General features: G+C 41.7%; 55 protein-coding genes, 6 tRNA genes and 3 rRNA genes (2 of these 64 running past the window's edge). 41 read left to right on the top strand and 23 right to left on the bottom strand.

From position 1 onward, the window contains the following. From rplO to MST17_RS02305, 10 genes are all read left to right on the top strand, one after another. Window positions 1–424 carry the 3' portion of a 50S ribosomal protein L15 gene (gene rplO / locus MST17_RS02260; RefSeq protein ID WP_078189271.1) on the top strand. Its footprint begins 17 nt before the window's first position, so only the last 424 of its 441 coding nucleotides appear in the window; its start codon lies off the left edge, out of view; it ends in the stop codon at window positions 422–424. A gap of 45 nt (window positions 425–469) precedes the next feature. Continuing rightward, on the top strand, window positions 470–1,789 hold the full coding sequence (gene secY, locus MST17_RS02265; protein WP_171263746.1) for a preprotein translocase subunit SecY: 1,320 nt from the start codon (window positions 470–472) through the stop codon (window positions 1,787–1,789). Window positions 1,790–1,809: 20 nt separating this feature from the next. Next, a complete protein-coding gene (rpmJ, locus tag MST17_RS02270) occupies window positions 1,810–1,926 on the top strand; it encodes a 50S ribosomal protein L36 (RefSeq protein WP_000867907.1) in 117 nt (38 codons plus the stop codon). Between the two features lie 107 nt (window positions 1,927–2,033). After that, window positions 2,034–2,390, top strand: a complete 357-nt coding sequence (rpsM, locus tag MST17_RS02275; RefSeq protein WP_078189269.1) for a 30S ribosomal protein S13 — start codon at window positions 2,034–2,036, stop codon at window positions 2,388–2,390. Between the two features lie 19 nt (window positions 2,391–2,409). Next, the gene (gene rpsK / locus MST17_RS02280; protein ID WP_001040166.1) at window positions 2,410–2,796 is read left to right on the top strand and encodes a 30S ribosomal protein S11; all 387 of its coding nucleotides are present in this window, start codon (window positions 2,410–2,412) and stop codon (window positions 2,794–2,796) included. Between the two features lie 12 nt (window positions 2,797–2,808). Next, on the top strand, window positions 2,809–3,435 hold the full coding sequence (gene rpsD / locus MST17_RS02285; RefSeq protein ID WP_078192454.1) for a 30S ribosomal protein S4: 627 nt from the start codon (window positions 2,809–2,811) through the stop codon (window positions 3,433–3,435). A 17-nt stretch (window positions 3,436–3,452) separates the two neighbouring features. After that, window positions 3,453–4,460 carry a DNA-directed RNA polymerase subunit alpha gene (locus MST17_RS02290; RefSeq protein ID WP_004650465.1) on the top strand — a complete coding sequence of 336 codons (1,008 nt, stop codon included), beginning with the start codon at window positions 3,453–3,455 and terminating at the stop codon, window positions 4,458–4,460. Between the two features lie 18 nt (window positions 4,461–4,478). After that, the gene (gene rplQ, locus MST17_RS02295) at window positions 4,479–4,844 is read left to right on the top strand and encodes a 50S ribosomal protein L17 (protein ID WP_005012953.1); all 366 of its coding nucleotides are present in this window, start codon (window positions 4,479–4,481) and stop codon (window positions 4,842–4,844) included. A 216-nt stretch (window positions 4,845–5,060) separates the two neighbouring features. Continuing rightward, window positions 5,061–6,551, top strand: a complete 1,491-nt coding sequence (locus MST17_RS02300) for an NAD(P)/FAD-dependent oxidoreductase (protein ID WP_180026054.1) — start codon at window positions 5,061–5,063, stop codon at window positions 6,549–6,551. A 134-nt stretch (window positions 6,552–6,685) separates the two neighbouring features. Next, window positions 6,686–7,483, top strand: a complete 798-nt coding sequence (locus MST17_RS02305; protein WP_257246880.1) for an alpha/beta fold hydrolase — start codon at window positions 6,686–6,688, stop codon at window positions 7,481–7,483. Window positions 7,484–7,527: 44 nt separating this feature from the next. Here the strand turns inward: MST17_RS02305 and MST17_RS02310 are convergent, their stop codons facing one another. Further along, the gene (locus tag MST17_RS02310) at window positions 7,528–8,700 is read right to left on the bottom strand and encodes an acyl-CoA dehydrogenase family protein (RefSeq protein ID WP_180026053.1); all 1,173 of its coding nucleotides are present in this window, start codon (window positions 8,698–8,700) and stop codon (window positions 7,528–7,530) included. A gap of 182 nt (window positions 8,701–8,882) precedes the next feature. Here MST17_RS02310 and MST17_RS02315 point away from each other — a divergent pair, with 182 nt between their 5' ends. The 5 genes from MST17_RS02315 to MST17_RS02335 all read left to right on the top strand — a co-directional run bounded on the left by MST17_RS02315 (window position 8,883) and on the right by MST17_RS02335 (window position 14,196). Continuing rightward, window positions 8,883–9,140, top strand: coding sequence for a succinate dehydrogenase assembly factor 2 (locus MST17_RS02315; protein WP_078189264.1), 258 nt, complete (start codon window positions 8,883–8,885; stop codon window positions 9,138–9,140). Then, a complete protein-coding gene (locus MST17_RS02320; protein WP_078189263.1) occupies window positions 9,133–9,519 on the top strand; it encodes a hypothetical protein in 387 nt (128 codons plus the stop codon). The genes MST17_RS02315 and MST17_RS02320 overlap by 8 nt, the downstream gene beginning before the upstream one ends. A 520-nt stretch (window positions 9,520–10,039) precedes the next feature. Next, window positions 10,040–11,104: a hypothetical protein gene (locus MST17_RS02325; protein WP_168379121.1), complete on the top strand. Its 1,065-nt coding sequence runs from the start codon at window positions 10,040–10,042 to the stop codon at window positions 11,102–11,104. A gap of 43 nt (window positions 11,105–11,147) precedes the next feature. Next, entirely contained in the window at window positions 11,148–11,720 is a 573-nt protein-coding gene (gene rrtA / locus MST17_RS02330; protein WP_168379122.1) for a rhombosortase, read from the top strand. Window positions 11,721–11,910: 190 nt separating this feature from the next. Then, window positions 11,911–14,196, top strand: a complete 2,286-nt coding sequence (locus tag MST17_RS02335; protein ID WP_180026052.1) for a TRAP transporter large permease subunit — start codon at window positions 11,911–11,913, stop codon at window positions 14,194–14,196. A gap of 87 nt (window positions 14,197–14,283) precedes the next feature. Here the strand turns inward: MST17_RS02335 and MST17_RS02340 are convergent, their stop codons facing one another. From MST17_RS02340 to rnr, 5 genes are all read right to left on the bottom strand, one after another. Next, window positions 14,284–15,159 carry a DMT family transporter gene (locus tag MST17_RS02340; protein WP_180008432.1) on the bottom strand — a complete coding sequence of 292 codons (876 nt, stop codon included), beginning with the start codon at window positions 15,157–15,159 and terminating at the stop codon, window positions 14,284–14,286. A 66-nt stretch (window positions 15,160–15,225) separates the two neighbouring features. Further along, a complete protein-coding gene (locus tag MST17_RS02345; protein WP_180026051.1) occupies window positions 15,226–15,663 on the bottom strand; it encodes a hypothetical protein in 438 nt (145 codons plus the stop codon). 16 nt (window positions 15,664–15,679) lie between these two features. Beyond that, complete coding sequence (locus MST17_RS02350; protein ID WP_171256675.1) at window positions 15,680–15,889, bottom strand: YheV family putative zinc ribbon protein; 210 nt, start codon at window positions 15,887–15,889, stop codon at window positions 15,680–15,682. A 40-nt stretch (window positions 15,890–15,929) separates the two neighbouring features. Then, entirely contained in the window at window positions 15,930–17,969 is a 2,040-nt protein-coding gene (locus MST17_RS02355; protein WP_180026050.1) for a M3 family metallopeptidase, read from the bottom strand. 160 nt (window positions 17,970–18,129) lie between these two features. Further along, window positions 18,130–20,547, bottom strand: a complete 2,418-nt coding sequence (rnr, locus tag MST17_RS02360) for a ribonuclease R (RefSeq protein WP_180021624.1) — start codon at window positions 20,545–20,547, stop codon at window positions 18,130–18,132. Between the two features lie 268 nt (window positions 20,548–20,815). Here rnr and MST17_RS02365 point away from each other — a divergent pair. From MST17_RS02365 to MST17_RS02380, 4 genes are all read left to right on the top strand, one after another. Then, window positions 20,816–20,905 (top strand) — tRNA-Ser (locus tag MST17_RS02365). A 15-nt stretch (window positions 20,906–20,920) separates the two neighbouring features. Further along, window positions 20,921–20,997: transfer RNA gene (locus tag MST17_RS02370), tRNA-Arg, on the top strand. A gap of 45 nt (window positions 20,998–21,042) precedes the next feature. Next, window positions 21,043–21,119, top strand: a tRNA-Arg gene (locus MST17_RS02375). 502 nt (window positions 21,120–21,621) lie between these two features. Beyond that, window positions 21,622–21,698 (top strand) — tRNA-Arg (locus MST17_RS02380). 92 nt (window positions 21,699–21,790) lie between these two features. Here the strand turns inward: MST17_RS02380 and MST17_RS02385 are convergent. Beyond that, window positions 21,791–23,074 carry an SRPBCC family protein gene (locus MST17_RS02385; protein WP_257223979.1) on the bottom strand — a complete coding sequence of 428 codons (1,284 nt, stop codon included), beginning with the start codon at window positions 23,072–23,074 and terminating at the stop codon, window positions 21,791–21,793. Window positions 23,075–23,258: 184 nt separating this feature from the next. Between MST17_RS02385 and MST17_RS02390 the strand changes: the two genes are divergently transcribed. Further along, window positions 23,259–23,756 (top strand): YcxB family protein, encoded by a 498-nt coding sequence (locus MST17_RS02390; protein ID WP_180026048.1) that lies wholly within the window; start codon window positions 23,259–23,261, stop codon window positions 23,754–23,756. A 32-nt stretch (window positions 23,757–23,788) separates the two neighbouring features. Continuing rightward, a complete protein-coding gene (locus tag MST17_RS02395) occupies window positions 23,789–24,430 on the top strand; it encodes a fumarylacetoacetate hydrolase family protein (protein ID WP_180026047.1) in 642 nt (213 codons plus the stop codon). Between the two features lie 79 nt (window positions 24,431–24,509). Here MST17_RS02395 and MST17_RS02400 read toward each other — a convergent pair whose 3' ends face one another. Next, on the bottom strand, window positions 24,510–25,259 hold the full coding sequence (locus MST17_RS02400) for a tetratricopeptide repeat protein (RefSeq protein WP_180026046.1): 750 nt from the start codon (window positions 25,257–25,259) through the stop codon (window positions 24,510–24,512). A gap of 95 nt (window positions 25,260–25,354) precedes the next feature. Beyond that, entirely contained in the window at window positions 25,355–26,170 is an 816-nt protein-coding gene (locus MST17_RS02405) for a helix-turn-helix domain-containing protein (protein WP_180026045.1), read from the bottom strand. Between the two features lie 103 nt (window positions 26,171–26,273). On the opposite strand from MST17_RS02405, the gene MST17_RS02410 reads away from it, so the two are divergent. Next, on the top strand, window positions 26,274–27,203 hold the full coding sequence (locus MST17_RS02410) for a DMT family transporter (protein WP_180026044.1): 930 nt from the start codon (window positions 26,274–26,276) through the stop codon (window positions 27,201–27,203). A 54-nt stretch (window positions 27,204–27,257) separates the two neighbouring features. On the opposite strand, the gene MST17_RS02415 is transcribed toward MST17_RS02410, so the two are convergent. Continuing rightward, window positions 27,258–28,505 carry a YihY family inner membrane protein gene (locus MST17_RS02415; protein ID WP_078192438.1) on the bottom strand — a complete coding sequence of 416 codons (1,248 nt, stop codon included), beginning with the start codon at window positions 28,503–28,505 and terminating at the stop codon, window positions 27,258–27,260. Window positions 28,506–28,617: 112 nt separating this feature from the next. Here MST17_RS02415 and wrbA point away from each other — a divergent pair, with 112 nt between their 5' ends. Next, window positions 28,618–29,211 (top strand): NAD(P)H:quinone oxidoreductase, encoded by a 594-nt coding sequence (wrbA, locus tag MST17_RS02420; RefSeq protein WP_180026043.1) that lies wholly within the window; start codon window positions 28,618–28,620, stop codon window positions 29,209–29,211. A 349-nt stretch (window positions 29,212–29,560) separates the two neighbouring features. Continuing rightward, entirely contained in the window at window positions 29,561–29,716 is a 156-nt protein-coding gene (locus tag MST17_RS02425; RefSeq protein ID WP_180026042.1) for a hypothetical protein, read from the top strand. Window positions 29,717–29,825: 109 nt separating this feature from the next. Here MST17_RS02425 and MST17_RS02430 read toward each other — a convergent pair whose 3' ends face one another. The 4 genes from MST17_RS02430 to MST17_RS02445 all read right to left on the bottom strand — a co-directional run bounded on the left by MST17_RS02430 (window position 29,826) and on the right by MST17_RS02445 (window position 32,715). Then, window positions 29,826–30,224, bottom strand: coding sequence for a hypothetical protein (locus tag MST17_RS02430; protein ID WP_180026120.1), 399 nt, complete (start codon window positions 30,222–30,224; stop codon window positions 29,826–29,828). 269 nt (window positions 30,225–30,493) lie between these two features. Continuing rightward, window positions 30,494–31,069, bottom strand: coding sequence for a xanthine phosphoribosyltransferase (locus tag MST17_RS02435; protein WP_180010539.1), 576 nt, complete (start codon window positions 31,067–31,069; stop codon window positions 30,494–30,496). Window positions 31,070–31,159: 90 nt separating this feature from the next. After that, window positions 31,160–31,873, bottom strand: coding sequence for a DUF3108 domain-containing protein (locus MST17_RS02440; protein ID WP_180010540.1), 714 nt, complete (start codon window positions 31,871–31,873; stop codon window positions 31,160–31,162). Between the two features lie 158 nt (window positions 31,874–32,031). Beyond that, window positions 32,032–32,715, bottom strand: a complete 684-nt coding sequence (locus MST17_RS02445) for a hypothetical protein (RefSeq protein ID WP_111885941.1) — start codon at window positions 32,713–32,715, stop codon at window positions 32,032–32,034. 258 nt (window positions 32,716–32,973) lie between these two features. On the opposite strand from MST17_RS02445, the gene MST17_RS02450 reads away from it, so the two are divergent. After that, window positions 32,974–33,831 (top strand): energy transducer TonB, encoded by an 858-nt coding sequence (locus tag MST17_RS02450; RefSeq protein ID WP_213033255.1) that lies wholly within the window; start codon window positions 32,974–32,976, stop codon window positions 33,829–33,831. Window positions 33,832–33,834: 3 nt separating this feature from the next. On the opposite strand, the gene MST17_RS02455 is transcribed toward MST17_RS02450, so the two are convergent. From MST17_RS02455 to miaB, 4 genes are all read right to left on the bottom strand, one after another. Beyond that, window positions 33,835–34,125, bottom strand: coding sequence for an antibiotic biosynthesis monooxygenase (locus tag MST17_RS02455; protein ID WP_180026041.1), 291 nt, complete (start codon window positions 34,123–34,125; stop codon window positions 33,835–33,837). Between the two features lie 63 nt (window positions 34,126–34,188). Further along, the gene (ybeY, locus tag MST17_RS02460) at window positions 34,189–34,671 is read right to left on the bottom strand and encodes an rRNA maturation RNase YbeY (protein WP_078192431.1); all 483 of its coding nucleotides are present in this window, start codon (window positions 34,669–34,671) and stop codon (window positions 34,189–34,191) included. A 9-nt stretch (window positions 34,672–34,680) separates the two neighbouring features. Then, window positions 34,681–35,772, bottom strand: a complete 1,092-nt coding sequence (locus MST17_RS02465; protein ID WP_111885944.1) for a PhoH family protein — start codon at window positions 35,770–35,772, stop codon at window positions 34,681–34,683. Between the two features lie 38 nt (window positions 35,773–35,810). Further along, entirely contained in the window at window positions 35,811–37,268 is a 1,458-nt protein-coding gene (gene miaB / locus MST17_RS02470; protein ID WP_180026040.1) for a tRNA (N6-isopentenyl adenosine(37)-C2)-methylthiotransferase MiaB, read from the bottom strand. Window positions 37,269–37,576: 308 nt separating this feature from the next. On the opposite strand from miaB, the gene MST17_RS02475 reads away from it, so the two are divergent. The 5 genes from MST17_RS02475 (at window position 37,577) to MST17_RS02495 (ending at window position 42,230) form a co-directional block, all read left to right on the top strand. Next, a complete protein-coding gene (locus MST17_RS02475) occupies window positions 37,577–39,553 on the top strand; it encodes a lytic transglycosylase domain-containing protein (protein ID WP_180026039.1) in 1,977 nt (658 codons plus the stop codon). 126 nt (window positions 39,554–39,679) lie between these two features. Further along, on the top strand, window positions 39,680–40,261 hold the full coding sequence (locus MST17_RS02480; protein WP_171262588.1) for a ribonuclease I: 582 nt from the start codon (window positions 39,680–39,682) through the stop codon (window positions 40,259–40,261). Window positions 40,262–40,431: 170 nt separating this feature from the next. Next, window positions 40,432–41,418: a malate dehydrogenase gene (locus tag MST17_RS02485; protein WP_180026038.1), complete on the top strand. Its 987-nt coding sequence runs from the start codon at window positions 40,432–40,434 to the stop codon at window positions 41,416–41,418. 188 nt (window positions 41,419–41,606) lie between these two features. Next, complete coding sequence (locus MST17_RS02490) at window positions 41,607–41,867, top strand: DUF2789 family protein (protein WP_180003486.1); 261 nt, start codon at window positions 41,607–41,609, stop codon at window positions 41,865–41,867. Window positions 41,868–41,972: 105 nt separating this feature from the next. Further along, window positions 41,973–42,230, top strand: coding sequence for a DUF2789 family protein (locus MST17_RS02495; RefSeq protein WP_078189234.1), 258 nt, complete (start codon window positions 41,973–41,975; stop codon window positions 42,228–42,230). Between the two features lie 49 nt (window positions 42,231–42,279). Here the strand turns inward: MST17_RS02495 and MST17_RS02500 are convergent, their stop codons facing one another. Both MST17_RS02500 and MST17_RS02505 read right to left on the bottom strand, forming a co-directional pair. Then, window positions 42,280–42,807: a hypothetical protein gene (locus MST17_RS02500; RefSeq protein ID WP_180026037.1), complete on the bottom strand. Its 528-nt coding sequence runs from the start codon at window positions 42,805–42,807 to the stop codon at window positions 42,280–42,282. Between the two features lie 71 nt (window positions 42,808–42,878). Further along, on the bottom strand, window positions 42,879–43,481 hold the full coding sequence (locus MST17_RS02505; RefSeq protein ID WP_180026036.1) for a 2OG-Fe(II) oxygenase: 603 nt from the start codon (window positions 43,479–43,481) through the stop codon (window positions 42,879–42,881). Between the two features lie 114 nt (window positions 43,482–43,595). Between MST17_RS02505 and MST17_RS02510 the strand changes: the two genes are divergently transcribed. The 8 genes from MST17_RS02510 to rrf all read left to right on the top strand — a co-directional run bounded on the left by MST17_RS02510 (window position 43,596) and on the right by rrf (window position 52,355). Beyond that, window positions 43,596–44,453, top strand: a complete 858-nt coding sequence (locus MST17_RS02510) for a 23S rRNA (adenine(2030)-N(6))-methyltransferase RlmJ (RefSeq protein WP_078189232.1) — start codon at window positions 43,596–43,598, stop codon at window positions 44,451–44,453. Window positions 44,454–44,494: 41 nt separating this feature from the next. Further along, window positions 44,495–45,319: a CDP-diacylglycerol--serine O-phosphatidyltransferase gene (gene pssA, locus MST17_RS02515; RefSeq protein ID WP_180010549.1), complete on the top strand. Its 825-nt coding sequence runs from the start codon at window positions 44,495–44,497 to the stop codon at window positions 45,317–45,319. 36 nt (window positions 45,320–45,355) lie between these two features. Beyond that, window positions 45,356–46,432: a DUF6670 family protein gene (locus tag MST17_RS02520; protein ID WP_180026035.1), complete on the top strand. Its 1,077-nt coding sequence runs from the start codon at window positions 45,356–45,358 to the stop codon at window positions 46,430–46,432. A gap of 439 nt (window positions 46,433–46,871) precedes the next feature. Continuing rightward, window positions 46,872–48,410 (top strand): 16S ribosomal RNA (locus MST17_RS02525). Between the two features lie 61 nt (window positions 48,411–48,471). Further along, window positions 48,472–48,548: transfer RNA gene (locus MST17_RS02530), tRNA-Ile, on the top strand. 69 nt (window positions 48,549–48,617) lie between these two features. Then, window positions 48,618–48,693: transfer RNA gene (locus MST17_RS02535), tRNA-Ala, on the top strand. A 457-nt stretch (window positions 48,694–49,150) separates the two neighbouring features. Further along, window positions 49,151–52,044, top strand: a 23S ribosomal RNA gene (locus MST17_RS02540). A gap of 196 nt (window positions 52,045–52,240) precedes the next feature. Continuing rightward, window positions 52,241–52,355, top strand: a 5S ribosomal RNA gene (rrf, locus tag MST17_RS02545). The 16S, 23S and 5S rRNA genes sit together here with 2 tRNA genes alongside, the layout of an rRNA operon. 122 nt (window positions 52,356–52,477) lie before the next feature. Here rrf and MST17_RS02550 read toward each other — a convergent pair. Then, the gene (locus tag MST17_RS02550; RefSeq protein ID WP_180026777.1) at window positions 52,478–53,851 is read right to left on the bottom strand and encodes a dihydrolipoyl dehydrogenase; all 1,374 of its coding nucleotides are present in this window, start codon (window positions 53,849–53,851) and stop codon (window positions 52,478–52,480) included. Between the two features lie 140 nt (window positions 53,852–53,991). Between MST17_RS02550 and MST17_RS02555 the strand changes: the two genes are divergently transcribed. Next, window positions 53,992–55,686, top strand: coding sequence for a hypothetical protein (locus MST17_RS02555; protein WP_180026776.1), 1,695 nt, complete (start codon window positions 53,992–53,994; stop codon window positions 55,684–55,686). Window positions 55,687–55,831: 145 nt separating this feature from the next. Here the strand turns inward: MST17_RS02555 and MST17_RS02560 are convergent, their stop codons facing one another. Together MST17_RS02560 and MST17_RS02565 are read right to left on the bottom strand one after the other, a co-directional pair. Then, entirely contained in the window at window positions 55,832–56,254 is a 423-nt protein-coding gene (locus MST17_RS02560) for a beta-lactamase hydrolase domain-containing protein (protein ID WP_180026775.1), read from the bottom strand. Beyond that, window positions 56,247–56,582 (bottom strand): TIGR01244 family sulfur transferase, encoded by a 336-nt coding sequence (locus MST17_RS02565; protein WP_078191321.1) that lies wholly within the window; start codon window positions 56,580–56,582, stop codon window positions 56,247–56,249. The genes MST17_RS02560 and MST17_RS02565 overlap by 8 nt, the downstream gene beginning before the upstream one ends. Window positions 56,583–56,706: 124 nt before the next feature. Here MST17_RS02565 and MST17_RS02570 point away from each other — a divergent pair, with 124 nt between their 5' ends. Together MST17_RS02570 and trxC are read left to right on the top strand one after the other, a co-directional pair. Then, window positions 56,707–57,603 carry an alpha/beta hydrolase gene (locus MST17_RS02570; protein ID WP_180026774.1) on the top strand — a complete coding sequence of 299 codons (897 nt, stop codon included), beginning with the start codon at window positions 56,707–56,709 and terminating at the stop codon, window positions 57,601–57,603. Next, window positions 57,604–57,671 carry the beginning of a thioredoxin TrxC gene (trxC, locus tag MST17_RS02575; RefSeq protein WP_180026773.1) on the top strand. 364 nt of this gene lie beyond the right edge of the window, so only the first 68 of its 432 coding nucleotides appear in the window; it begins with the start codon at window positions 57,604–57,606; its stop codon lies beyond the right edge, outside the window.

A 57,671-nucleotide genomic window follows, 5' to 3' on the forward strand; every position in this document is an offset into this window, starting at 1 on the left:
TACAATTGCACCTGCAGAAGGTGCTAAGCGTGACAACCTTCGTTTAGGCCGTGGTATCGGTTCTGGCGTTGGTAAGACTGGTGGCCGTGGTGTCAAAGGTCAAAACTCACGTAAGAGCGGTGGTACACGTCCTGGTTTCGAAGGTGGTCAAACTGCGTTATACCGTCGTTTACCTAAATTCGGTTTCACTAGCCAAATGGCTTTGAAAACTGCTGAAGTACGTTTATCAGAACTTGCTAAAGTTGAAGGCGACATCGTGTCTCTTGAAACTTTAAAAGCTGCTAACGTTGTACGTAAAGATATGTTGCGTGCACGCATCGTACTTTCTGGTGAAATTACTCGTGCATTCACTGTTCAAGGTGTTGCATTGACTAAAGGCGCTAAAGCTGCTGTTGAAGCTGCTGGCGGTAAAGTCGAGGAGTAATCCCCAGTGTCTATGACTCCTAGTTCGACAGGTCATGTTAACATGATGAAAGGCCAACCTTTTCATGTGAAATATCGTGAAATTATTCGCCGTATGATGTTCCTCATCGGGGCGTTGTTGGTTTTTCGACTGGGAGCACATATTCCAGTACCGGGCATTAACAATGCCGCACTAGAGAATCTGTTTAATGCAAACCAAGGTACGATCCTTGGTTTGTTTAACATGTTCTCAGGTGGTGCATTAGAGCGTATGTCAATTCTTGCTCTTGGGATTATGCCGTATATCTCTGCATCGATTATTGTGCAGTTAATGTCTACGGTTGTTCCTTCGCTGGAAGCTTTAAAGAAAGAAGGCGAACAAGGTAAGCGTAAGATCAATCAATATACGCGACAAGGCACATTGTTTCTTGCACTTGTGCAAGCTGTTGGGATGTGTGCAGGTCTGATTAGTCAAAATATTACTTTGACTAGTGGACTTGCTTTTTACGTTCCTGCTGTAACTTCTTTAGTTGCAGGTACAATGTTCCTGATGTGGTTAGGTGAGCAAATTACAGAGCGTGGAGTAGGGAATGGTATTTCCATGATCATCTTCGCTGGTATTGTTGCTGGTTTGCCGAACTTGGTTCTGCAATCTTTAACCTCAGTAGATAATGGCCAATCAAGTTTAATTGGTCTTGCAATTTTTGCATTGCTGTCTGTTGCAGTGTTAGCAGCAATTGTGTTTATTGAGAAGGCGCAGCGTCGTATTCCGGTAAACTATGCTCAAAAACAACAAGGTCGTCGTGTATTTACTGCCCAGCAAACACATTTGCCATTAAAAATTAATATGGCGGGTGTGATTCCTGCAATTTTTGCTAGTTCATTGCTATTGTTCCCAGCGAGCTTAGGGCAATGGGTAGGCAGCGCAGATCCAAATGCTGGCGTGATTAAACGTGGCCTACAAGATTTGGCACTCGTATTGTCGCCGGGTCAACCGATGTATTTGGTGCTATTTGGCGCATTAATTATCTTCTTCTGTTACTTCTATACTGCGCTAGTATTTAGCCCGAAAGAAGTGTCAGAGAATTTAAAACGTAGTGGTGCTTATGTACCGGGTATTCGTCCTGGTGAGCAAACTGCACGCTATTTAGATCATATTTTGAATCGTTTGACTTTTATTGGCGCGGTTTATATCACAATCATCTGTTTAATGCCGATGATTCTACAAAGTTCATTTGGTATTCCATTTAGCTTAGGTGGTACGTCTTTACTGATCGTAGTGGTGGTGGTGATGGACTTTATGGCTCAGCTTCAAGCTCATCTCACATCGCATCAATATGACAATCAATCGTTAATGCGTAAAACGACTGCTCATCCGAAAGGATAAGCGCACTTAGAGGTTTCATTATGAAAGTTCAAGCTTCTGTAAAGAAAATTTGTGGTAGCTGTAAAGTTATCCGTCGTAATGGGGTTATTCGCGTAATTTGCAGCGCAGAACCTCGTCATAAGCAGCGTCAAGGTTAATCTGATCAAGACCTGTTGATTTCAGTAGGCTAATTAGGTTATTATCCGCCCCTCAAAGATTTTGTCGGGCGGTTGATTATCTTAACTGCCTTTTTGGAGAAAATTGAATGGCTCGTATTGCCGGTGTAAACATTCCGGATAACAAGCATGCTGTTATCTCTCTAACGTACATTTTTGGTATTGGTCGCCACACTGCAAAAGCTATCTTAGCTGCTGCTGGTATTGCACCAACAACTAAAATTCGTGAATTAGATGACGCTCAGCTTGATGCGATTCGTGCAGAAGTTACTAAGGTTCCTACCGAAGGTGATTTACGTCGCGAAATTTCCATGAACATTAAACGTTTAATGGATTTAGGCTGCTACCGCGGTCTTCGTCATCGTCGCAGCTTGCCTGTCCGTGGTCAACGCACCAAAACTAACGCACGTACCCGTAAAGGTCCGCGCAAACCTATTAAGAAATAAGATTTCTGGAAGCTAAAAGATGGCTAAAGATACTCGCACACGCAAGAAGGTCACTCGTACCGTCTCTGAAGGTGTTGCACACATTCACGCTTCTTTTAATAACACCATTGTGACTATTACCGATCGTCAAGGTAATGCACTGGCTTGGGCTACCTCTGGTGGACAAGGCTTCCGTGGATCACGTAAATCAACTCCGTTTGCTGCTCAGGTAGCTGCTGAGGTTGCTGGTAAAGCTGCTTTAGATTACGGTTTGAAAAACTTGGACGTCCTTGTAAAAGGTCCTGGTCCAGGTCGTGAATCTGCGGTTCGTGCTTTAGGTGCAGTGGGTTATAAAATTAACAGCATTACCGATGTGACGCCAATCCCGCACAACGGTTGCCGTCCACCTAAAAAACGTCGCGTGTAAGGAGAAACATTCATGGCTCGTTATATTGGTCCAAAATGCAAACTCTCTCGCCGCGAAGGGACAGACCTGCAATTAAAATCTGGCGTTAAACCATTTGACGTCAAAACAAAAAAAGCTGCTAAAGCACCTGGCCAACATGGTGGCGCTCGTGGTGGCAAACAATCTGAGTACTCACTACAATTACGTGAAAAACAAAAAGTACGTCGTATGTACGGTGTTTTAGAGCGTCAATTTAGTAACTACTACAAAGAAGCTGCTCGTGTTAAAGGCGCAACAGGTGAAAACTTGTTGAAACTTCTTGAAAGCCGTCTAGATAACGTTGTTTATCGCATGGGTTTTGGTTCTACACGTGCAGAAGCTCGTCAGCTTGTATCTCACCGTTCAATCACTTTAAATGGTCGTCGTGTTAACATCGCGTCTATCCAAGTTAAAGCTGGTGACGTTGTTGCGGTTCACGAAGGTGCTAAACAACAATTGCGTATTAAAAACGCAGTTGAGTTAGCGACTCAACGTGGCATTCCATCTTGGATTGAAATTGATCATTCTAAATTGGAAGGTACATTCAAAGCTGCACCAGATCGCTCTGATTTACCTGCTGAAATCAACGAAAGCTTGATTGTAGAATTGTATTCTAAATAATCCTTGAGGTAGCAATAATGACGCGTACTGCAAATGAGTTTCTAACTCCGCAAGCGATTAAGGTCGAAGCGGCAAGCGGGACCTCGGCAAAAGTTATTCTAGAACCATTAGAGCGTGGCTTTGGTCATACTCTTGGTAATGCTTTACGTCGTATCCTTTTGTCTTCTTTACCTGGCGCAGCCGTGGTTGAAGTAGAGATTGAAGGTGTCGAGCACGAGTACAGTACTTTGGAAGGCTTGCAGCAGGACATCGTCGAGCTCTTGCTGAACCTAAAAGGATTGTCTATTAAGCTGTTCGATCAAAATGAAGCTTATCTGACATTGGAAAAACAAGGTCCTGGCGACGTTACAGCCGCTGACCTTCGTTTACCACACAATGTTGAAGTGGTTAACCCTGAACATTTGATCGGTACTTTAAGTGCTTCTGGCTCATTAAAAATGCGCCTGAAAGTTTCTCAAGGTCGTGGTTATGAGACTTCTGATTCACGCTTCCCTGAGGGCGAAACTCGCCCAGTGGGTCGTTTGCAATTAGATGCTTCTTACAGCCCAATCAAACGTGTGTCTTACACAGTGGAAAACGCTCGTGTAGAACAACGTACTGATCTTGATAAACTGATCATTGATCTTGAAACCAACGGTACTGTTGATCCTGAAGAAGCAATCCGCAAAGCGGCAACAATCTTGCAACAACAAATTGCAATTTTTGTTGATCTTCAGAAAGATCAAGCACCAGTTGCTCAAGAGCCTCGTGAAGAAGTTGATCCGATTTTGCTTCGTCCAGTAGATGATCTAGAGCTTACTGTTCGTTCTGCTAACTGTTTGAAAGCAGAAAATATTTACTACATTGGCGATCTTGTTCAACGTACTGAAGTTGAGTTGCTTAAAACTCCTAACTTAGGTAAAAAATCGTTGACTGAGATTAAAGATGTTCTGGCATCGAAAGGCTTGCAATTGGGCATGCGTTTAGAGAACTGGCCACCGGCTAGCCTCCGCATGGACGATCGCTTTGCTTATCGTAGCCGTTAATTAAGTAGGACTATCACCATGCGTCATCGTAATAGTGGTGTGAAATTAGGCCGTACAAGCAGTCATCGTAAAGCGATGTTCCAAAACATGGCTAATTCTTTGTTCGAACACGAGTTAATTAAAACTACTGTTCCTAAAGCAAAAGAATTACGTCGTGTTGCTGAGCCTTTAATCACTTTAGCTAAAGTCGATTCTGTAGCAAACCGTCGTTTAGCGTTTGCTCGTACTCGTTCAGCTGCAACTGTTGGTAAATTATTTACCGTTCTTGGCCCTCGTTACAAAGAGCGTAACGGCGGTTATCTACGTGTTCTTAAAGCGGGCTTCCGTGCAGGTGATGCTGCACCGATGGCTTACGTTGAGCTAGTAGATCGCGAAGTTAACTAATTTCGTGAAGAGCAGCGTACGTTGTTCTAAAAAAGGTCGGTTTTTAACCGACCTTTTTTAATGCCTGCAGTTTTATGTTGGCTGTATATTGTTAGACAATAATTCAATTTGTCCTTAAAAGATAAAAATAAATCGCCTTTTGCTTAAACTTGACATTGTGCATTGTCAAAAATGTGATTTAATAAATATAAATCTAAGATAGGTTAAAAGAACAACATGGAAAAACAAGTTGATATTCTCATTGTAGGTGCAGGGATCTCCGGTGTAGGTTTGGCTGCGCATCTTTCAAAAAAATGTCCAAATCGTTCATTTGAAATTATTGAACGTCGTGAAAGTTTCGGTGGTACATGGGATCTTTTTAAATATCCGGGTATTCGTTCTGATTCGGACATGTCAACTTTTGGCTTTAATTTTAAGCCGTGGAAAAAATCTAGTGTGCTTGCTGATGGGTCTTCGATTAAAGGCTACCTTTCTGAAGTGATTGACGAATATAAAATCAAAGAAAAAATTCATTTTCAACATCGTGTTGTGAGTGCAAATTACGACTCACAAACTCGTAAATGGTCTGTTGTTATTGAAGATGCGAAGAAGAAACAACAAACTTGGGTTGCAAATTTCGTCTTTGGCTGTACAGGTTATTATAATTATGACCAAGGGTTCCAACCTGAGTTTAAAGGGCAGGAAAACTTTAAAGGTACCTTCATTCATCCACAACATTGGCCTGAAAATTTTAATTATGCAGGCAAAAAAGTGGTGATTATTGGCAGTGGAGCAACAGCGATTACATTGGTACCAGCTATGGCAAAAGGCGGTGTTGGGCATGTGACCATGCTACAGCGTTCTCCAACCTATATTGCCTCAGTACCTTCTATTGACATCATTTATGACAAGATGCGTAAAGTATTGCCTGAAGATGTTGCTTATAAACTGACCCGTGCACGAAATATCGGTGTCCAACGGGCTGTTTATGCTGTTGCACAAAAGCAACCTAAATTACTCCGTAAATTTTTATTAAAATCAATTGAGTTGCAGTTGAAAGGTAAAGTAGATATGAAGCACTTTACCCCAGATTACAATCCTTGGGATCAGCGCCTTTGTGTGGTGCCAGATGGTGATTTGTTTAAAATTTTACGCGATGGCCGTGCATCTGTTGAAACCGATCAAATTGAAAGTTTTACTGAAAATGGCATTCAATTGAAATCAGGTAAACATCTTGATGCAGATGTAGTAATTTCTGCTACAGGTCTCAACATTCAAATTTTAGGCGGCATTAGTGCCACAATCGATGGACAGCCACTGAATACCTCAAAACATATGTTATATCGTGGTGTTATGGTCAGTGATGTACCCAATATGGCGATGATTATTGGCTATATTAATGCTTCATGGACTTTAAAAGTCGATATTGCTTCTGAATACATCTGTAAATTGATTAACTATATGGATCAAAATGGTTATAACCAAGTGATTCCACAAGGCGATGCGACCGAGTTGTTAGAAGATACCGTAATGGGAAGTTTGACTTCAGGCTATATTGCACGTGCAGCAGATGTGATGCCAAAACAGGGTAAACATGCACCGTGGAAAGTCAGCAATAACTATTTGGCAGATCGTAAAGAATTAAAGCATGCTTCATTTGAAGATGGAGTGCTGAAATTTGAAAAAAAGTCAGATCAAGTGGCGGCTAAACCCAGATTAGTTTCTTAAGGCAGTTATAGAAAAAGGAGCATCATGCTCCTTTTTTTTTGCTTTAGATGAGTGACTTTAGGGTTTTATTTGATGCGCTTTATTTGTTGAAAAATATATCATGTTGAAAATAAGGAAAAGCACACAGGGTTAATGTGAATATTCAAGAACATTCAGAATTTATAAAATTAAATGATTATGAGCTATATACCAAAGCTTGGCAGCCCGAAACAGCAGATAAAGATGTAACTTTGGCCCCGATTATATTGATGCATGATTCACTGGGGAGTGTGGATTTGTGGCGTGATTTTCCTGCGCAATTGGCTTCTGTGTCTGGCAGAAAGGTCATTGCTTATGATCGATTGGGTTTTGGTCGTTCGTCAGCAAACCCTGATGTATTAAGTACGGATTTTGTCTATGCCGAAGCACAGCAGGGCTTTAAGGTGCTACTTCAACATTATTCTATTCAACAGTTTATCGTGATGGGGCATAGTGTTGGCGGAGGAATGTCTGTTGTGATTGCCAGTGAATATACTGAACAATGTCGAGGTCTGATTACTATATCAGCACAGTATGAAGTGGAAGAACTCACATTATCGGGTATACGTGAAGCTAAAACAGGGTTTGCGCAGCCTGGACAGCTTGAACGCTTGGCTAAATACCATGGGGATAAAGCCCAATGGGTTTTGGATGCTTGGACTGAAACTTGGCTCTCACCGAGTTTTCGTCAATGGAACCTCGAGCATTATGTTGGAAAAGTACAGTGTCCAAGCTTGATCATTCATGGAGAACTGGATGAATACGGGACGACAGCACAAGCTCAGAAACTTTTTTCGGGTATACAAGGCGATACCGAGCTAGAGATTTTGGAAGGGCTTCATCACATGCCGCACAAAGAGCAACCTGCTTTGGTCACTGCACTGATCTGTGATTTTGTGAATGATTTAAGTTGATATCGAAAGAATGAAAAAAGCCCATCAGATGATGGGCTTTGTTGTTATAAAGAGCGGGAAATCAGCTCTTTCATAATTTCATTGGTACCGGCATAAATACGATTGGCTCGATTGTCAATATAAGCCCGTGCAATTGGATATTCAAGCATATAGCCATAGCCACCATGCAACTGCAGACATTCATCCACAACTTTGGAAAACATTTCTGAAATTTTGTATTTAGCAGCGGCTGCAGCGTCAATACCGAGCTGTTCCTCAAGTTGTAGTTCCATACAGCGATCTAGATAAGCTCTACAAAAATCGATCTCAGTACATAGTTCTGCCAATTTAAAACGGGTGTTTTGGAAACTAGATACGGTCTTGCCAAATGCCTTACGCTCTTTGGTGTATTGAACAGTGTGCGCAAAGGCTGCTTCTGCACCGGCTTGGCAAATAATCGCGACCAACATACGTTCCCAAGCCAATTCCTTCATCAGCATCATAAAGCCCATACCTTGCATGCCAAGTAAGTTGCTTTTAGGGACGCGGACATTGTCAAAGAACAGTTCACAGGTATCCTGACCTTTCATGCCAATTTTATTTAAAGGTTTGCCTTTGCTAAAACCGACGCGATCTGCCTCGACGATAATTAGCGATAAATTAGCTGAACCTTTTTCACTATTACCTGTCTTGCAGACCACAATTGCCATGTCACATAAATAGCCATTGGTGATAAAGATTTTTGACCCATTAATAATATAGTCATCGCCATCTTCTGTAGCGGTTGTGCGTACCGCTTGTAGGTCTGAACCTGTGCCTGGTTCGGTCATTGCAATGGCAGTCACGGTTTCGCCAGAAGCCATTTTCGGCAGCCAATGCAGCTTTTGTTCTTCATTGCCAAAGTTATGAATATAATTGGCCACAATGTCGGAATGCAGTGAAAAGCCAGTAGAGGAGTCCATAGCATAGGCCTGCTCTTCAATCAGAATCATGCTATAGAGTCGGTCTACACCATAGCCACCGTAAGCTTCGGGCATGGTCGGGCAAAGTAAGCCCATGGCACCGGCTTTATTCCATAAGTCACGGTCAACGTGTTGCTGATTTTCGTATTTTTCGATATTAGGTATGACTTCTTTTTCATAAAATTTTCGTACTGTTTCACGAAATGCATCATGTTCTGCATTAAATAATTGACGTGGCAGCATGTTGTTGAGTGGGCGAATCGCTCCAGATTGCATTTTGAATATCCTATTCATTTTTATGGCTTTGTCTTCAACTTATAAGATGCAGCGTGTGACTGCAATGTGCAGAACATTCAAAAGCAAGAATTGCGATGAAGCATTCGATCAATCTTTGAAAACACTCCACTTCAATGGGGTGGATGAGTTACACTAGACGGGTTCAACGATTGGGGAAGACAATGACTGATGAAATCAGCTTAGAAGAGCGTAAAGTGATCTACCGCGCACGTCGTGGTTTAAAAGAGATTGATGTTTATTTTGATCCCTACGTCAAAAATTACTATTTACAAGCCGATGCAGCTGAAAAAGACATGTTTGCAGAACTCGTTGCTGCAGAAGATCCAGATTTGTTGGATTGGTTTATGGAAGTTAGTGAACCGCCACGTCCTGAATTAAAAACGTTTATTCAAAAATTAAAACATTACGTTCATGGATAATCGGCAATTCAAACTGAAACGCAGTTTTTTATCGCATGCGTTTCAGTTTTTTATTTTTGCGGTATTGATGACGCTGCTTTATCAGTTACTAACACCCATGCTTTGGGGGATATTTTTCCTCATCGGGCTAGTGGTTTATGTTCTGTTTTTCCGTAAGCATTTACACGTCACCAGTCTAGATTATTTGGATGGAACTGATTGGTCTTTGCAACGACTGAACCGCCCGGTGCAACGCGTTCAAATTAGCCATATTTTGGATCATCAAATGTATATCGTGGTGTATTTTATGCATGCGCGTGCAAAACCGGTGATTATTTGGCGCGATCAATTGTCATTGAAACAGTGGAAATCACTCAAAGTATTGGCCAAAATGATCTAATTGTTAGACAGCCTGTATTTTTAAAATTCTATAAAATGAAAATATTTCATTATCTTATATTGCAGGTAAAATAATCTTGTCTGACAGGATTGGATTTTATTGGCAAAATATTTAAATTGTCTGACAATTTTAAGCTGTGCGGTGATTCTCTGCCTATATATTAGCCTTACCAACAGCCGTTAAAGGAAATCATCATGATGATGCCAACTTGGATGTTTCTGGTAATAGCGATTGTGTTAGCAATTGTTATAGGACGACTAGGAACAGTGCTGAAGGAACAGTTAACTCAAAAATAAGCAGTCAAACGCTTTCACAGTTAATAAGTAGCATGTGCCGAACCGTCGCTATGCTACTTTTTTTTTGCCTAAAATTTAGTCTTTCTAAAAAATCAGTCAATTGCATTCAGCGTGATTCATGGCACAGTGTGTCGTTCAAATTAGAGCAAATACTCTTTTATTCATTTTTTGCTTCTGATATGTTTGTCGTGATGGACATAAACACAATTATAGAGGACAGGAAAATGTCGAGCGTCCAAAAAATATGCCAGGGTGTGGCAGTTGTAGCAATAACAAGTACATTATTCGCGGGTTGTTCACAGGTTGTAAAAACCGGTGCTAATGTTGCACTCGGATTTACCGAAAAACATATTGTGCCACCAATTTTAGCCATGGAAGATGCTGAAATGGTGTGTAATTCAGGTAATTCATTAACCCCAGCCATTATGGCCACCAAAGATATGGGCGCAGACCCAACACGTGTGGCTGTGTTGATGTATTCAGCAGCAGGGATTTGTGCAGAACAAAAAGCCTTGGATGCAGAGTTACGTTATTTACGTGCATCTAAAGCTAACCAAGTAACCGAAGCACAGGATGCCCGTGTTGAGCAAAAGCGTTGGGCGGCACTTGCGGCACAGCGTCAATATACCGGCTATCAATTATTTCAAGATCGTTTTGAAAAGAAGTATAAGAAAAGTCTAGGTGAAGGCTGTCCAAAAATGAACAGCGACATTGACCAAACAGTGTATATGTTGGGAATGTTAAGTGGCTTACAGGCCATGACCAATGATATTAACTCAGGTGGGGCGGTAAACGTTCCTAAAGACATTGCTGCGATTGTTGAACGCGGTATGGTGTGTCTGAATAATGAAAAATTCTGGGGCGCACCAAATGCAACCCGCGCTGTGATCTGGACTTTACTGCCGGGTGCTGGAGATGGAAAACCTGATCCATACCAAACCTTAAAACAATCCGCGCAAATTGGTGAGCAAAAAGGCGTGAGACTATCTCATGCGTTATATGCCGTTGCTGCACAGGCCAGTGGCGATGATGCGAAAATCCGTGATGCCTTACGTACCTTTGCACAAGCGCGTAGTGATGAAAAACCTGTTAACCCACAATTTAAACTCATCGATAGTATGGCTGAAAGCATGGTGAAAGGGATTTCAGATCGTTATTGGACTGAACATACAGGCGTTCGTACGGCTGATGATGGTATGGAACATTTCTGGGATGAAAGTGCCAATAGTTCTGAACTCGATGATTTGTTTAGTGGTGATATTGAAACCAGTGGCACAGCTGCAAATTAATCTTTGCAATAGCGTTTAAAAGTGAGGTACAGGAGGAGCGAAAATGAAACTACAATTTTTAATACCGAAAATTGTCTTTCTTGCCGTATTCGTTTCGATCTGTGCCTCGCTACAGGTATTTAAAGATTATTTTATCTATTGGCAAGATGACTTATTTCATGATTTTTGGCGCTTATGGACCGCACATTGGGTTCACGTCGGTTGGATTCATTTTGTTTTAAATATATTGGCCTTTATTTGCTTACCGTTTATTTTCCCACGAGTTTCGACATGGCATTTTGTTGCCATTTTATTGATTTTATCTCCTTTAATCAGTCTAAGTTTCTATTTTTTCTTACCCGATATTGAAGCCTATGCCGGATTATCTGGTGTCTTGCATGGTGCCTATGTCGCGGTCGCTTGTGTGCATTTGATGTATCGACGGGAGCGAAATTTTGCAGCCTTTGTATTGTTGCTGATTTTGGCAAAATTGGTGTGGGAAAATACCGTGGGCAATACGGGAACGGCTGAATTAATTGGAAGCCCCATTTTAGTCGAAGCACATTTATTGGGGGTGATTTGGGGCATTATCATCGCCTTGTTCTATCTTGTTGGCAATTATTTCTGGGATCGTTAGCTCACTTTAGGTGATTGGGTTGACAAAAAAAACCGAAAAGAAAATACATATTGTCATTTTAATGTTTTGAGTATTGATGCAAATTTAAACGTAATAATAAAACAGTTAGGTCAGGGAAAGGAACTTCTCGAACCGATAAGGAAGAGGGTGCTTAGTCTAGCTAGGCTCCAAAATAAAAATAGGAAGACTCATGCAAAATGATGCACAAAACAGATCCAGCATCGTTGGTCTGTTACGTTATGTCTGGACAGAATGGATTTCGACTCTAGTCGTATTGATCTTGCTTCTGCTTACACTAATTATCGGTACAGGGGAGATGATCCATGGGCAGTTGCTCCGTATGGGAGAGCGACTGTATGGTGACCCTGCAACAGGTATGCAGTACTCTTTTTTAAGGGCTGAGCCTGCCAAGCCTGAATGTGACCGTAACCCGAATGTCGATGCGTTGGTGAAAACTCAAATGCAAGCCAATGCAGCAGATGAGTTTGCTGATTTTTTTGGTACGGCATCTGAGAATGACGTTCGTTCGTCTATTTTAGCGAGTGTGCAGCAGTGTGAAGAAAAGTATCAATTTTATGATAAAGCCATGCAACATATGGAGAAGCATCCGAGTATTCGCGCCTATCGTAATTTTGAAACAAGCTTCTTCGGTATCTTTAAATTTGGTACTGAAAATCGCGCCATTTTGTTGATTTTTATGGTGGTTATAGCTGCGATTAGTGCGACATTGAAAATTCATCATATTGGTCTACGCGGTCCTGCAACCAAGAAGGATTATCGTGTTTATAGCCTGATGATGAGCTTCGGTAATGGACTGTTAACCTACTCAAGTATCAGCCAATTCAATTCAGTGAAAAATTCGGGAGTTCCAATGACCACCGAAACTGAACTGATTTATTGGATGTGGATGACGCTGTTCTCAATCCTGACATTGATCAGTGTTTTGCAATTGTTTAGTCCGCCAAAAGATGCCAAAGAGGGCGGTAGTCTTAGTTTCGCGTTCCTAAGCGTGCCTTTATATGCGTATATGGCGTTGATTACAGGTATCGCCTTTATCTTCTTTATGGACTACCCGATGGGGCAAGGCATCTATTTAGGGCAATTGGTCGAGTTTTCAAGTATTTTCCTGAATCTAGCGTTATTCATTTGGGCGGGTATGTTGTTGAAGCAAACCCGTGTCGTAGATTTATTCTTGAATATTTTACGCCCATGGAACTTAGCTCCTGAGACTTTAACATGGCTGATTTTAATCGCAGCAGCATTGCCTACAGCCTATACTGGCGCATCGGGGATCTTTGTCATTGCGGCAGGCGCGATTATTTATAAGGAAGTGTGGAACGCTGGCGGACGCCGTCAATTTGCCTTGGCTGCAACAGCAATGTCCGGTTCGCTTGGGGTGGTTTTACGTCCATGCTTATTGATTGTGGTTGTTGCATCGCTAAATAAAGAAGTGACCACGGATCTGCTTTATCAATATGGTATTTATACGTTCTTGCTGACATCTACGATGTTTTTAATTGTGTCGTTATTTTTTGCAGAACATAAGTTCCGTATTGCTCAAGCCAATGTGGCAGCGCCGCAGTCAGGACGTGCCTTCTTAGCCGTTATTCCTTATATTGTGATTTTCGTGCTGATCTGGATGTTCTATAAATATTTATTGAATACAGATTTAAATGAATTTACTGCACCAGTCATGATGCCTGTTATTCTGCTGATGATCGTTTTAGTGGATAAATTACGTCATCAGCCAGCACCATTGTCAGCAGTTGGGCATTGGGATGAAACACTAACAGCAAATTATAGTGCGAATGCTGAACCTGCTTTAGCCGGCGCACAGGTTGCACATGCAGAATACCGTGAAGGATTACATGGCAATAGCACAGATGATGGGCAGGCTGCGAATCATACAGTGGCTCAATCCAGCTCTATGCAGATTCTACGTCAAGTTGGTTTTTGGAAGTCGATGCATATTTCGACCAGTGAAACCGTTGGACATATCGGTGCTTTGGTTATTTTGATGGCGCTTTCGGTAAGCGTTGGTGGATTGCTAGAGCGTACTGAAGTCATGAGTTTATTCCCAACTGATATCAGCAGTACTTTTTTGGTTATCACATTGATTGTCGGATTGATGGTCTTTGTGGGTATGATTATGGATCCGTTTGGCGCAGTCATTTTAATTTCTGCAACTATTGCTCCTGTAGCCTATCAATACGGTATTCATCCTGTGCATTTTTGGATGATTACACTCATTGGTTTTGAGCTAGGTTATGTTACGCCTCCAGTTGCATTGAACCACCTCTTGGCCCGACAGTCGATAGGGGATGCTGAAGTCAATGAAGCGGATGCTGAAGTTCGTCACTTGTCGTTTTATTACCGTTATGAACGTTGGATTTTGCCGCTGATTGTGCTGTTCCCTGCAATGTTGATTATTGCGTATCTGCCGTATTTCTTTAAGCTGTTTGGTTGGTATCAATAAATTAATTTTGAAGCATTAAAAAAGCACCTTCGGGTGCTTTTTTATTGAATAAGGGGCTGTGCATTTGATGGTAAATGGTTTGAATCTTTATGACTTTTTAAACTTATTTTGTAGGATTGGACTACAGAGCAAAATCGCTAAAAATATAAAAGCAAAGCCGAATAGGCTGTAAATGTCTGGCAGTTCCTGCCAAAGAACAAAGCCCCAAATACCTGCAAAAATAATCGTGATATAGTTCACGGGGCCAATTTGACCTGCGGGTGCGAGCTTATAGGCATTGGACATAAAAATTTGACTGATATTGGCCAAAAGTCCCGCTGTAATCAGAAAAGCTAACTCTTTTAAACTATAGGGACGCCAGAGCCAAAACATTGGGATCATGGAAATAAGTGTGCCAAAAAAGCAGAAATAAAACACAATGCGTTCAGGCGGTTCTGTTGCTGTAAGCGCACGGACAGTGACAAATGCCATGGCTGCCAAGAAGCTTGCGCTCAGTCCGATGAGTGATAACTGATTGAACATTCCTGCATCGGGCTTTGCGACGAAGAGCACGCCGATTAAACCAATGACTGCGGCAATGAGCATACTCAGGGTCATTTTTTCTTTTAAAAATAACCATGCAATTAAGGGGATAAAGATCGGTGAGGAATAGGTGAAGACCATGGCATTGGAGAGTTTTAAGTGTGCAATGGCATAAAAAAAGCCATACATTGCCACCAAGCCTACGATTGAACGCCATGTATGCATCCACAGTTTTTCAGTTCTAAAAAATGTGCTCCCTTTTTGCAGGATCAAAGGGAGAAAGATCAATAAGCCAACCGCATTTCGAAAAAATACGATGGTGGCATTATCTACCGTGTGAGATGCGTAGCGTATACAAACCCCCATGATGGAAAAAAGCAGCGCTGACAGCATGAGAAAGCCAATTGCTTTGGGGATATTCTGTGGTGTAGTAGTGGACATAACAAAAAGGCTAGAAAATCTGATGATATTCTAGCCTATAAGTACGCATGGTGTAGCAGAAGTCAGTTATTTTGCTTGTTGCGCTAACTGTGCTTCGAGTAATTTAATTTGTTCTTCTTTCAGTTTAATCAGCTCATCTGCATCTGAATGTTGCTGTTTTAAACTTTGCTCCTGATCATTCAATTGTTGTTGAATGTCATCTAATTTGGCAATTTCTTCTTTGGCTAAAGAGGCATTTTCAGGCACAGCTGCATCTAAAATGTCTTCTTCGACCAATTTAATGGTGTCAGTCTCTGCGGCAGGGACTGATGCTTCAGTCTCAGATTGGACAGGGGTTGCAACAGGCGGTTTAGCCGGTGCAGCGACCAGTTCTTCTTGAAGTGCAGATTTATCTGCTGTACTGCTGCTTAACCATTGATATGCAAAAAAGATAGCAATCAATAACGTTAAGCCCCCAATGATTCCAACTAACAATTTTGGATTATGTCTTTGATCTTCTGTCATTGCTTGACCTTAATTTTTATTTAGGCTGACGTGGCTTAAATTGGATCACACCGATATCGTCTGGCACGGCGGGTTGTTCAGGTTGATCGACATGAGTCGGTCGATTTTCACTGTAACCACAATCAATGCATTCGATCCATTCGTCTTCGCCAGAGGTCAGCATGACAACCCGGTCCATCGCTTGGCATTTTGGACATTTTGCACCTGCAATGAAGCGTCGTTTAATGGTCATCATACTTACCTTGAATCTAACTAAGGTCCCTAGTTTAAGCGTTTTTAGATGCGTTCGTCCAACCTTGATGACGCAGCAAAGCATCTATTTTTGGCTCGCGTCCGCGGAAATTGATAAATGCGTCAAGTGCCGTATCTTTTCCGCCAACTGCTAGAATAAATTGTCTAAACGACTTGCCAGTCGAAGTATTAAAAATTCCTTCATTTTCGAATCGGTCGAAGGCATCACTTGCCAAAACCTCTGCCCATTTGTATGAATAATAACCAGCAGCGTAACCACCTGCAAAGATATGACTGAAACCATGTTGGAAACGGTTGTACGAAGTAGTGGGTGCAACTGCATATTTTTGACGAATATCATCTAGGGTGTGTTGGATGCCTGCAGCGTCCAAAGCAGGGTTGGCCTTATGGATATTTAAGTCAAACATGGCAAATTCAATTTGACGTAACGTTTGCATCCCTGACTGGAAGAAACGCGCATCTTGTAGTGCTTTTAACAGATCGGCTGGTAAAGTTTGTTTTGATTCGATATGTTCACTGAGTAAATCTAAACTTTCTTGATCCCAAGTCCAAAATTCCATGAATTGACTTGGTAGCTCTACTGCATCCCACGCCACGCCATGTGTACCAGCCACAGCAATATTATCGACTTCAGTGAGCATGTGATGTAAGCCATGACCAAATTCGTGGAACAACGTCGTTACTTCATCATGGGTAAGTAAAGCAGCTTGCTCACCGACAGGTGGGGTAAAGTTGCAGACCATGTAGCAAATTGGTTTTTGCAGACCATTTTCAGTTTGCATGCGTGAACGGAAGCCGCTCATCCATGCACCGCCACGTTTACCGCTTCGTGCATACAGGTCAAAGTAAAAACCGCCAATCACGCTGCCTTGATCTTCAAGTTCAAAATAACGTGCATCAGGATGCCAAACAGGCGCTTCACGCTCGATTACATTGATGCCATAGAGACGATTTACAATGCTGAACAAGCCTTGAATAATCTTAGGTGCAGGGAAGTAGGGCTTCAGGTCTTCTTGTGACAAATTAAACTGTTGAACTTTGAGTTTTTCTGAGTAGAAAGTGGCATCCCACGGTTGTAACTCAGTGATACCGTCTTGCGCTGCAATGGCTTTCAGTTCAGCGATTTCTTTCTCTGCTGGTTCACGCGCATGTTCTGCCAATTCAATCAGGAACTGATCTACAGTCGCTACATCGGGTGCCATTTTGCTTGCCAAGGACAATTCGGCGTAGTTGTTAAAACCAAGCAGGCTTGCCATTTCCTGACGTAGCTTCAAGATTTCTTCCATGACCGCTGTATTATCAAATTCAGCAGAGTCTGCCTGATCAGAAGCACGTGTGGTATAGGCTTTATAGAGCGCTTCACGCACTTCGCGGTCTTCTGCATAGGTCATAATGGCAATATAAGACGGGAAGTCGAGTGTGGCTACAGCCTGTTCGAGTTCGCGTTGCTGACCATATTGTTTCAGAAGTTCAATACTGCCTTGAGGTAGTCCTTTGAGCTGCGCTTCAGTTAAAGGTTTGAAGTAGGCTTGGGTGGCATCCAATACGTGATTGGAAAAGTCTGATGATAACTGTGAAAGTCGTGCAGATATTTCTGCATAGCGTTTTTTCGGTTCACCTTCTAAGGCTACGCCTGAAAGTTTAAAATCTCGTAACGCAAGTTTAATCGCGCTTTGCTGTGCTGCAGGAAGCGTGTCGAAAACACTGTTGTCATGTACATGCTGATACGTTTGATACAACACTGTATGTTGACCTAGCTGCGTATAGTACTCACTCAGGACGGGTAGTAAAGATTGGTAAAGTTCACGAGTTTCAGCATTATTCATCACGGCATTTAGATGCGACAGCACGCCCCAAGCTTCACTCATATTATTTTCAAGGTCATCGACCTGTTCTAACGTATTTAGTTGTTTTTGTACCGAATCTGGAACAACTGTCAGTTCATTTAGAAATTGTTGACCGTGTTGAATCGCATTTTGAATTTTTTCTTTGAGTTGATCTAAGGTAATTTGATCAAATTGAGGAACGGGCAAAGTTGCCTTTTCTAAAGTCATATTTTCTACTTCATATAAATCCTGAGTTATTTATAGATGTAGGGTTTGTTGCGGGTTAAATCAAGACTAAATCAGGAATTATTCATCTTCTGCAGAGGTCGAGAAGTCTTCACTGACCTGAAGAATCAAAAAGAGCGCCGAAGCGCTCTTGATTTAAACCTTAATCCGCAGATGATTTTGCATTGGATTTTTTCTTTTTCGGTTTTGATTTTTTCTTCACTTTATCTTTAGCCTTCGCTTCAGATTTGCTTGCAGATTTTTTAGCAGGCTTTTTACCGAATGAACTGGGCTTAGATTTCGATTTTTTGCGTCGTATGGGCTGTTCTCCATCTTCAGCAGCGTTGGTTTTACGTTCTGAAAAGACTTCTTCTTTGGCTGTAGGTTTTGCAACACGAGGGGCACGCGCGCGAATAGCACGACCTGCATGGCTCAATTGTTGAATCAATTCAAAGTCGATTTTGCGCTCTTCTAGATTCACACCAGCGACTTTAATTTTCACTTCATCGCCGAGACTGAAAACTTGACCTCGAGATTGACCAATTAAGCTCTGACTCGGTTGGTCATAGACAAAGAAGTCATCACCCAATTGGCTGACGTGGATCATGCCATCAACATATAAGTCTTTGAGCGTTACAAACAGGCCAAATTCAGCAGTTGCACTGATGGTACCGACAAACTCTTCACCCAAATGCTGCTGCATGTAATGGCACTTCAACCATGTAGTGACAGAACGTGAAGCTTCATCCGCACGGCGTTCGGTCGCAGAGAAGTGTTCACCTGCATCATCCAGCGAAGCACCAGAAATTGGGTAAGGCTTTTTCTTTAATTGTGCTTTGATGGCACGGTGAAGTAACAAGTCTGGATAACGACGGATTGGAGATGTGAAATGCGTATACGCTTCATAAGCCAAGCCAAAGTGACCTGCATTGTTCGCGCCATAATAAGCTTGCATCATTGAACGGAGTAAAACGGCATGAATACTTGGAGCATCAATACGGTCTTTGGTGGCATCGATTACGGCTTGATAGTCAGCTTGAGTCGGCTGTTCAGGGAATGGCAGCCCCAATAACTTCACAAAATCACGAACCTTTTGAATACGTGAAAACTCAGGTGGCTCATGCACACGGTACAGCATTGGAATTTCATTTTTTAATGCATATTCTGCCGCTGCGACGTTTGCCAACAACATGCATTCTTCAATTAGCTTATGTGCATCATTACGGCTGCGCGGTAGGATTTCGTTAATACCGCCTAGCTCATCAAAGGTCATATAAGTTTCAACGGTTTCAAATTCCATCGCGTGGCGTTCAGCACGTAAGCCTTTCAACACTTGATACAATTGGAATAAGGTATTGACCGATTTACGTACATCACGGTCTTCAGGAATGGCTTGACTATTACCCTCAAAATATTCGGCCACTTGAGTATAGGTCAAACGAGCTTTTGAATGCATTACACCCGGATAGAACTCAAACTTAGTGACACGACCCGCGCGAGATAAGTTTAAATCACAGACCATACATAAACGGTCTACGTGTGGGTTCAAAGAACATAAACCATTCGACAGCGCCTCAGGCAACATCGGCAATACAAAATGAGGGAAGTACACCGATGTACCGCGCTCTTGAGCTTCGTCATCGAGCGGTTTACCCGGACGTACATAATGGCTGACATCGGCAATTGCCACGACAACACGATAACCACCACCCGGACGTTTTTCCGCATACACGGCATCATCGAAGTCGCGGGCATCTTCACCATCAATGGTGACAAGCGCTAAATCACGTAAGTCGACACGATCTTCACGATCTTGTTCTGATGGCTCTTTAAAGCTGTTGGCTTCTTGTTGTACCGCTTCAGGGAATTCGTAAGGTAAACCAAACTCTAAAATGGTTTGCGGAATAATAATTTCAGTGTCTGCTTTATCTGCCATCGACTGAACAATATGACCTGTCGCAAATTCTTCTTTGGTTGGGTAGCTGTCAATCGCAATACGCACAGAGTCGCCGAGTTTGACTTTGGCATGCTCGATTAATTCTTTTTCTAAAGTAATCGGTTGGTGTGCATTGGGATTTGCCGGTTGAATAAAATATTCACCTTCATATTCAGACACTTTACCAATAATTTCTTTGACACGATGCTGTAGAACTTCAGTAATAAAGCCCCATGCCTTGCCTTTACGGTCTACCGATGTTTGGCGGACTTTAACACGGTCACCATTAAACACCTGACGCAACTCACGTTCAGGAAGTAAAAGGTCATCTTCACCGCTAATATTGGCTGTGCCTAAACCTTTTGAGTTGATATAAACCGTTGCTTCATGAGTCGGTTGCTCAGCTGCAAGCTGGAACTTAAATCCATCTTTCATCAACTGACCATCTCGAACCATCGCAATCAGACGATGACTCAGTGCATCAATACTTTTTTGATCGGCAATTTCAAAATGTTCTACAAGATCGGCATGCGACATTGCAGTTTTCAGTTGTTCAATCGTCTCTTGAATTAGAGTACGGCTTGGAATTGGATTGTCATAACGTTCGGCTTCAGCTTTTGCTTCAGGGTCGACCCAGTTTTTCATATGTATTTGGCTTCAAATCAGAAGATTAGGATTAGCATAAGTCATGCAAGCAGATACTGCACGCAATTGATTGCAATAAAGTGTTTTATGCCGATATTTTATAATGTTTAAAGCTGAAATGTAGGGGACAGCAGTGTGTGCTGAACTAATTTTGCACTAATTTTTTGAAAATCGTTTAAAAAATATCTAATTGAGTAAAAAAATGAAAAAAATATAACGACTGTGCTTGCAGTCGTATCATGATCTTTGTATTATGGCGGCACGTTACGGTGAGATGGGTGAGTGGCTGAAACCACATCCCTGCTAAGGATGCATACGGGCAACTGTATCGAGGGTTCGAATCCCTCTCTCACCGCCACGATTTACTTATGTCGCGCTCATAGCTCAGCTGGATAGAGCACTTGGCTACGAACTAAGGGGTCGGGAGTTCGAATCTCTCTGAGCGCACCAATAAGTAAATCTGAAAACGTAGTCTTTTAAGACGACACAAGTTACGCGCTCATAGCTCAGCTGGATAGAGCACTTGGCTACGAACTAAGGGGTCGGGAGTTCGAATCTCTCTGAGCGCACCAACTTGAACAAATTACCGCACATGTTGTGGTTTTTTTGTGCCTGTGATTTATCGTTTTGATGCAGCCTGTCTTTTGTCTTTTGTCTTTTGTCTTTTGTCTTTTGTCTTTTGTCTTTTGTCTCTTACTTAGATTGTATAAAGCGTTGTATTTTATAAGACGACCCATCAGTAAATTTGATTTTGCTTTTTTCAGCAGATAAACCCTCATTTCAGATGTTCATGGCGATGCATTTTTTAAAGCTAAGATAAAGAAAAGTTGGTGAGTTAAAGCCGCGATTCAATGATGGCGATATACTTGTTATCTATCTTGAGCATTTATACGTGAGTATTGCTAAGTTTAAATTCCAAACTTGTGATGCAAAAGTCATTAAAAAAGTAAATCTAGCTGATTTTTAGCGTGTTTAAAGGGTAATTGTTTATTTGCTGTGCGTTTGGTTAAATTTATATGAAAAAGCTCTTAACAAAAAATAAAAATCACGTATAATGAGCCTCATCAAGACGTCGCGCTCATAGCTCAGCTGGATAGAGCACTTGGCTACGAACTAAGGGGTCGGGAGTTCGAATCTCTCTGAGCGCACCAACTTGATCAAGATTGAAAAACCGCACATGTTGCGGTTTTTTTGTGTCTGAAATATAGCTAAAAACAATAAATTCAGTTCATCAATCAAGGTTCTAACTTAGCTTTTGTTTAACTTTGAGTGCAAAGACCGTATTTCCGCCTAAAGCCGGTAACATGTCGTGATACGGCATACTGCGCATAGCACGAAGTAAAAACGGTGCTTTGTCATCAATCTTCACCGCACTGGTCAATTGTAATAACGACCCTTGTTGTAAGGGGCGAATATGCATTGCACCTCGGACAAACTTTAAGTCCCCACCTGTTGCGGTATATTGATTTTGCAGTAAGTCGGGATAGTTAAAACGCATCTTAAAATCAAAGGGAATATTGATCACACCTAAACCCACCGAAATTTTATAGTCGGCATCCATGAGGTGCGGATTAATTTTCTGCACTTGCATATGTTTGACTTGTCTTGGAAATAAGTGCTTGAACGAAGACACATTAATCCAGCGCTGTAAGCTCGAAGGCTCTTGTGCATAATATTGAAAACTGGTGCTAAAGCGCATGAATTCATAATTTTGCCCAAAGGGAACGCGCTGCGCTGTCAAAATAAAGGACACAGGTTCTTTCGAGCTTTGACTTAATTGGGTGATTTTGTCGAGTTGAGAGGCATTCAATTTGAGTTCAGGCAATTGATTTGCAGCGAGAGTTTCACTACTAAAGGCTTTAAATCGGCGCTGTAATGATTCGAGTAAAAAACCATTGGCTCCCGCAGGAATCCCTAATTTGGCATCGGGTAAGGCATTTAATATTTTGCTAAACAAAAAACCTTTGGGCTGATTTAAATCGCCCCATTGGGTCACACTAATCAAGGTGTGTTGTGCATCAATCTCAAACCATTCAATTTTCCCTGCACCAAAGGGCACTGGTGCTTCTAGAACCAAACTATTAATGCTGTTGTGCTGAATTTGGTGCTGCATCACCACAGTTTCTTTAAAGTTTAAAACCGGAATCGGCGTCGGGATGTGGATGCGATATTCAACTTGGCTGGTTGAACCTTGCTGTTGCAAAACCTCAGCAGATTTTAGCGTGGGAAATAAGCCGGCGTAGTTTGGATAATTACTGAGTAATCTGGCGACATTTTTACTGTTGGTTGGGACAACCACTGCGGCACTTTGAAATTTACCAACGACTTTTTGTCCTGCTTTCATCGTGGGTAGACTAATTTGCTGTGAAGGATGTGCAAAAATCACGATGTGATCACCGGCAAGATTTGCCAAGGCTTTGGCATTGCCATTAAATAAGTCCAAACTACTAGGGATCTGGGGTTGCCATTGAACGAATTTGGCCCAACTGGTCGATATACTCAGTCCACTCAGAAACACTAGCATCATGATTATTTTTGTTATCTGCATGTCACATCCTGCGTATGCAATCTTTTATTTGTTGCTGTTTTTAACGTATTTCTAGAGGGAAGGGAAGTAGTGATGTGTTACAACCGATCATTAAAAAGCATGAAGCAAGTTTGAATTGTGGTGTAGTATTTAGCGCAATTCATTTTTAAATATTCATACGCTTATGTCTGAAAATCTACCTGCATTATCGCTGCGCTATTTTTTAAATCTAGAAGAATCACAGGATGGTTTTGCACTAGCTACTTTTGGCAAAAAGCAATTTACGCGTTTTTTAACGCCAGCCATTAGCCTTGGGATTATCATCTGGGGTTTTTACTTAGGTGTAAATGGTGTCGGTGCCTACTATGTTGGGCTGGGTGCTTTCTTTTTACTTCTTCAAGGTATCATGCGTTATTGGTTTTTACCGATGATGTTTAAACGCCAGTTTGTAAAATACCAATTAGGAAAAAGTGAACAAGGTATTGATTTATTTCAAGACTATGCAGAAATTCATGCCAATGGTCGTAAGAATATCTTCCATTATGTTGAAGTGGCCAATTTTGCTGAAGGCAAATTGACCTATATGCTTGAGCTGAAAAATAAAACCGTGATTATTGTGCCGAAAAGTGCATTTAAAGATACTGCGGACCAAGCGATTTTTAGCAATACTTTTCAGCACTAAGACAATCTATTCATAACAAAAGAGGGAGTAGTATGCAGTCACGTCCATCTAAAATTGTTTGCGTCGGTCGTAGTTATGCAGATCATGCCAAAGAATTAGGCAATGCAATTCCTGACCGTCCTGTGCTTTTTATGAAGCCGCCAAGTGCATTAACCGCATTAGAGCAAGGCATCACATGGAATCCTGCATGGGGCAGTTGCCACTATGAATGCGAATTAAGTTTACGTATTGATCGCCCTTTATCGGCTGAAACTGATCCTCTCAAAGCCTTAGAAGCAGTTGGAGCTGTGACTTTGGGCCTAGATCTGACTTTGCGTGATCTACAAGATTACTTAAAGAAAAAAGGTCAGCCTTGGGAGCGTGCCAAAGCTTATGATGGTTCTTGCATCCTTGCGGATTGGGTCGATGTCCAAGAGGTGGTTCAAGATTGGAAAGATGTGCATTATACCTTGCATGTCAATGATGAATTGCGTCAGAACGGTGATACTGCATTGCTGATTTTTGATGTGGGTACTTTGTTGGCCGATATTAGCCAAGTGTTTAGTCTTGAGGCGGGTGATGTGGTCATGACGGGTACGCCTGCAGGTGTCGCGGCACTACAGTCAGGTGAGCAGTTGAAAATGACCCTAAAAGGCAAAAATCAGGACTATGTCTGGACAACCTTTGTCAAATAATCTGTGAACGACATACAAAAAGGCTGCTTAATGCAGCCTTTTTTGATTGATCTATTCAGTACTGCTTGATGGTGGTGGCTCATTGGGTTGTAAATAAAGGACCAGTGTCTTTCCATGTTTCATAGGTGTCTGCCATATGCTGTGAGTCGGTGTCTCCCAATGCACCAGCTTTGGCATACCATTGTCGCGCTTTTTCACCATCTCGAATATCATAATGATAATAATGTGCCATTTTCATCGCCGCGTCAGCATCTTGCCCTTGTTCTGCGGTGTAGCTTAAATATTCAGCTGCTTTGTCGGGTGTAGACGAAGGATGTTCAGAAAAATAATGTTGATTTCCCAAGACTTTGATTGCTTCGACATTCTTTTGTTTGGCAGCTTTTTCATACCAAATTTGCGCTTGGTGCTTATCTTGAATTAAGCCTTTTCCCGTGTCGTACATCCAACCAACGGTATATTCAGCAGCAGGATCATGAGTCTTTTTTGCAAGGTCTAGCACCCAGTGTGCAAGGAAAATATTGCCATCTTGCTGCATCTTTCGAATCACTTGATCTGCATGCGGGTTTCCTTGGTAGGCTTGAGTCATCAACCATGCGAATGCGTCCGTAGTGCCTTGATCCGCAGTAGCTTTGTACCAATGTACACTTTGTTCGATATTTTGTTCTGTGCCCGTTCCAGTGAGGTATAAATCACCCACTTTCATTTGCGCAGTCGCATCACCACTTTGAGCTATTTTGAGTGCAGATTTAAATTCACGCTGTTCTTTGGAACTACAAGCCGTTAAAAATACGGCAGATAAACACAGCGCTAAAATGGTTTTTTTATTCATTTGAAATGGAATTATTATCATTTTCGTAGATTTTTTGATCTTAACGGATTGTTGAATCACTTTATAGAGACCCTTATAGCTAAATTTAAACACATTTAGGGTTTTAAAGCGGATTTCCTAAACTGATCTGGGGTGCAAAGCATCCATTTTTTAAACATATTTATAAACGCCGAGGCATTGGCATAACCAAGTTCTAAAGCAATATTTTCGACGGTTTGACCTGCGTTGAGCATGGACATGGCTTTCATGACTTTGAGACGTTGTCGCCATTCATGCAGGGACATCCCAAGTTCTTTTTGACAATAACGCGCCAGAGTACGTTCCGTCATATTTATCCGCTTTGCCAATTGCTCAAGCGTGCTCTGATCTGCAGGATGTTGATGTAAATAATCAAGCAGCTGTTTGAGGGCAGGGTGTTCCGAATGCGGTAAATAGCTACTGACCAATTTGGCTTGATGCAGTTGATCTAAGATCACATGGAGTAAGCGTTGATACTCGGCCGTATTTTCCATGAGATCGGCTTGTTGATGCAACAGACGCAAATGGCTGAATATCGCTGTAACTAAAGGTGAGCTGAGTAAAATCCCCGGTTGTTTCGGCAAGTGGGTGCATAGAGATTCATGTACATATAAGGTGCCATGTGAAACTGCAGTACGATTTAAACCACTATGTTCTAAGTGTGGGGGAAGCCAAATGCCATAAGGTGGTGGGGTAATATAGTCTATCTGGTTGATGTTCACTTCCATTACGCCATTAAAGGCATAGACAAACTCGCCCCAAGCATGTCCATGAACGGGATAAACAGACAGTGCAGGATCGTCACGAAAACTGATCCACAGTGCTGCTTGAATTTCATCGTTGGTGGGAAGTTGTTGCAACTGCGTATGATCTGCACGAGCTTTATGACGCATGAGAAATTTTGCCTGAATAAGAAGATCACTTGTCTATTTTGAAGTATATATTTTATTTCTGACAGTTCTATAGTGTTGCTTATCGTATTGTCGAGTAAATAGTGTGGAACAGCGTAAGGCGCTAGATGCAAAAGCTTCTGGCCTGATGATTATTTTGTGCATGATTTTAGGGATTCAGCAGGTCATTTTGAAATTGGCCGCGGTTGATATTGCGCCGATCATGCAAATTGCCATTCGATCGGGTTTGGCTGCGCTGTTGGTCTTTCCACTGATTCGTCTCAAGCCGGGAACACATTTATATACACGCGAATACTTGCTGCCGGGTATTTGGTTGGCGTTTTTATTTTCAGCCGAATTTATTTTAGTGGCAGAATCCCTGCGCTATACCTCTGCATCACATACCGTTGTCTTGCTCTATACCGCACCGATTTTTGTGGCATTAGGTTTACATTGGAAGTTGCCTGAAGAAAAACTCACAGCGATCCAATGGGTCGGTATTTTTATTGCCTTTTCAGGAATAGTACTGTCGTTTATGGGACGTGAAAGTAGTACTACAGTCAACACTCAAGCCCTGTTGGGTGATGCGATGGCATTACTTGCTGGGGTGATGTGGGCCTTGACCACCATTTCATTAAGACTCACCAAACTCTCTGATGCACCTCCGACTCAGACCTTGTTTTATCAGTTGGTTGGTGGTTGTGTATTTTTATTACCCGTGGCGTGGCTGACAGGACAAATGACTGTACATTGGACGGTGTTGTCCATCAGCAGTATGATTTTTCATGTGCTCATTATTTCATTTTTTAGCCTGATGCTTTGGTTTTGGCTGTTAAGTAAATATCTGGCCAATGGTCTGGGCGTTTTTTCATTCCTTACCCCAATCTTTGGACTGGTCTTTGGCGTATTGATCTTAAACGAAACGATTGAACTGAACTTTATTTTGGGAACGGCCTTAGTAATGGTTGGAGTGATGACGGTAACCTTGCATCGGTGGTTGTCTAAATTGATGGGACATCAGTGCACAGCGATCTAATATCATGTATAAATTAAAAGGGAGAACTGCAGTTCTCCCTTTTAATTTATACGGTTATTTTTCTTCAAAAATAGTCGCAAGCGGTATCGAGAGTTTGGCCGCGAGATAATCATCCGATTCGACCAGTTGCGGCCCAATTTTTTCCATCCAAACATCATCTGGATCGACGCGACCTAAATCTTGCCGTTTAGGGAGCGGATAGGGCAGCTTACTGTAAAAACTCCAAAAGTCCACTTGGGTTAAATTACGAACTAAAACATAATGATCATCATCTGTACGTTTAATCAGGTGTTGCTCTTCAAACAATAAAATATAGCTTGGCAGGCGGCCGATTTCATCACGCCCTAAAACCTCAAGCGCTTCTTTTTCTGTCACGCTCTGACCGAGTTTTTGCTTTTTATAAAATAATTCAAGCAAATCCATCAACATAATAACAGGATGACGTTTTTGGTCGTTGCCCGAATTGAAAGCGGTCAGTGCATAACTAATTTCTACCCCAATCAGTACGATATTCCATGAAAGGAATATCCAAAGCAGGAAAATTGGCACTGCAGCAAAAGCACCGTAAACGATTTGATAACTGGTGAAATTTGACATGACAAAACCAAAGAGGTTTTTGAGTAATTCAAATACCACGGCACTAAAGACACCCGCGATCAGCGCCGCCTTAATCGGCACACTGCGGTTGGGAATCGTCCAATACAGAATGAAAAAACCTAAAATGGTCAATGAAAAAGACAAGATCCACAGCAGAAAAGCCCCATCCAGTTCATAGCCGGCAAAATTATTGCTGAGGACATTCATAGAGGCCAAGGTAGATGACACAACAAATGCGCTACCCAATAAGATTGGGCCTAATGAGATAATAGTCCAATAGCGCATAAAGCCAATAATGCCGCCACGTGTCTCACGCACCCGCCAAATTCGGTTAAATACTGTCTCAATGCTGGTCAGCATCATAACTGTGGTAATGAATAAAAACAGTACACCAATAACAGTCAGGTTACTGGATTTATCGGTGAATGCATTCAGTGCTTTATCAAAAGCAATTGTCGTTTTCGGTAGGAAATTACTATAAATCAATTGTTGAAGCTGTTGACGAGCAGGTTCTAAAGCTTTAATTGAGGAGATGATGACCAAGAATACGGTCAACATGGGTACCACTGCAAACAAGGTGGTATAGGTTAATGATCCTGCTTGTTCACGGCAGCGATCGGCTTCAAAACGTCGAATGACAAATAAAACAAACTGAAACCATTTCTTGTCGTAAAAGGGAAGTTTTTTTAAAAATGCTTCGATCATTCGTTCAAGTCTCGAGTTATTTTAGTCATGTTTATGCAATTTTCATCACTTAGCTTAACCAAAAAATAGGAAAAATACCGTATAGTTTTCTTTTTTCATTGAATTTATAAAAATGACGCAAGCTTATGTACTGGTGTTGTATTACAGCAAATATGGTTCAACACGTGAGATGGCACATTTAATTGCCAATGGAATTGAAGCGTCTGGAATGGCAGTAAAAATACGAACCGTTCCAAATTTATCTACTGTGGTGACTGACGTGCAGCCCAGTATTCCTGCCGAAGGCGATATTTACTGTAGCTTAGATGACTTAGCGCATTGCTCAGGTTTAGCCCTTGGTTCGCCAACACGTTTTGGTAATATGGCGTCGGAAATGAAATATTTCTGGGATCAAACCACAGCGCTTTGGCTCAATGGCGCATTACATGGCAAACCTGCCTGTGTGTTTACCAGTTCAGGTTCAATGCATGGGGGACAGGAAAGTACTTTGCTGACCATGCTGCCGCCTTTGTTTCATCACGGAATGATGGTTATGGGTTTAACTAATGCCCATCCTGCATTATCGAATACCAAAACGGGTGGTACACCTTATGGTGCAAGCCATGTCAGTGGTCCACGCCATGATCAGTCATTGAGTCAAGATGAGCGTAACTTGTGTGAAGAGCTGGGTAAACGCCTAGGCGAAGTCGTCAAAAAGTTGATTTGATACTTACTTGCTCTAGGAAGTTGCGCTAACTTTGTAGCGAACGGGCAAGAAAAGGTTTAAATATTGCACTTTTCTTGCTTTATTTACGTGTGACGTCTTTTTATTTATGACGTTGTATACCGCCCAAAATATAAAAATAAATCTGTCGAACTATTCCTGAAATATTAAAAATAAATAATATCAATAATATATTGAAATTTTTTAAATACAGCCTGCTCAGTGATGGCCTTGAGTCGAATATTGCTGTCTCGTTGGGCGCGTTATTTTTATTTTTTGATTACATGATTTGTATTTAAATTTCTTCTTTAGGGGGGGTGATGTCTATTGTTAATTTTCTAATGACTTTCCTGTGTTCCGTATTGGCTGCATCTTCCTTGTGTACGGCAATGCCAGTTTATACAGTATGGATTTCCCGCAAGAGAAAAAAGCTGAAGAAAAAGAATTTTTGGCGAAACAAGATCAAGTCAAAGCAGAATCAAAATCTTTAACTGATGCTTCAAAATAATTGATTCGCCATGGTTTTCGAATAGCATTTCAATAGACTAGAAATACATATTAGAAAAACAATAACCTATAAAAAAAGAGCGCTGATGCGCTCTTTTTTTATATCCAATTTAGTCTTGATCCGAAGTCTTTGCAGCGTCTTCAGGCTGTTGCTCAACTTCAAAGCGCTGTTTGCAGTCTAAACATTGGTAGTCGAGAAAAATATTTTGATCGACGATCACGCCGGCTTTTTTACCAAAACGGTGTCCTAGAAAACCGCCTGTAATGCCGACGCTAATTGCACCAACAAAAGTACCGATGGTTCCGCCCATAATCACGCCAAGTGGGCCTGCAGTCACACCACCAATCGCAGCACCAATAGATGCGCCAGATGCCGCACCACCGACAGTCCCTGCAGCAGTTCCTGCACCACTGAGTAAAACCCCACCAATTTTTTGTAAGTTTTGTTCATGGTTACGCTTTTCAATATGGGTTGATCCACATCTTGGACATTTAACTGTCGGTTCCATGTTTTGATCTTCTGTATTCATAACTTTCCGTAGCCTTAAAAAATAAAGTGGCCGAATTTATGGTGCAGCATAATGTAATTTGACAGATGAGTAGTTGACCCATTTGATCAAATGCAACGATTTTCCTGAATTTTATCGAGTTTTGCGCACAGATGTTTTGTCTGCTTGTAACCAAGGCGTTAAAAAGTACGCTCTACGTCACCTTAATCGTAAGTTTTTAGCAAAAAAAAGAACACCTGATGTGTTCTTTTTTTCTTTTGAACGCAAACTTAGTCACGAACAAATTCAACTGTACCATTCGCCAGTGATTTCACACGTGCCAATGATTCAACGCGATAGCCTTTTTCAAGCAAAATATCACGACCAGGTTGGAATGATTTTTCAATCACGATACCGATACCCAATACTTCAGCACTTGCTTGATGAATAAGATCTGCAAGACCTAAAGCCGCTTGACCATTGGCCAAGAAGTCATCAATCACTAAAACTTTATCTTCAGCATTGATGTGCTTTTTAGAAATCGCGATAGTGCTTTCAGTTTGTTTCGTAAAAGAAAACACTTTTGAGCGATACAAATCATCTTTTAAGGTTAAAGATTGATATTTACGTGCAAAAATCACAGGAACACCAAGTTCAAGACCAGCCATTACTGCAGGTGCAATACCTGATGCTTCAATCGTAATGATTTTTGTGATGCTAGCATCTTTAAAAAGACGGGCAAATTCTTGACCAATTTGCTGCATCATCACAGGGTCAATTTGGTGGTTCAGGAAAGAATCGACTTTCAGAACTTCTTCAGAGAGAACGATACCTTCAGCTAAGATTTTCTGTTCCAGAGCGTGCACGGGAGAATCCTCGAGGGGCAGGTGCTTTTTAAAGCAAAAGCGTATTTTAAAAAGCACCGTGAAAAATGCAAGCGAAATTGATCAAATCAATTAATTTGTTGCACCTTTATAGCCCGTTAACAATAAACCGTAAGAGGTTTTATTGTCTTGGTGGGAAACTTTGACAGGTAGGTAATCTAGTTTTGGTGCTAACCAGAAAGTCGTTTGACGGCCTGGTTTATCATGACGCATCACGACTTTCACGGTGTCAAAAGTTCCATAAGTGGTTTTCACTTTTTCAGTGCCTTGTTTCACGAACTTACGAGCTTCAACCTCTTTGGCATCGGCAATGTAGTAATTCGATTTCAAACCACCATTTTTTAAATCTTCACGAATTTGCAATTCAGCATTGAGTTCATCTAACACACCTGATTTCCACGCAAATGAACGCGCTTTATCATCTTTTTTGGTATTAATGGTTTTTGCGCCAGCATTAAAATTAATATTCATGGTGTTGTTGTGCACCAAAATTTTGCTGCTGCGGCTAAAGCTGTTCGAGTGAATTTGGCTGCCATTTAAACTAAAACGACTGGTTTCAGTTGCAGAGGCCATCGCACCAGCTTTTGCTGCGAAAACATACGTCCAGTTATTCCCAGATTGTTTTAGGGTACGTGTTGCAGAACCCAAGTTTTTGCCGTTGTAATTAAACTGGTAGCTTGCTTGGAATGGACTCATGGCAAATGACTGACTTGAGAAACCAGTCAAAAGCAGTGTAGTCGATACCCCAGCAACAAGACCTAAATTTTTCAAAACTGAATGTGCCATAAGTATGGTTTTCCTATTCAATAGAAGTGCGGTGGGCTAAACCACCTGATATGTTTATTATGCGGCTGGATTGTGGAGAATCACGTCACAAATCCGTGCCTAATGTATATATTGTGTAGCGTTTTTATAGGTTCAAGATGCCTAAGTACAGGATAAGTCTAGCTTTCCTTTTGCTTTATAGGCGTGACTTCATCGTCTTTTAAATTTGAATCATCCCAGTCTTCCATCCGTTCTTGCGACATTTTGGTGAACAATGCTGTTAAATTAACATTACCAATCACCACCAATTCGGCCTCACGTAAAACAGCATGGTTGACATGGACTTTGCCCAGTGTGTCGATAATCGATCGACTTTTACCGAGCCAGCGATTCAGGTCTAAATACAGTAAATCATCTTTAACTTTGATCACATTGAGCTTTTCCAAAATCATACCCAATGGATCTTGGTTGAGTACTTTTTGATAGAACCATAACGCCATGCGCACGCCCATCTTATACAGAACATTTGGATACTTTGCTTCAATCACTTGTGTATCACTAATTTGTTCAAATACGATCAATTGGGTTTGTTTGTTGAGTTCCATTTGTACCAGTTTTAAATCAACAGAGAGTGTTATGATCAGCCCGTTATAATCCAATGTGGCATACAGTCGAAGCCAGTCATCATGCAGGTCAGCATGCAAGTCTTTGAGCATTTTCACATTATCGGTGACAAAGCGCTGAAATGTCGCATTTAAAAACACTTGAGACATTGGGAATTCACGCTCATCTTCAATAAATCCTTCAGCTTTTTGGTACACTTGGCGTATACGTTTAGCGATATTGGAAACTAGCGTTTGCATAAGAAGTGCATCCTGACAAATTATGTTTTTTAACGATGTTTATCTTGTCGATTTCTATAAAAACACAAGGTTTTGATCTTGCAGTTTAGCAAAATAAATTGCACCATTTTCATGATTTTAATTGTGCATTATCGATGTGTTGATGGATTTCTCGTTTTCATCAAAAAATGAATACGAGTTTTATTTTATACTGTTTTAAGCAGTTTGGGGAATGCGGCAAATTGTCGGTTTAATGTGATGCTGAAAAAAATAACGTTCATGCCCTTGATGAAAGAGTGGTGGAAAGATCCCATATTTGCAACTGCATTGGCGTTTGCTGCTGTGTTGCATTTGGCTTTTTTAACCATGCAATTTACCATGCCCCAAGAGGCGGATTATAACACCAAAGAAATTGCAGTTTCTTTACGTCCTACGACGGAAAAAATTGAACATGCGGACTTTTTAGCGCAAGCCGATCAGCAGGGCTCGGGGACATTCCGTGAGTCACATCGGATGTCGAGTGACATGCCTGCACCGATGATCGAACAAAAAGCCGGTGAGCAAAAAAGTGAAGCTTTAGAGCAACTGCAACAAAAAAAAGAGCTCAGTTTTGAAGATAAAGTGTTGATGACAACTTTGAGTTGGCAAAAACAAGCGGAAGAAAACAGTCGCAAAAAAGCTGTTGAGGAGTTGAATAGTCAGTTTCAGGCCAAGGCTGCGATGGTGGCGAGTATCGAAGCTCAATATTTACAACGTCAGCAAAACTTTAGCCGTCAGCAAAAAATTAAAACCATAGATGGTATTCAAGCCAAGCAAGATGTTTCTGCGGCCTATATGGAAAAGTTTCGTGAAAAAGTCGAGTTTTACGGTAACCGTTACTATCCTGAAGCGGCAAAACAGCAGCAGCTACGAGGTGAAGTACGCTTAATGGTTATTTTGAACAGTAATGGCGGGATTCGTGCCATTCGTTTGATCGAAAGTTCAGGTTCAAGCTTATTGGACGAAGCTGCAAAAACCTCTGTGCGTAAGGCGGCACCTTTTGGTTTGTTTGATGCCAAAATGAAAGACATCTCAGAACTTCGTATTGTGCGGACTTGGCGCTTCGATCCTGCAGAAGCAGAGTTTGAGGTTCGTTAAAATTCAGTTGTGATAGCGTCGCAAAACTTCGCAGATTTCGACGCTAAAACTTGCATACCATTGGTTTTTCCCCAATTGCTGCGCCACCAGATGTTGTGCATCTTGCTGCCAAGCTCGAATGTCTTCTAAGGTATTCCAGTAGGAAAGGGCGATTTCATGCTCAGCCTCTGTTAGCGCTTCAAAATGTTGACAGTTAAAGTGTGTCAAGGCTTTGTCTCTAAGCTGCTGTGCAGTCGAAAAATACAATTCATCAAGCGTACGAATGCGTGCTTTAAAAATCACGACATATTGCATATCTTTCCTTCCTTGGTTTTTATGACGATAAAAAAAGCGAGCCGTAGCTCGCTTTTTTGGTTCTTAATCTCTTTCCAGATAAGGGTTATCAAACCCCAATTTGGCTAAAATCTCAATTTCCAACGCTTCCATTTCTTCAGCATCTTCATCAGAGGTTTCATGGTCATAGCCCATCAGGTGCAACGTACCGTGTACCAGCATATGCGTAAAGTGGGTCAGGGGTGCTTTGCTTTGTTCTTGTGCTTCTCGAAGAACTACAGGAATACAAATCACCAAGTCGCCAATCGGAAATGAGTCTAAAACTGCCGCCATTTCATCCGGGAGATCGCTCGGAAAAGACAACACATTGGTCGGTTTGTCTTTACCACGATATTCCAAGTTCAATTTGTGGCTTTCGTCATTGTCCACACATGCAATACCGATCTCACAATCACTTTGTGTATCGATATGACGTAAAGCCGTTTCCACGACTTTTTTGATATGCGCACGTTTCACCACCAATTCAGGTGACTGAAAATTTTGCTGCAAGGAGAGATTAAGTTTCAAAATGAATCCTTAAATGTTTTCGTCTTGATGCTGCCCATCAGCTTTAGCATCATTGTCCGCCACCAAGGCCTCCTGACGTGCTTTACGTTCTGCACGTTGTTCAGCCGTGAGGCGATGTTGTTCGCTGTCCCATCCCTCATAGGCTTCAACAATTTTTTGAACCAATTGATGACGTACCACGTCACGAGAGTGGAAGCGAGTAATATGAATTTCTTTGATTTTTTCAATCACACGTAAGGCATGTGCCAAACCAGATTGTTGACCGCGAGGTAAATCGACCTGTGTAATGTCGCCAGTGATTACCGCACGAGAACCAAAACCTAAACGGGTGAGGAACATTTTCATTTGTTCAGGGGTGGTGTTCTGTGCTTCATCTAAAATCACAAAGGAATGATTTAGGGTACGACCACGCATGTAGGCCAGAGGAGCAACTTCAATCACTTGACGTTCTATCAGTTTTGCGACTTTTTCAAAACCGAGCATTTCATACAAAGCGTCGTATAGCGGACGTAAGTAAGGGTCAATTTTTTGGCTCAAATCACCGGGTAAAAACCCCAGTTTTTCACCGGCTTCAACCGCAGGGCGAACCAATAAAATGCGTTGAATTTCGTTGCGTTCTAGCATATCTACAGCAGCGGCGACCGCGAGATAAGTTTTACCTGTACCCGCTGGGCCAATACCGAAAGAAATATCACTTTGTAAAATACGTTGCACGTAGCGTTTTTGATTGGCGCCACGTGGGTTGATCCGACCTTTACGAGTTTGTAGATAAACATTATCTAAACCGGTGTGCTCATTTTCAGAAAAATCTTCCTGAATTTCGCGGTCGGTCTGACTGCCTTGAATCATCATGTGTAAGATATCAGCACTAATCTGTGGATTGGTTTCGGACTCTTCATAAAGACGGTGAAGGAGGCTTTCGGCTCTCTCAACCGCATCGATTTCCCCATCGACAAAAAAAGCATCTGCGCGATGAGAAATTTTGACATCTAAACGTTGTTCAATTTGTTTGAGATGACCGTTATAGGCACCGAGCATGCTTTGTAAACGGTCAAGTGGAATACCAGCAAAAGTTACAGTACGTCGAATCGCTGCAGTCAAGAGAATTCCTTTAAATTGGTCTGACGATTAAGCTTACATTACGCCACGTCAGGCTCAAGATTCAAGAGTTCACCATAAACAAACTTCAAAGTTTTAATATCGGTCACTTCAATCTCTGCAAAACGCCCAACCCATGCAGGATCACCAATGAAGCTGACCAAACGTGTATTGTCTGCAGTACCAATCAGCAAGTTCGGATCTTTGTCAGAAACAGACTCAACCAAGACACGTTGAATGGTGCCTAGCATGGCATCAGTTTTATCAATACTCGATTGTTTAATCCATTGTTGAACTTTGGCAAGACGTTCTTTTTTCACATCTTCAGGGGTGGTGTCTTCAAGTTCTGAAGCAGGAGTACCTGGACGTTTTGAGTAGATGAAACTGTATGAATGATCGAAGTCCATATCTTGGATAAATTGATAAGTTTCTTCGAAGTTCTCGTTAGTTTCACCTGGGAAGCCAATAATAAAGTCGCTAGATAAATGCATATCAGGGCGAACTTGACGTAATTTTGCAATCTTATCGATATAAACATCAATCGTGTGGTTACGTTTCATGGCTTGTAGCACGTCGTTTGAACCACTTTGAACTGGTAGATGTAAGTGAGAAACCATTTGCGGTAAGTCACGGTAGCACTGAATCAAGTCATCGTTAAATTCAAGCGGGTGCGATGTGGTGTAACGAATACGGCCAATCCCCGGAATCTCAGCGACTAAACGTAATAAGTCTGCAAAGGTACAGATTTCACCTTCAAAGGTTTCACCACGGTAGCCATTCACGTTTTGACCGAGTAATGAAATTTCTCGTACGCCTTTTTCAGCTAAAGTGGCAATTTCAGCCAATACGTCATCGAGTGGGCGAGAAACTTCTTCACCACGGGTGTAAGGAACCACGCAGAATGAACAGTATTTAGAACAGCCTTCCATGATAGAAACAAAGGCTTTAAAACCTTCCACACGCGGTTCAGGTAAAAAGTCGAATTTTTCAATATCAGGGAATGAAATATCCACCAATTGAATTTTTTCTTTTTTCGGTTTGACCACTTGCTCAGTATGCTGATCTAACATTTGCGGTAAACGGTGCAAGGTTTGTGGACCAAAGACCATATCAACATACGGTGCACGTTTTTGAATGTTGTCACCTTCCTGAGAAGCAACACAGCCACCGACACCAATTACCAAATCTGGATTTTTTTCTTTCAGCTTGCGCCAACGGCCTAACTCAGAAAATACTTTTTCTTGTGCTTTTTCACGAATAGAGCAGGTATTCATCAGGAGAATATCGGCTTCTTTAGGGTCGTTCGTCAGCACATAGCCGTGAGAATCACCTAAAAGGTCGCCCATACGTTGACTGTCATACTCATTCATCTGACACCCTTGCGTTTCGATGTACAGTTTTTTCACTGCTCCATCTTGAGCTGGGGTGTGCTGTGGCTGGGTAACAGTGTTATCTGGGGCAGCTTGGGCACTATTGGGGATGAAGGTTTGAACCGTCATGTAGGCTCCTAAAGGAATTTTATGAAAATCAATAACCATACGTGGCTGACAGACAATTCAATCAGTCGAATTGTGCAGCTGCGGAGGTCAAAAAAGGGGATTTTAAGAATGGGCAATATTTTAGCAGTAATTCACTAGAAACTTACAGCCTAAAATGACAACTCTGCCATATTGATTTATGAAGTAAAAATGTTTGAAAATTAATATTGGCTAATCATAAGGTTACATAACAGAACACAATGCAGAGTTTAGAATTATTAAACTAATTCCTAAATAAAGTTCGATGTGTTGTAACCGGGCGGAATGACATGAAAGAAGGCAAGTGGATGTTAAAACATAATTTTAAACAGAAAAATTACGCTAAATTACTTGCTTTGAGTGTGGGACTCTCCGGAATTTCTGCGTTTGCCCAAGCCGCAGATGAGCAGTTTAACGATGCTTTACGTGCTGCGAATGCAGGCAATATAGGTTTGTTACAACAATACCAATCATCCATGCAAAATGATGTTTTGGGCTATTACCCAGAATATTGGTTGCTCAATAACAATTTGGCTTCACAGCCTGCAAGTGCGATTACTAATTTTGTACAGCGTTATCCAAACTCGGCAATGGCAGAAAAATTAGCCGCAGATTATGTTGAAGAAAAAGTCAAACAAGCCGATTTCGCTACAGCACAGCCTGTCTTGCAATATGTGACTAATGCTGACCGTGCTGAAACCTGTGCCATGGCCCAAGTTCGTGCCAAGTCAGGCGATCCACTGGTTTATGCAGAATTTAAAGATGTATGGTTGACCACAAACTCACAACCTGATTCGTGTACTGGCTTGGGCCGTATGATGTTATCAAGTCCTTTAATGACTCAAGATGACCGCCATCAACGGATGTGGGGGCAGTTAAGAGCCGGACAGTCAGGGCAAGCGATTGCGACTGCGCAAACCATTGGCGTGAATATTAATTTATCGCAACTCAACACCATTCAAGCCAATCCACTGAATTATTTATGGTCTGCACCCAAAGCCACAGCTGAAGATCATGCATACCTGATTTATGCGATGGGTCGCTTGGCCGATAGCGACTTAAATGGCGCGATTTCTTCGGTGAAACGTGCAGCAGAAGGCACACCAGCCGATGTACAAAAAGCCCTATACCGTAGTGTCGGGTATATCGGTGGTACAACGGTGATGAAAAACAATTTCAACCGTGAAGTTCTAAATTATCTTGATTTGAGTTATGGACTGCCTTTTAGTGCAGAAGAAGCCGAGATTTATGCGCGACAAGCCATTCGTTTTGGCGCATGGGAAAGTGTCATTCGTGCAATTGATGCGATGAGCGTTTCGCAAAAGCAAGAAGACCGTTGGCAATATTGGTTAGCACGAGCATCTGAACAACGTGGAGATGCCTCATCTAAACGTGCGGCAAAAGAAATTTATCGCAAGCTTGCCGTTGGCGATGATTACCATAATTTGTTAGCACGTGACAAAATTGGTCAGTCTTATAACAATATTCCGTCAAATGTGCAGCCTTCGTCACAAGATGCGCAGCGTCTCAGTCAGGATATTCACTTCCGTCGTGCCTTTGCATTGCGCAATATTAATGCATCTGACAGCTATATTAACCGTGAATGGAACTGGGCAGTGCGTCAAGCCTATTTAAAGCATGATGATGGCATGATTCTTGCCGCAGCTAAACGTGCAACCGATATGGGTTGGTATGATCGGGCGATTTATGCGGCAGATCGAACCACTAAACAGCACAATTATGCTTTACGTTATGCTATGCCGCATCAAAATTATGTGGTGAGTCATAGTCGTAATGCCGGCATTGACCCTGCATGGGCTTATGGTTTGATGCGTCAAGAAAGTCGGTTTGTCACTAGCGCACGTTCACATGTCGGTGCCGGTGGTTTAATGCAAATTATGCCAGACACCGCAAAATTGGTGGCTCGTCAGATGGGGGAGAGTTATAACCCCGCTGCATTAACGGATATGAATACCAATATTCGTTATGGCACTTTCTATTTATCGATGATTCAACGTCAATTGAGTAATAGTCCAGTCTTAGCGACCGCAGGTTACAATGCGGGTCCAAATCGTGCTCGACGCTGGCAGCCTGAATATCAAGCAATTGCAGCGGATCAATATACGGAATCGATTCCATTAACGGAAACTCGAGACTATGTAAAACATGTGATGACCAATGCAACCCATTACGGCCTTTTATTGGGTCAGGGACCCCAATCGATTGAAAAACGAATGCAAATGATTCCATTACGGAATGCGCAATAAACCTTAAAGCAAGATGCGCCTGCTTTTAGGTGCAATATGGGTAAATAATGAATGCCGAACATGGACATTAGACCTGCTTATCGAATACTGACATCACTGCTCATCGGCAGTGGTGCAGGCTTTAGTATGTCTGTGCTTTCGGCAGCACCCGTGGTCAATGGTTATGTGATGGATGTGCAAATGGTGCCTGCTGTTTGCGCTTATGACCCATTAAAAAGTAAAAAGCGTAAATGTCTGGAAGGGTATTCACTCAATATCACGGGTCTATATCCAGAAACCTCTACACGTGATTGCACGACCAATAGTTCAGCTAAACTTTCTCCGTTGCAAGCGAAAGTGGTTGCACGGATTATGCCTGATGAAAATGCTCGCGTGGCGCTTTGGCACAATACAGGCGGCTGTGTCCCAATGAATGCCAGCCAGTATTTCAGAACCATTATTAATCATGCAGATAAACTAAAAATTCCAGATGAATTGACTAGCCAAGAAACCCAGTCCATTCAAGCCAATGTCTTGCGTAATAAAATGTTGCGTATGAACAGCGGATTGGTATCACAAAGTATTGAATTTAACTGTATGCAAACCCGTGGTGGTAGCCTACTGACTGAGATTAAAATCTGCTATAAAAACAATGGTCAGTACAAAAGTTGCCCTACGACTATCGTCGGAAATTGTCCTGCAACTTTCATAATTAAAGGTTCTTTCTAAGCTTTTTTCGGCATTTTATTTATATTTCCTATCATACTTTTGTTGAAAAGCATTCTCTTTTACATGCAAGCGTCAAAAGATTGGAGTACAATCTTTGCCGTTTATGATTATTAAGATTAGATAGAACAGCTATTTAATCATTATGACCTTCCTCAATTGGAGATAATTACATGAAGCAAGCAGTTCGTGTTGCCGTTACTGGCGCAGCTGGTCAAATCGGTTATAGCTTATTATTCCGTATCGCAAGCGGTGAAATGTTGGGTAAAGACCAACCAGTTATCCTTCAATTATTAGAAATTCCAGTTGAGAAAGCTCAACAAGCGCTTAAAGGCGTAATGATGGAACTTGATGACTGCGCATTCCCTCTTTTAGAAGGTATGATCGGTACTGATGATCCTAAAGTTGCATTCAAAGATGCTGACTACGCTCTTCTTGTAGGTTCACGTCCACGTGGTCCTGGTATGGAACGTGCTGACCTTCTTAAAGTAAACGGTGAAATCTTCATCGGTCAAGGCCAAGCACTTAACGAAGTTGCTAGCCGTGACGTTAAAGTTCTTGTTGTAGGTAACCCTGCAAACACTAACGCTTACATCGCAATGAAATCTGCTCCAGATCTTCCAGCGAAAAACTTCACAGCAATGTTACGTCTTGACCACAACCGTGCGTTAACTCAACTTGCTCAAAAAGCTGGTGTTGCAGTTTCTGACATCGAAAACATGACAGTTTGGGGTAACCACTCTCCAACAATGTATGCGGACTACCGTTTTGCAAATGTAAACGGCGAAAGCTTAAAAGACAAAATCAACGATGCTGTTTGGAACAAAGACGTATTCCTTCCAACTGTTGGTAAACGTGGTGCTGCGATCATCGAAGCGCGTGGTCTTTCTTCTGCTGCTTCTGCTGCAAACGCTGCAATCGACCATATGCGCGATTGGGCTCTTGGCACAAACGGCAAATGGGTAACTATGGGTATTCCTTCTGACGGTTCTTATGGTATCCCTGAAGGCGTAATGTTCGGTTTCCCTGTAACAACTGAAAACGGCGAATACAAAATCGTTCAAGGTCTTGAAATCGACGAATTCAGCCGTGAACGTATCAACTTCACTCTAAACGAGCTTGAAGAAGAACGTGCAGCAGTTGCTGACATGGTTAAATAATTTAATTTTTTAAATTAAATTATAAAAAGGCACTCCATTTGGGGTGCTTTTTTTATGGCGTCCGAAAAATACCACGCTTGAATTTTGAACAAAAAATAACACGTTGAGATGCTGTTGCAACTGACAAAGTCAAATAAACAGATAACTATAAAGATGGGAGAAATGTTATTGGCTTGAGGAGAACGGCAATGTTTGATCAACAACCGACGTTGGAACTATTTTTTGAACAATTGGGGTTGGATGCAACTCCGGAAGGCATCGATCAATTTATCGAAACGCATCAAATCACCATGGATGTTCCACTGCATGAAGCGCCATTTTGGACGAAGTCACAGCGTGACTTCATTATCAGTCATTGGAAAAAAGATGATGACTGGGCCATAGTGGTCGATATTTTAAATGAACAATTGCATACAGAACATAAGCTTTCCGGATCATGCAAAATCTAAATACAATTTGAAACAACAAACCTAGTTTTAACGCTAGGTTTTTTTATCTGCATCATATAAGTTAATTAAATAATAAATGACAGATTAGTTGATAAGGAGGGCGAGATGCTCAATCAAAATAAACCATCCTTAGCTTTATTGTTTTCTCAATTGGGGTTAGCCAGCAGTCCAGCTGCGATCGAGTTATACGTACGTACGCATCAGCTTGCCGCAAGTGAAAATTTACATGATGCGCCGTTTTGGAATAAAGCACAGCGCGACTTTCTAATCAGCCATTTAGTACAAGATGATGATTGGGCCATTTGGATTGATGAGCTGAATCAACAGTTGCATATGGATGCATATAAGCTACAACCAGCATAGATTTCACTTCTCCATAAATAAAAAACACCTCTTCGGAGGTGTTTTTTATTTAGTGCAGTTTACTTTGGCGTAATTCTAAAAACCAAGTTTCTTGGCGATAAGGATTAAATGCAGGATGCTCAAGTAATGTGGTGAGTTTGAATTCTTGAGATTTGCTGTATTTATATAACCAGTGGCGGGTTAACGCAGGTTCTTGTTTTACTGCAGAGGCATAGGCCAAATAGAAGTAGATGTCGCCATGTTCAGCTTTGGACATCGGTTTCATAATCTGCTGGGTAATCAGGGCATAGCGCTGCTCTTTGGTGATTTCAAAAAATACCATATAGGCTTTGGCTAAATGCACAGACAAATTGATGTATAGCTCAATCGACATTTCTTCAAATTCAATCCGGCTTTGCTCAAGTAGAACAATGGCTTCTTGCAGAAAATACACTTGTTCTTGATGGTTCTTACTTAAATTAACCAATTGCAGGCGTAAGTCTGCACGCTCAAGGGCAAGTTCAGGGCTGTTGCCTTGTAGAAATAATTGATCGGTTTCGCCAATACGTTGAATAATTTTATGACTGTTTTGACGCATCGGGTACATCCTCATCTATGAATGACTCATATATGAGGATAGTTTAAGGGATTTAAAGGAGGAATCTCGAATTACCACATCGAGTTGTCATTACGTAGCCAAGCCGTAATCGATAAACGTTGATGTTTAGCTTCGAGTACCTCGTGTAATAGGTCACTTTGGAATAATGCAATGCGATTCGGTTTAGGTTCTAAAATATGCCAAACATCATTCTTATCTTGTAAGCGCAATTCACCGCCCCAGTCGGCTTGCCAATGTTCATGTAAATAATAAACCGCTGAAATGACACGTCCATTTTTGCCTTGAGGATTATCTTTATGCAGAGCATAAAATTCACCTGCGTTATAACAGGCAAAATGTGCTTCGACTTCGTGAATGCCAGAAAAAAATGCGCGATTAAATTGTTCTGATAAATGTTCTAACGCTTGAACGTGTTCTTGTGCGACATCTAAGGTGTCGTTAATCCATAAAATATGATCACTTCTAATTTTACTGATGACCCCATTTTGTACGGCTGCATCCCTAAATTTATTTAAATTTGACATACATTCTTCAACAAGTGCATGTATATATTCAGCAGGATAAGCGTCATCAATAATGCTAAACCCGTGTTGATCTAAATCATCGAGGATTTGATCAACCGGCCAAGACTTTGGGAGAAAGGCTGTTTCCATATACGAACCATAAAGTTGTGGAAAAAAAGGTGACGTATTCTAGAGCAAGAATAGCATCGGAATGAAACTATTTTTCATGCTAAAATGTCCGTTGATATCAGGAATTAAAGAAACATGAATTACCGTCACCATTTCCATGCAGGCAACTTTGCCGACGTGATGAAGCACGTTTTGCTGCTTCAGTTATTAAGTCGACTGAATGCAAAAGATAAACCTTATCGCTATGTAGATACACATGGTGGTGCGGGTAAATATGATCTTTCGACCTCTGAAGCACAGAAATCAGGTGAGTTTTTAAATGGTATTCATCGTTTAGTTAAGCTCGATGATTCGATTAAACGCAATGCGCCTGAAGGTGTTCAACAATATTTAAAAGTTGTTGAAAAAATGCGTGAAAACTTTGGTAAAGGTGCTTATCCAGGCTCTCCATGGTTTGCACTTGAAGGCATGCGTGAAACTGATAAAGCCACGATTTTTGAAATGCAGCGTGATGTATTCCAACAATTGCGCCACAATATTTTTGATAAACGTGCAGGCTTGCATGAGCGTGATGCTTACGAAGGTTTACTGGGTGTAATTCCACCAAAAGAAAAACGTGGTTTGGTCATGATTGACCCGCCTTACGAATTAGAACGTAAAGATTTTCCACAGCTTGTAGAATTGTTGGTGGCTGCTTATAAAAAATGGCCGACAGGCGTTTTTGCGGTATGGTATCCAATTAAAGACCGCGCGATGATTGAACGTTTTGAAAAGAAAATGTACAAAACCGGCATTCGTCGTCAGTTGGTTTGCGAAATTTGTGTATGGCCAGATGACACTCCAGTCGGTCTAAATGGTTGTGGTTTATTGGTGATTAACCCACCTTGGAAATTCTCTGAAGATGCGGACGAAGCATTACAATGGTTGTTCCCACATCTTCGTATGAATGAAAATGGTGGTCATGCAGCCGTACGTTGGTTGGTTGGCGAATAATTTTAAACTTGAAAAAGAAAGGTCACAGTTAGGATCGAACAATGACAAATACAAATAAACCTGAGCGGGAAATTTCTTCAAAGGATGAAAATGCATTTGATGGCATTACATTTGAAGTTGAAGAAGAGGAGCATACCCATGAAGGGCATAAAGTGAAACGTCGTGGGATCTATCTGTGGCCAAACTTGATTACAACTGCAGCGTTGTTATCCGGCTTTTATTCAATAATTGCCAGTATGAATGGTGAGTTTCAACAAGCCATTTATGCTATTTTTCTTGCAGCATTATTTGATGGTTTGGATGGACGTGTCGCACGTGCTATCGGCGCACAAAGTCCATTTGGTGAACAGTTTGACTCCTTATCAGACTTGCTAGCATTTGGTGTTGCACCTGCCATTTTAATGTATAGCTGGAGTCTAAATGACTTAGGCCGTATTGGCCTGGCAGCATGTTTTGTTTACACCGCATGTGCAGCCTTCCGTTTGGCACGTTTTAACGTACAAATTGGGGTCGTCGATAAACGTTACTTTATTGGTGTTGCAAGTCCACTCGCAGCCGTTATGATTATTTCATTGGTATGGGTAGGTATGGATATCCCTGCGGTCTTCGACTTACGCGAAATAGGTATTCAGATTTTTAATGCGGTAGTGATTATTGCAGTGGGTCTATTGATGATCTCAAATGTAAAATACTATTCATTTAAAACGGTGGATCGTCGCCGTGTTCCATTTGCGGTGTTACCAATCATAGTCTTTGTTTTAGCTGCTGTAACGTATAATATTCCAATGGGTATTTTAATTATTTCAGTAATTTATGCATTGTCTGGCTTTGTCACAACCTTAATGGCAAAAAAGGCTGAAGCATGAGTTAAAACATGAAATAAAAATGAAAAGGAGCTTGATATGCAGATATTTCAAGATTTCTTGGATCAATCAAGACGACTGAATCAAGCTCCAGATTTACAACATAAAAAAATAAATCTACATGCGCCGAATATGCCATATCCTTCAGTCCATTATGGACTTTGTCTACCGAATCTTCCTGCGCCCTTACATTATCTTAACTTTATGAGTTGGCTCGGGCAGCCTCAGATTCCCGCTTTTCAAAATCCTGCGTCCATTCAACAAGACGAACTCAATACAGCCACAGTAATGACCAGTGTGAGTGGTCATATAGTTGGGCAATTACAATCATATTCCATCAAAGACGACTGTAGTCTGAGTGAGACCGTCTTTAAATTTAGAGACAAAGAACTGATTGGTTGGGATGGTGCGGTATTTCAAATCCATCGAGAAGATACTGAACTCAGTTTAGATTTGTCCGTGCAAACTACCGATATTTCTTCGTGTTTAATTAAATTAAGATTGGGTCTTGCTGAATATTGGTCAGTGATGTGCCAATGTGAAGGGCAAATCAAATTTCAGGGCCAGATGTATGATGTAAATCAGTTGGCGGTATTATCTTATGCACAAATACGCAAGTTTCCATATTTACCTTTAGCGTTTTATACCCATCAGGTAATCAACCTTAGCCGACAGCGTCAAATTATCTTTATGCAAACGCGAGATCGTTATAACAATATTTTGAGTTCGCGTTTATATCTAAGAGATTTAAATCAGCAGCAAGTGTTCATGGCAGACCAAGGTGTGTTCTTTAAAGTCATGCGCGTTTATCCCGTTGTTAAAACCCCCAATTTGCAAAAAATGTATTTGCCACGTGAATTTGAATGGATTTACCAAAATGACAAAATGAAAATACATGTACAAGCGCAGAGCCGTGGGGATTTTAAATTTGGACTCGGCGCAGGTTATGCAGGAAGCTTTAACTATCAAATCAAAATCAATGACGAAATTGAGTGTGGGGAAGGTGGATACTGTGAATATGTCGATTGTCGAGCTTTGAAATGGCAAGAAAAGAATGAAAAAGATAAATTAACGGACAAATATGGAAATATTGTCCCTTTTATGCTCAAAAAATAGTAAAAAAACTCAATTTAGTAGAATAAATAAACAAACGTAATGGAAAATTAAAAATAAATGGAAAAGGGTATTGCAACGGTTCTGAAATGCTGTAGAATGCACATCCATCGGCGGTGATGAAGATTAAAACTTCTGATAAAACAATGACTTGGTTAAATTGATTAAGTTCGGTTTTATTTGATAAGTTTAAAAATAATTTGAATTACTGGTTGACTCTTTAGAAATAAAGAGTAATATAGCCGACCTAGCTTGCTGGTGACGAACCAACAAGAAGATCATTAAGAGATTATGAAGAACAACTTGTGTGGATTTTTACTAGTTGATTGATCGAAATTATTTTCATTGATTGATGGTAGAAATTACTCGAAGTTTATTTGAGCAAATTTTTGTCAGTAATTGATGAGCCAAGATTGGTACCCTTTAAGGTACTATTGATTTTAAACTGAAGAGTTTGATCATGGCTCAGATTGAACGCTGGCGGCAGGCTTAACACATGCAAGTCGAGCGGGAATAGGTAGCTTGCTACCGATTTCTAGCGGCGGACGGGTGAGTAATGCTTAGGAATCTGCCTATTAGTGGGGGACAACATTTCGAAAGGGATGCTAATACCGCATACGTCCTACGGGAGAAAGCAGGGGATCTTCGGACCTTGCGCTAATAGATGAGCCTAAGTCGGATTAGCTAGTTGGTGGGGTAAAGGCCTACCAAGGCGACGATCTGTAGCGGGTCTGAGAGGATGATCCGCCACACTGGGACTGAGACACGGCCCAGACTCCTACGGGAGGCAGCAGTGGGGAATATTGGACAATGGGGGGAACCCTGATCCAGCCATGCCGCGTGTGTGAAGAAGGCCTTTTGGTTGTAAAGCACTTTAAGCGAGGAGGAGGCTACCTTAGTTAATACCTAAGGATAGTGGACGTTACTCGCAGAATAAGCACCGGCTAACTCTGTGCCAGCAGCCGCGGTAATACAGAGGGTGCGAGCGTTAATCGGATTTACTGGGCGTAAAGCGTGCGTAGGCGGCTTTTTAAGTCGGATGTGAAATCCCCGAGCTTAACTTGGGAATTGCATTCGATACTGGGAAGCTAGAGTATGGGAGAGGATGGTAGAATTCCAGGTGTAGCGGTGAAATGCGTAGAGATCTGGAGGAATACCGATGGCGAAGGCAGCCATCTGGCCTAATACTGACGCTGAGGCACGAAAGCATGGGGAGCAAACAGGATTAGATACCCTGGTAGTCCATGCCGTAAACGATGTCTACTAGCCGTTGGGGCCTTTGAGGCTTTAGTGGCGCAGCTAACGCGATAAGTAGACCGCCTGGGGAGTACGGTCGCAAGACTAAAACTCAAATGAATTGACGGGGGCCCGCACAAGCGGTGGAGCATGTGGTTTAATTCGATGCAACGCGAAGAACCTTACCTGGTCTTGACATAGTAAGAACTTTCCAGAGATGGATTGGTGCCTTCGGGAACTTACATACAGGTGCTGCATGGCTGTCGTCAGCTCGTGTCGTGAGATGTTGGGTTAAGTCCCGCAACGAGCGCAACCCTTTTCCTTATTTGCCATCGGGTTAAGCCGGGAACTTTAAGGATACTGCCAGTGACAAACTGGAGGAAGGCGGGGACGACGTCAAGTCATCATGGCCCTTACGACCAGGGCTACACACGTGCTACAATGGTCGGTACAAAGGGTTGCTACTCCGCGAGGAGATGCTAATCTCAAAAAGCCGATCGTAGTCCGGATTGGAGTCTGCAACTCGACTCCATGAAGTCGGAATCGCTAGTAATCGCGGATCAGAATGCCGCGGTGAATACGTTCCCGGGCCTTGTACACACCGCCCGTCACACCATGGGAGTTTGTTGCACCAGAAGTAGGTAGTCTAACCGTAAGGAGGACGCTTACCACGGTGTGGCCGATGACTGGGGTGAAGTCGTAACAAGGTAGCCGTAGGGGAACCTGCGGCTGGATCACCTCCTTAACGAAAGATTGACGATTGGTAAGAATCCACAACAAGTTGTTCTTCATGACGATGTATCTGAGGGTCTGTAGCTCAGTTGGTTAGAGCACACGCTTGATAAGCGTGGGGTCACAAGTTCAAGTCTTGTCAGACCCACCATTCTGACGAATGCAGTATGAAAATACTGAAGCAAACAGAAAATCAGACACATTGACTTATTGATAAGCTGGGGACTTAGCTTAGTTGGTAGAGCGCCTGCTTTGCACGCAGGAGGTCAGGAGTTCGACTCTCCTAGTCTCCACCAAATTTCAAGATAAGAAAAACAACGTTTTTCCTTGAAATTTAAGCAAGAAGCTACGCTTCGCGCAGTATGTGATCATGCAGTGTTGAAGTTGTTTAGTCCTTAAGCGATCAAGTGTTTAGGTTATAGAGCTTAGCAACAAAGTGGCGTATGATTCGCTCCATTGTTATTAAGCTCTGTGATTTATCACAGTTTCCTGACCTGACGAAGGCTGGAAAAATCATTAACAGAATATATTTGAGTTGAAATAATTTGTTCATACTCGTTTGATTTAACCTAACAAGCAATTGTGAAAGTTGAATGAAATGAGTTACTAGCGAAATTAACTGAATCAAGCGTTTTGGTATATGAATCTAATTGAAGCTGTACAGTGATTAAGTTCACGAGACTCTAACTGTGGCAATTAAGTTTGCGACGCGAAATACAACTTGTATGTATTAGCGACTGTTTGGGGTTGTATAGTCAAGTAATTAAGTGCATGTGGTGGATGCCTTGGCAGTCAGAGGCGATGAAAGACGTAATAGCCTGCGATAAGCTCCGGGGAGGCGGCAAATATCCTGTGATCCGGAGATTTCTGAATGGGGAAACCCACCCGCTATAAGGCGGGTATCATAAACTGAATACATAGGTTTATGAGGCGAACGAGGGGAAGTGAAACATCTCAGTACCCTTAGGAAAAGAAATCAATTGAGATTCCCTCAGTAGCGGCGAGCGAACGGGGAAAAGCCCATTAAGTTATCTAAGCTTTAGTGGAACGCTCTGGGAAGTGCGACCATAGTAGGTGATAGTCCTGTACGCGAAAGGGCTTAGATAATGATGTCGAGTAGGGCGAGGCACGTGAAACCTTGTCTGAATATGGGGGGACCATCCTCCAAGGCTAAATACTCCTGACTGACCGATAGTGAACCAGTACCGTGAGGGAAAGGCGAAAAGAACCCCTGTGAGGGGAGTGAAATAGATCCTGAAACCGCATGCATACAAGCAGTGGGAGCCAACTTGTTTGGTGACTGCGTACCTTTTGTATAATGGGTCAGCGACTTACATTCAGTAGCAAGGTTAACCGATTAGGGGAGCCGTAGAGAAATCGAGTCTTAATAGGGCGTTTAGTTGCTGGGTGTAGACCCGAAACCGGGTGATCTATCCATGAGCAGGTTGAAGGTTGGGTAACACTAACTGGAGGACCGAACCCACTGTCGTTGAAAAGCCAGGGGATGACTTGTGGATAGGGGTGAAAGGCTAATCAAACTCGGTGATAGCTGGTTCTCCCCGAAAGCTATTTAGGTAGCGCCTCGGACGAATACCATTGGGGGTAGAGCACTGTTTCGGCTAGGGGGTCATCCCGACTTACCAAACCGATGCAAACTCCGAATACCAATGAGTACTATCCGGGAGACAGACTGCGGGTGCTAACGTCCGTAGTCAAGAGGAAAACAATCCAGACCGCCAGCTAAGGCCCCAAAATTATAGTTAAGTGGGAAACGATGTGGGAAGGCATAGACAGCTAGGAGGTTGGCTTAGAAGCAGCCACCCTTTAAAGAAAGCGTAATAGCTCACTAGTCGAGTCGGCCTGCGCGGAAGATGTAACGGGGCTAAAACTATATGCCGAAGCTGCGGATTTACACATTAGTGTAAGTGGTAGGGGAGCGTTCTGTAAGCCGATGAAGGTGGATTGAGAAGTCTGCTGGAGGTATCAGAAGTGCGAATGCTGACGTGAGTAACGACAAAACGGGTGAAAAACCCGTTCGCTGAAAGACCAAGGGTTCCAGTCCAACGTTAATCGGGGCTGGGTGAGTCGACCCCTAAGGCGAGGCCGAGAGGCGTAGTCGATGGGAAATTGGTTAATATTCCAATACTTCAGTGTAATGCGATGAGAGGACGGAGAAGGTTAAGTCAGCCTGGCGTTGGTTGTCCAGGTGAAAGGAAGTAGGCATGTATCTTAGGCAAATCCGGGGTACTCTATGCTGAGATCTGACAGCAAGCTGTACTTGTACAGTGAAGTGGCTGATACCATACTTCCAGGAAAAGTCTCTAAGCTTCAGTTACACTGGAATCGTACCCGAAACCGACACAGGTGGTCAGGTCGAGTAGACCAAAGCGCTTGAGAGAACTCTGCTGAAGGAACTAGGCAAAATGGTACCGTAACTTCGGGAGAAGGTACGCTGCTTTTGGTGATGGAACTTGCTTCCTGAGCTGAGAGCAGCCACAGAAACCAGGCCCCTGCAACTGTTTATTAAAAACATAGCACTCTGCAAACACGAAAGTGGACGTATAGGGTGTGATGCCTGCCCGGTGCTGGAAGGTTAATTGATGGGGTTAGCGTAAGCGAAGCTCTTGATCGAAGCCCCAGTAAACGGCGGCCGTAACTATAACGGTCCTAAGGTAGCGAAATTCCTTGTCGGGTAAGTTCCGACCTGCACGAATGGCATAATGATGGGGGCGCTGTCTCCAGCAGAGGCTCAGTGAAATCGAATTCGCCGTGAAGATGCGGTGTACCCGCGGCTAGACGGAAAGACCCCGTGAACCTTTACTGCAGCTTGACATTGAACTTTGATCTTACTTGTGTAGGATAGGTGGGAGGCTTTGAAACCGAGACGCTAGTTTCGGTGGAGCCAATCTTGAAATACCACCCTGGTAATATTGAGGTTCTAACTCTGTCCCGTTATCCGGGACGAGGACCATGTCTGGTGGGTAGTTTGACTGGGGCGGTCTCCTCCTAAAGAGTAACGGAGGAGTACGAAGGTGCGCTCAGCGTGGTCGGAAATCACGCGTAGAGTATAAAGGCAAAAGCGCGCTTAACTGCGAGACCCACAAGTCGAGCAGGTACGAAAGTAGGTCTTAGTGATCCGGTGGTTCTGTATGGAAGGGCCATCGCTCAACGGATAAAAGGTACTCTGGGGATAACAGGCTGATACCGCCCAAGAGTTCATATCGACGGCGGTGTTTGGCACCTCGATGTCGGCTCATCTCATCCTGGGGCTGAAGCAGGTCCCAAGGGTATGGCTGTTCGCCATTTAAAGAGGTACGCGAGCTGGGTTTAGAACGTCGTGAGACAGTTCGGTCCCTATCTACCGTGGGCGCTGGAAATTTGAGAGGATCTGCTCCTAGTACGAGAGGACCAGAGTGGACGAACCTCTGGTGTACCGGTTGTGACGCCAGTCGCATCGCCGGGTAGCTATGTTCGGAAGGGATAACCGCTGAAAGCATCTAAGCGGGAAGCCTACCTCAAGATAAGATTTCCCTTGGACTTTATGTCCACTAAAGAGCCGTTGAAGACTACGACGTTGATAGGTTGGATGTGGAAGTGCGGTGACGCATGAAGCTGACCAATACTAATTGCTCGTGAGGCTTGACTATACAACACCCAAACAGTTGTATGTAAAGCATCAATTGATTCACATATAATCAATCAAACTTGATTTAGTTGAAAAGCTAGATAAAATGAACACCTTAAATTAACTCAAGTACTTCTGTTAATAACTCATTTGGTAGAAAACTTAGCACGAAGAGCACTGCTCTGAGATTAGACTAAGCAAGTATCCATAACAGTTGTGCTGGCGACAATAGCAAGAGTGAACCACCTGATCCCTTCCCGAACTCAGAAGTGAAACCTCTTAGCGCTGATGGTAGTGTGGGGTTACCCATGTGAGAGTAAGTCATCGCCAGCTCATTATTCGAAACACCCCCTGATATCTCAGGGGGTGTTTTTTTATGCGTGGAAAAAAGATAAAAGGGGGCGAAAATAAAGCGTTGGAAATCCAACGCTATAAATCGACCTAAAACGATAAAATTATTTTAACTGACGTCGTGCATGCTTTAATGCAGTTCTTAACCCTTCTTCTAAAGTTGGATGATAGAAAGGCTTATCCAAAATTTCATGTATGCTTAGTTCTTCTGAAATCATCCAAGCTAGCAAATGTGCTAAATGTTCAGCTTCTGCACAGAATAGCTCAGCTCCTAATAGTGTATGGTTAATTGTATCCACATATACTTCGGCAGCCCCTTTATTTTTAGCAGCAACAATCGCACGACCTTGTTTTTCGTAAGAAACGAAACCAATGACGAATTCTGTGTTTTTATCTTGTAGTTGCTTATAGCTTTGACCAATAGTTGCCATTTGTGGTGTAGAAAATAAGATGCCTAGAGGGGTTAGCGTCTTGATGGATTTAATTTGTGGAAAGTTTAAACAGTTTTGTACTGTAAATTTACCTTCATGAGCTGCTTCGTGTTGGATAGGGGTATTGGTATGTGCATCACCGACAATAAAAATAGGATAATCAGCTAGTTGCTTTGTATCCGGATTGATCGGTAAATTTTTTAAATCTTTAAATTCTGAACTTATACGTTCTAAACCTAAGGTATTTAATAATGTACGTCTGCCAGTTGCAGCTAAAACATAGTCAACTTGTAGTGACTTTTGTACGTTTTCTTCAGTATAGGTTAAATGAACTAAATCGCCTTCAACAGAGTAATGTTCAGGTAAAATTTCAAACTTTAGCTTTAACTCTTTACTTAACTCTTCCTGTGCGAGCTTTTGTAATATGGGGCTAGTCAGTGAGCCAATTTTTCGACTACGTGCAAAAACAGTGGTGTTTACATTAAGCCGTGTTAAAGCCTGAGCCAATTCTAAAGCGATCACGCCACTTCCAATAACTGCGACAGATTTTGGTAGTTGTTCTAACTCAAATATTTGATCGGACGTAATTAATTTATCGCCTAAAATTTGTTTTTGTTCTGTATCTATAGCAGGAGTTGTACCTACTGCAAGGATAAATGATTTGGCTTTAAATGTTTGGTTATTTACTTGAATGGTATTGGAATCAATAAATTCTGCTTTTCCAGAAATTTTATGTTGGCTTGGCCAACTTTCAACATCTTTTAACGTGGCTCTTGTAAAACGATCACGTAAAGTTTGAACATGGTGCATGACTCTAGAGGTGTCAATTTCACTTTTGACATCTAGTCCTAAATTTTCGGCGTGTTGTATATCGTATATCCGGTTTGCAGTAGAAATAAGTATTTTACTTGGCATACAACCGACGCGTGCACAGGTAGTGTCCCAGGGACCATCATTAATGATAAGAATATTTTGTGTTTTTTTAATTGCTTCTTTATAGGCTGAAATGCCTGCGGTTCCTGCACCGATAATGATGATGTCGTACATATAGACTCCTATTTATAGAGAATTTACCACAACAAACATTTGTCTTCCTTTTATTTACATAAAGCTATAACTATGGTTACATAGCACCCAATAAATATTTATAACAACTCTATATACATTGAGGGTTCTAGGGGAAATTCATGCTAAATAAACAAACGTCATTGAAGCTTTCTGCGATTGCACTATCTATTTTACTTGCAAGTTGTGGTGGAGGCGGCAGCGATGGCTATTTTAACCAAGGCGATACTGTAAATAACGGAAATGGAAATGGAAATAATAGTAACAATGGTGGTGATACTACTACTCCCCCTGTAGAAGAAACAAAAGATTTGTATGCAAACTTTAAAGCATCAAAAACTGCTATGTTGTTATCAGGTGATACGATCGTTTTAACTGTACAAGTTCTAGATTCTGAAACAGGTGGTGCTGCTGAAAATGAACCTGTTACATTACAATTAGTGAATGCTAAAGATTTAGGAGTATCTATCGATGGTAGTGCGGATCAAACAACGGATGCAAATGGATATGTCATTTACACGATTAAACTGGGTGCTTCTACAAATACATCACTATTAACAAACGGTATTTCTATTAATTTATTAAATGCTGAAAAGAAAAAAATATCTGATACATATGTAAGTGTAGTTGAAAGCGAAGCTGAGAAACCATTATATGATTTAGCTATTCAAACGAATAAGAATTTACTTTCTGTAAAAGGTGATACGGCAACGATTACAGTTAAAGCTTTGGATACCAATGGTGGTTCTTTGGCTGGTAAATCAGTAACACTCAGTATTTTAGATTATGCAAATAATCGTGTTTCAATTGATGGTTCTTCAACACTAATTACCGATAATCTTGGTAATGCAGTATTTACTATACGTTTGCCTTTAGCGACTGGGCAACTGGCTACATCTTTAATTAATAGTGGTATTAATTTTGAAGCGATAATTGTAGACCCCAATAACAATAAAGTGGTTAAGCCGATTAAACTGGATGTGATTGCCGGTGATACGTTAGTTCCTGTAGGTAATATTACTTTTGGTAATGCTGGTGTACTAAGTACTAATTCAGAAAAAACTTTCTATACTGAGGATATTTCTGCACAAGTTGTTGATATTGACGGTAAGCCTTTATCAAATCAAAAAGTGACGATGTCTATTAATATTATCTCTGGTGCAATTGGTCGTTACGTTCAAAATTCTGAGCTTGAAAAAATAAGATCTACAGATCTTTTGAATATAGATGTTAATAAAATTAAGCCTTTAAATACTAAAGTTAATCAACTCAATATTGATATTCAATCTTTAGAAGGTGATTTGAGCTTAATTGATGATAGCGATCTGAATGCAAAAGAGAACAAAGCAAAATTACAAGCAGAAATTAATGCAAAAAAAATAGATTTATCAAAAGCACAAAATGATATCGTTGAACTTGAATCTAATAAATCTTTAATTGCACGCTATGAAATTGAACCAAGAACGTACTTGTTATGTTCGGCAGTGACAAATCCGACTACTTCATCGCTTGCAACAAGTTTAGTAAATAGGGATAAAGTTGATGATTCTGCGATAAATGAATTTAGTTATACAACGACTGCTACAGGTTCATTTGACTTTAAAGTTAACTACTTACGTCGTTATGCAGGTTGGCAAACCGTCCAAATTAAAGCTTCAACAACAGTAAGTGGAAAAACAGTTGAATCAACGATGCTTTACCCATTGAATCCATTAAAAGCTGATTTAGAATCAGCGGCATCGCAACCATTTGATTCAAGTCCATATGGTGTAGGTAGTTGTAGCTACCAAAAACCGTGGGCTAATTTACTAAATTAAAAAAACAGCGCTTCGGCGCTGTTTTTTTTGGAAGGACTGTTCAATTCAAAGTGTAGTCCCGACACTTACACCAACGGTTGGACGTACATTCATAGAATTACACCCTGTTAGCAACAACGTTGTAAATAAAACGGTAAACACGAATTTATTCATTGAGCAAACCTTGAGCCTTAGCTTGATTGAAAAGAGATGTCGAACGAGAACCGCTACGACAAATCATCAAAATGGGTTTAGGAAGCTCATTATAATATTTGGCAAATTCTTTCACGTCTGTTTGAGAAATTTTACCGCTTTGCACAGGTTGATACACAACACTCACATGAGACTTTTCAGCAATGCCTCGTAACTGTAAAACAGTCACTTCATTGCCCGCCTCATTATCTGGTCGGTTCACAATCACAGATTTAAATTTAAGGTGTTTGAGTAAACTTGAAAATTTATCTGTGGTCATTTGCCCAGAGACACTTAAATTTGCATTTAAGGGCTGACTGTTATTATCTGCATATGTAGGTGCTGAAAAGACGCAAGTCGCGATCAATAAAGCTTTTTGAATGAAAGCCTTAGTCATCCAAAAGATCCATCTGTTTTGCTAGTTGATATAGGTTATTTGAACGGTTACCTGTACGGCAGAACATGAGCACTGGCTTTGGCAATTCATTAAAATGATTAGCAAAGTTACGGACATCTAGCTCAGAAATTTGACCTGCAACAACAGGTTGATGAACATAGTCTAAACCAGCGCTACGTGCTGCTTCTTCAATTTGAGCACTGGTTGGTTGCTCAGGACCACCTTCCATGTCAGGGCGGTTATTGATAATCGATTTAAAGCCTTTTTCAACCACTTGCGCTACATGTTCTGGGCCGATTTGACCTGCAAAACCAACATTTTCGCTCATTGAGTCACTCCATAATTTAATTCATAGATTTATGCTTTATGATAGCATTAAGCACAAACTTGAGCAGAATGTTCTTAAATTTTTATAAGCGATTACAACCATAAAATAACGCAATGGAGCGCGTATGCACGCCTATACAGTCGAACCACTGTATGTCAAAAGCGGACAAGATGTTATAGCTGCTGACTTTTATCGTCCAAAATCTGTTGAAAAACCTGCAGTCATTCTCATGGCGCATGGTTTGGCTGCATTACGCCAATTTAAATTAGTGCAATATGCCAAGCGCTTTGTACAAGCGGGCTATGCTGCCGTATTGTTTGATTATCGCTATTGGGGTGGCAGTACAGGGCGTCCGCGAGAGTTAGTAAACCTGAAGGCACAACTTGAAGATTGGCGGACCATGATTGATCATTTACAGCAGCGTAAATCGATTGATTCAAGACGCATTGTATTATGGGGGACATCGCTGAGTGGTGGCTATGTACTCAGTTTGGCGGCAGAGCTTAAAAATATTAAAGCGGTGATGGTACAAGTCCCATTTGTCGACGGTGCTGAAAGTGCAAAATTGTATCCCTTACAGCAATTACCCAAAGCCTTAAAATTATCGAGTCAGGACTATATGGGTTCTAAAGTTGGGATGAGCCCAACGACTTTACCTGTAGTTCATCCACATCGATTGTGTTTTTTACAGTCTGAGGATAGTTATGCGGGCTACTTATCGATTGTGAATCCTGATTTTTATTGGAGTGGCGAAATTCCGGCTCGGGCCTTTTTTAAGTTAATCCGCTATCGCCCAATTTTGGATGTCCGGAAAATTAGCATACCAGTACTTTTTATTGCAGCCAAAGAAGATAGTTTGATTCCCATCGAATCAAGCCGAGAAACTGCGACCAATATTGCACCGTATGTGCAGTATTATGAGTGGGAAATGCAACATTTTGATATTTATCATGGGCAATGGTTTGAAAAAGCCATGGCAACCCAATTAGAATTTTTACATCAACATGTTGGAGTCAGCTAAATGATCGTTGTGTGTCCTGAATGTGGTGCAAAAAACCGTGTACCTGAAGAAAAACTCGAAGTTGGACC

This window comes from Acinetobacter sp. YH16056_T (genome assembly GCF_024605895.1).
GTDB classification, from domain to species: domain Bacteria; phylum Pseudomonadota; class Gammaproteobacteria; order Pseudomonadales; family Moraxellaceae; genus Acinetobacter; species Acinetobacter amyesii.

Excerpts from the sequence above, each read along its gene's own strand:
- secY (WP_171263746.1), top strand. The coding sequence starts at position 470 with ATGAAAGGCCAACCTTTTCATGTGAAATATCGTGAAATTATTCGCCGT.
- rpmJ (WP_000867907.1), top strand. The coding sequence starts at position 1,810 with ATGAAAGTTCAAGCTTCTGTAAAGAAAATTTGTGGTAGCTGTAAAGTT.
- rpsM (WP_078189269.1), top strand. The coding sequence starts at position 2,034 with ATGGCTCGTATTGCCGGTGTAAACATTCCGGATAACAAGCATGCTGTT.
- rpsK (WP_001040166.1), top strand. The coding sequence starts at position 2,410 with ATGGCTAAAGATACTCGCACACGCAAGAAGGTCACTCGTACCGTCTCT.
- rpsD (WP_078192454.1), top strand. The coding sequence starts at position 2,809 with ATGGCTCGTTATATTGGTCCAAAATGCAAACTCTCTCGCCGCGAAGGG.
- MST17_RS02290 (WP_004650465.1), top strand. The coding sequence starts at position 3,453 with ATGACGCGTACTGCAAATGAGTTTCTAACTCCGCAAGCGATTAAGGTC.
- rplQ (WP_005012953.1), top strand. The coding sequence starts at position 4,479 with ATGCGTCATCGTAATAGTGGTGTGAAATTAGGCCGTACAAGCAGTCAT.
- MST17_RS02300 (WP_180026054.1), top strand. The coding sequence starts at position 5,061 with ATGGAAAAACAAGTTGATATTCTCATTGTAGGTGCAGGGATCTCCGGT.
- MST17_RS02310 (WP_180026053.1), bottom strand. The coding sequence starts at position 8,700 with ATGCAATCTGGAGCGATTCGCCCACTCAACAACATGCTGCCACGTCAA.
- MST17_RS02315 (WP_078189264.1), top strand. The coding sequence starts at position 8,883 with ATGACTGATGAAATCAGCTTAGAAGAGCGTAAAGTGATCTACCGCGCA.
- MST17_RS02320 (WP_078189263.1), top strand. The coding sequence starts at position 9,133 with ATGGATAATCGGCAATTCAAACTGAAACGCAGTTTTTTATCGCATGCG.
- MST17_RS02325 (WP_168379121.1), top strand. The coding sequence starts at position 10,040 with ATGTCGAGCGTCCAAAAAATATGCCAGGGTGTGGCAGTTGTAGCAATA.
- rrtA (WP_168379122.1), top strand. The coding sequence starts at position 11,148 with ATGAAACTACAATTTTTAATACCGAAAATTGTCTTTCTTGCCGTATTC.
- MST17_RS02335 (WP_180026052.1), top strand. The coding sequence starts at position 11,911 with ATGCAAAATGATGCACAAAACAGATCCAGCATCGTTGGTCTGTTACGT.
- MST17_RS02340 (WP_180008432.1), bottom strand. The coding sequence starts at position 15,159 with ATGTCCACTACTACACCACAGAATATCCCCAAAGCAATTGGCTTTCTC.
- MST17_RS02345 (WP_180026051.1), bottom strand. The coding sequence starts at position 15,663 with ATGACAGAAGATCAAAGACATAATCCAAAATTGTTAGTTGGAATCATT.
- MST17_RS02355 (WP_180026050.1), bottom strand. The coding sequence starts at position 17,969 with ATGACTTTAGAAAAGGCAACTTTGCCCGTTCCTCAATTTGATCAAATT.
- rnr (WP_180021624.1), bottom strand. The coding sequence starts at position 20,547 with ATGAAAAACTGGGTCGACCCTGAAGCAAAAGCTGAAGCCGAACGTTAT.
- MST17_RS02385 (WP_257223979.1), bottom strand. The coding sequence starts at position 23,074 with ATGATGCTAGTGTTTCTGAGTGGACTGAGTATATCGACCAGTTGGGCC.
- MST17_RS02390 (WP_180026048.1), top strand. The coding sequence starts at position 23,259 with ATGTCTGAAAATCTACCTGCATTATCGCTGCGCTATTTTTTAAATCTA.
- MST17_RS02395 (WP_180026047.1), top strand. The coding sequence starts at position 23,789 with ATGCAGTCACGTCCATCTAAAATTGTTTGCGTCGGTCGTAGTTATGCA.
- MST17_RS02400 (WP_180026046.1), bottom strand. The coding sequence starts at position 25,259 with ATGAATAAAAAAACCATTTTAGCGCTGTGTTTATCTGCCGTATTTTTA.
- MST17_RS02405 (WP_180026045.1), bottom strand. The coding sequence starts at position 26,170 with ATGCGTCATAAAGCTCGTGCAGATCATACGCAGTTGCAACAACTTCCC.
- MST17_RS02415 (WP_078192438.1), bottom strand. The coding sequence starts at position 28,505 with ATGATCGAAGCATTTTTAAAAAAACTTCCCTTTTACGACAAGAAATGG.
- wrbA (WP_180026043.1), top strand. The coding sequence starts at position 28,618 with ATGACGCAAGCTTATGTACTGGTGTTGTATTACAGCAAATATGGTTCA.
- MST17_RS02430 (WP_180026120.1), bottom strand. The coding sequence starts at position 30,224 with ATGGAACCGACAGTTAAATGTCCAAGATGTGGATCAACCCATATTGAA.
- MST17_RS02440 (WP_180010540.1), bottom strand. The coding sequence starts at position 31,873 with ATGGCACATTCAGTTTTGAAAAATTTAGGTCTTGTTGCTGGGGTATCG.
- MST17_RS02445 (WP_111885941.1), bottom strand. The coding sequence starts at position 32,715 with ATGCAAACGCTAGTTTCCAATATCGCTAAACGTATACGCCAAGTGTAC.
- MST17_RS02450 (WP_213033255.1), top strand. The coding sequence starts at position 32,974 with ATGCCCTTGATGAAAGAGTGGTGGAAAGATCCCATATTTGCAACTGCA.
- MST17_RS02455 (WP_180026041.1), bottom strand. The coding sequence starts at position 34,125 with ATGCAATATGTCGTGATTTTTAAAGCACGCATTCGTACGCTTGATGAA.
- miaB (WP_180026040.1), bottom strand. The coding sequence starts at position 37,268 with ATGACGGTTCAAACCTTCATCCCCAATAGTGCCCAAGCTGCCCCAGAT.
- MST17_RS02475 (WP_180026039.1), top strand. The coding sequence starts at position 37,577 with ATGAAAGAAGGCAAGTGGATGTTAAAACATAATTTTAAACAGAAAAAT.
- MST17_RS02480 (WP_171262588.1), top strand. The coding sequence starts at position 39,680 with ATGTCTGTGCTTTCGGCAGCACCCGTGGTCAATGGTTATGTGATGGAT.
- MST17_RS02485 (WP_180026038.1), top strand. The coding sequence starts at position 40,432 with ATGAAGCAAGCAGTTCGTGTTGCCGTTACTGGCGCAGCTGGTCAAATC.
- MST17_RS02490 (WP_180003486.1), top strand. The coding sequence starts at position 41,607 with ATGTTTGATCAACAACCGACGTTGGAACTATTTTTTGAACAATTGGGG.
- MST17_RS02495 (WP_078189234.1), top strand. The coding sequence starts at position 41,973 with ATGCTCAATCAAAATAAACCATCCTTAGCTTTATTGTTTTCTCAATTG.
- MST17_RS02500 (WP_180026037.1), bottom strand. The coding sequence starts at position 42,807 with ATGCGTCAAAACAGTCATAAAATTATTCAACGTATTGGCGAAACCGAT.
- MST17_RS02505 (WP_180026036.1), bottom strand. The coding sequence starts at position 43,481 with ATGGAAACAGCCTTTCTCCCAAAGTCTTGGCCGGTTGATCAAATCCTC.
- MST17_RS02510 (WP_078189232.1), top strand. The coding sequence starts at position 43,596 with ATGAATTACCGTCACCATTTCCATGCAGGCAACTTTGCCGACGTGATG.
- pssA (WP_180010549.1), top strand. The coding sequence starts at position 44,495 with ATGACAAATACAAATAAACCTGAGCGGGAAATTTCTTCAAAGGATGAA.
- MST17_RS02520 (WP_180026035.1), top strand. The coding sequence starts at position 45,356 with ATGCAGATATTTCAAGATTTCTTGGATCAATCAAGACGACTGAATCAA.
- MST17_RS02550 (WP_180026777.1), bottom strand. The coding sequence starts at position 53,851 with ATGTACGACATCATCATTATCGGTGCAGGAACCGCAGGCATTTCAGCC.
- MST17_RS02555 (WP_180026776.1), top strand. The coding sequence starts at position 53,992 with ATGCTAAATAAACAAACGTCATTGAAGCTTTCTGCGATTGCACTATCT.
- MST17_RS02560 (WP_180026775.1), bottom strand. The coding sequence starts at position 56,254 with ATGACTAAGGCTTTCATTCAAAAAGCTTTATTGATCGCGACTTGCGTC.
- MST17_RS02565 (WP_078191321.1), bottom strand. The coding sequence starts at position 56,582 with ATGAGCGAAAATGTTGGTTTTGCAGGTCAAATCGGCCCAGAACATGTA.
- MST17_RS02570 (WP_180026774.1), top strand. The coding sequence starts at position 56,707 with ATGCACGCCTATACAGTCGAACCACTGTATGTCAAAAGCGGACAAGAT.